At 72.1% G+C, this 53,968-nt stretch carries 57 protein-coding genes (1 of these 57 only partly in view); 37 read left to right on the top strand and 20 right to left on the bottom strand.

The window, feature by feature from the left end; all coding sequences use genetic code 11:
* The 8 genes from NMK44_RS16905 to NMK44_RS16870 form a co-directional block, all read left to right on the top strand.
* On the top strand, positions 1-414 hold a 414-nt coding region (locus NMK44_RS16905; RefSeq protein ID WP_302888290.1), incomplete at its 5' end, for a DNA-directed RNA polymerase subunit alpha C-terminal domain-containing protein.
* Positions 415-492: 78 nt separating this feature from the next.
* Complete coding sequence (gene rplQ, locus NMK44_RS16900; protein ID WP_254743846.1) at positions 493-990, top strand: 50S ribosomal protein L17; 498 nt, start codon at positions 493-495, stop codon at positions 988-990.
* 124 nt (positions 991-1,114) lie between these two features.
* The gene (gene truA, locus NMK44_RS16895) at positions 1,115-1,987 is read left to right on the top strand and encodes a tRNA pseudouridine(38-40) synthase TruA (protein ID WP_254743844.1); all 873 of its coding nucleotides are present in this window, start codon (positions 1,115-1,117) and stop codon (positions 1,985-1,987) included.
* Between the two features lie 203 nt (positions 1,988-2,190).
* Positions 2,191-3,069, top strand: coding sequence for an STAS domain-containing protein (locus NMK44_RS16890; protein ID WP_254743842.1), 879 nt, complete (start codon positions 2,191-2,193; stop codon positions 3,067-3,069).
* Positions 3,066-3,476 carry an STAS domain-containing protein gene (locus NMK44_RS16885; protein WP_254743840.1) on the top strand — a complete coding sequence of 137 codons (411 nt, stop codon included), beginning with the start codon at positions 3,066-3,068 and terminating at the stop codon, positions 3,474-3,476. The genes NMK44_RS16890 and NMK44_RS16885 overlap by 4 nt, the downstream gene beginning before the upstream one ends.
* Before the next feature lie 19 nt (positions 3,477-3,495).
* Positions 3,496-3,933, top strand: a complete 438-nt coding sequence (locus NMK44_RS16880) for an ATP-binding protein (RefSeq protein WP_254743880.1) — start codon at positions 3,496-3,498, stop codon at positions 3,931-3,933.
* Positions 3,930-4,955, top strand: a complete 1,026-nt coding sequence (locus tag NMK44_RS16875; RefSeq protein ID WP_254743838.1) for a SpoIIE family protein phosphatase — start codon at positions 3,930-3,932, stop codon at positions 4,953-4,955. The genes NMK44_RS16880 and NMK44_RS16875 overlap by 4 nt, the downstream gene beginning before the upstream one ends.
* A complete protein-coding gene (locus NMK44_RS16870) occupies positions 4,952-6,220 on the top strand; it encodes a PP2C family protein-serine/threonine phosphatase (protein WP_254743836.1) in 1,269 nt (422 codons plus the stop codon). Before NMK44_RS16875 ends, NMK44_RS16870 begins: the two co-directional genes overlap by 4 nt.
* 30 nt (positions 6,221-6,250) lie before the next feature.
* Here NMK44_RS16870 and NMK44_RS16865 read toward each other — a convergent pair whose 3' ends face one another.
* Both NMK44_RS16865 and NMK44_RS16860 read right to left on the bottom strand, forming a co-directional pair.
* A complete protein-coding gene (locus NMK44_RS16865) occupies positions 6,251-6,898 on the bottom strand; it encodes a hypothetical protein (RefSeq protein WP_254743834.1) in 648 nt (215 codons plus the stop codon).
* A gap of 106 nt (positions 6,899-7,004) precedes the next feature.
* Positions 7,005-9,107: a glycosyltransferase gene (locus tag NMK44_RS16860; RefSeq protein WP_254743832.1), complete on the bottom strand. Its 2,103-nt coding sequence runs from the start codon at positions 9,105-9,107 to the stop codon at positions 7,005-7,007.
* A 292-nt stretch (positions 9,108-9,399) separates the two neighbouring features.
* On the opposite strand from NMK44_RS16860, the gene NMK44_RS16855 reads away from it, so the two are divergent.
* The gene (locus tag NMK44_RS16855) at positions 9,400-10,131 is read left to right on the top strand and encodes a hypothetical protein (RefSeq protein ID WP_254743830.1); all 732 of its coding nucleotides are present in this window, start codon (positions 9,400-9,402) and stop codon (positions 10,129-10,131) included.
* 60 nt (positions 10,132-10,191) lie between these two features.
* On the opposite strand, the gene NMK44_RS16850 is transcribed toward NMK44_RS16855, so the two are convergent.
* On the bottom strand, positions 10,192-11,043 hold the full coding sequence (locus NMK44_RS16850; protein WP_254743828.1) for a hypothetical protein: 852 nt from the start codon (positions 11,041-11,043) through the stop codon (positions 10,192-10,194).
* A gap of 71 nt (positions 11,044-11,114) precedes the next feature.
* Between NMK44_RS16850 and NMK44_RS16845 the strand changes: the two genes are divergently transcribed.
* From NMK44_RS16845 to glmM, 4 genes are all read left to right on the top strand, one after another.
* Positions 11,115-12,734 carry an ABC-F family ATP-binding cassette domain-containing protein gene (locus NMK44_RS16845; RefSeq protein WP_254743826.1) on the top strand — a complete coding sequence of 540 codons (1,620 nt, stop codon included), beginning with the start codon at positions 11,115-11,117 and terminating at the stop codon, positions 12,732-12,734.
* Between the two features lie 275 nt (positions 12,735-13,009).
* The gene (gene rplM / locus NMK44_RS16840; protein WP_254743825.1) at positions 13,010-13,453 is read left to right on the top strand and encodes a 50S ribosomal protein L13; all 444 of its coding nucleotides are present in this window, start codon (positions 13,010-13,012) and stop codon (positions 13,451-13,453) included.
* A gap of 41 nt (positions 13,454-13,494) precedes the next feature.
* Entirely contained in the window at positions 13,495-13,998 is a 504-nt protein-coding gene (gene rpsI / locus NMK44_RS16835) for a 30S ribosomal protein S9 (protein ID WP_254743824.1), read from the top strand.
* A gap of 152 nt (positions 13,999-14,150) precedes the next feature.
* Positions 14,151-15,509 (top strand): phosphoglucosamine mutase, encoded by a 1,359-nt coding sequence (gene glmM / locus NMK44_RS16830; protein ID WP_254743823.1) that lies wholly within the window; start codon positions 14,151-14,153, stop codon positions 15,507-15,509.
* Between the two features lie 76 nt (positions 15,510-15,585).
* On the opposite strand, the gene NMK44_RS16825 is transcribed toward glmM, so the two are convergent.
* Genes NMK44_RS16825 through NMK44_RS16815 form a run of 3 tightly spaced genes read right to left on the bottom strand, consistent with a single transcriptional unit; the run spans position 15,586 to position 18,380 of the window.
* A complete protein-coding gene (locus NMK44_RS16825) occupies positions 15,586-16,527 on the bottom strand; it encodes a DUF389 domain-containing protein (protein ID WP_254743821.1) in 942 nt (313 codons plus the stop codon).
* An 11-nt stretch (positions 16,528-16,538) separates the two neighbouring features.
* Positions 16,539-17,546, bottom strand: a complete 1,008-nt coding sequence (coaA, locus tag NMK44_RS16820) for a type I pantothenate kinase (protein ID WP_254743819.1) — start codon at positions 17,544-17,546, stop codon at positions 16,539-16,541.
* Between the two features lie 57 nt (positions 17,547-17,603).
* Positions 17,604-18,380 (bottom strand): hypothetical protein, encoded by a 777-nt coding sequence (locus tag NMK44_RS16815; protein ID WP_254743818.1) that lies wholly within the window; start codon positions 18,378-18,380, stop codon positions 17,604-17,606.
* A gap of 116 nt (positions 18,381-18,496) precedes the next feature.
* On the opposite strand from NMK44_RS16815, the gene glmS reads away from it, so the two are divergent.
* On the top strand, positions 18,497-20,344 hold the full coding sequence (glmS, locus tag NMK44_RS16810) for a glutamine--fructose-6-phosphate transaminase (isomerizing) (RefSeq protein ID WP_254743816.1): 1,848 nt from the start codon (positions 18,497-18,499) through the stop codon (positions 20,342-20,344).
* A 10-nt stretch (positions 20,345-20,354) separates the two neighbouring features.
* Positions 20,355-20,723, top strand: a complete 369-nt coding sequence (locus NMK44_RS16805; RefSeq protein ID WP_254743814.1) for a holo-ACP synthase — start codon at positions 20,355-20,357, stop codon at positions 20,721-20,723.
* A gap of 30 nt (positions 20,724-20,753) precedes the next feature.
* Here the strand turns inward: NMK44_RS16805 and bla are convergent, their stop codons facing one another.
* On the bottom strand, positions 20,754-21,686 hold the full coding sequence (gene bla, locus NMK44_RS16800) for a class A beta-lactamase (RefSeq protein WP_254743812.1): 933 nt from the start codon (positions 21,684-21,686) through the stop codon (positions 20,754-20,756).
* Between the two features lie 162 nt (positions 21,687-21,848).
* Here bla and NMK44_RS16795 point away from each other — a divergent pair, with 162 nt between their 5' ends.
* Together NMK44_RS16795 and NMK44_RS16790 are read left to right on the top strand one after the other, a co-directional pair.
* Positions 21,849-22,742: a LysR family transcriptional regulator gene (locus NMK44_RS16795; RefSeq protein WP_254743810.1), complete on the top strand. Its 894-nt coding sequence runs from the start codon at positions 21,849-21,851 to the stop codon at positions 22,740-22,742.
* The gene (locus NMK44_RS16790) at positions 22,739-23,638 is read left to right on the top strand and encodes a serine hydrolase (RefSeq protein ID WP_254743808.1); all 900 of its coding nucleotides are present in this window, start codon (positions 22,739-22,741) and stop codon (positions 23,636-23,638) included. Before NMK44_RS16795 ends, NMK44_RS16790 begins: the two co-directional genes overlap by 4 nt.
* 7 nt (positions 23,639-23,645) lie before the next feature.
* On the opposite strand, the gene NMK44_RS16785 is transcribed toward NMK44_RS16790, so the two are convergent.
* Both NMK44_RS16785 and NMK44_RS16780 read right to left on the bottom strand, forming a co-directional pair.
* Entirely contained in the window at positions 23,646-24,422 is a 777-nt protein-coding gene (locus NMK44_RS16785) for a maleylpyruvate isomerase family mycothiol-dependent enzyme (RefSeq protein WP_254743806.1), read from the bottom strand.
* Positions 24,423-24,591: 169 nt separating this feature from the next.
* Positions 24,592-26,037 (bottom strand): NAD(P)H-hydrate dehydratase, encoded by a 1,446-nt coding sequence (locus NMK44_RS16780; protein ID WP_254743804.1) that lies wholly within the window; start codon positions 26,035-26,037, stop codon positions 24,592-24,594.
* A gap of 158 nt (positions 26,038-26,195) precedes the next feature.
* Between NMK44_RS16780 and NMK44_RS16775 the strand changes: the two genes are divergently transcribed.
* The 5 genes from NMK44_RS16775 (at position 26,196) to NMK44_RS16755 (ending at position 30,829) form a co-directional block, all read left to right on the top strand.
* The gene (locus NMK44_RS16775; RefSeq protein WP_254743802.1) at positions 26,196-27,404 is read left to right on the top strand and encodes an RNA-guided endonuclease InsQ/TnpB family protein; all 1,209 of its coding nucleotides are present in this window, start codon (positions 26,196-26,198) and stop codon (positions 27,402-27,404) included.
* A 93-nt stretch (positions 27,405-27,497) separates the two neighbouring features.
* Positions 27,498-28,652 carry an alanine racemase gene (gene alr, locus NMK44_RS16770; RefSeq protein WP_254743800.1) on the top strand — a complete coding sequence of 385 codons (1,155 nt, stop codon included), beginning with the start codon at positions 27,498-27,500 and terminating at the stop codon, positions 28,650-28,652.
* 2 nt (positions 28,653-28,654) lie between these two features.
* Positions 28,655-29,869: an alpha/beta fold hydrolase gene (locus tag NMK44_RS16765; RefSeq protein ID WP_254743798.1), complete on the top strand. Its 1,215-nt coding sequence runs from the start codon at positions 28,655-28,657 to the stop codon at positions 29,867-29,869.
* 15 nt (positions 29,870-29,884) lie between these two features.
* On the top strand, positions 29,885-30,385 hold the full coding sequence (tsaE, locus tag NMK44_RS16760; RefSeq protein WP_254743796.1) for a tRNA (adenosine(37)-N6)-threonylcarbamoyltransferase complex ATPase subunit type 1 TsaE: 501 nt from the start codon (positions 29,885-29,887) through the stop codon (positions 30,383-30,385).
* 249 nt (positions 30,386-30,634) lie between these two features.
* A complete protein-coding gene (locus tag NMK44_RS16755; RefSeq protein WP_254743794.1) occupies positions 30,635-30,829 on the top strand; it encodes a hypothetical protein in 195 nt (64 codons plus the stop codon).
* A gap of 219 nt (positions 30,830-31,048) precedes the next feature.
* Here NMK44_RS16755 and NMK44_RS16750 read toward each other — a convergent pair whose 3' ends face one another.
* Positions 31,049-31,606, bottom strand: a complete 558-nt coding sequence (locus tag NMK44_RS16750) for a hypothetical protein (protein ID WP_254743792.1) — start codon at positions 31,604-31,606, stop codon at positions 31,049-31,051.
* Between the two features lie 221 nt (positions 31,607-31,827).
* On the opposite strand from NMK44_RS16750, the gene tsaB reads away from it, so the two are divergent.
* From tsaB to NMK44_RS16730, 4 genes are read left to right on the top strand one after another with little or no spacing between them, the layout of a single operon-like run.
* Positions 31,828-32,502 (top strand): tRNA (adenosine(37)-N6)-threonylcarbamoyltransferase complex dimerization subunit type 1 TsaB, encoded by a 675-nt coding sequence (tsaB, locus tag NMK44_RS16745; protein ID WP_254743790.1) that lies wholly within the window; start codon positions 31,828-31,830, stop codon positions 32,500-32,502.
* Positions 32,499-33,065 carry a ribosomal protein S18-alanine N-acetyltransferase gene (gene rimI / locus NMK44_RS16740; RefSeq protein WP_374215282.1) on the top strand — a complete coding sequence of 189 codons (567 nt, stop codon included), beginning with the start codon at positions 32,499-32,501 and terminating at the stop codon, positions 33,063-33,065. The genes tsaB and rimI overlap by 4 nt, the downstream gene beginning before the upstream one ends.
* Positions 33,058-34,188 (top strand): tRNA (adenosine(37)-N6)-threonylcarbamoyltransferase complex transferase subunit TsaD, encoded by a 1,131-nt coding sequence (tsaD, locus tag NMK44_RS16735; RefSeq protein ID WP_254743788.1) that lies wholly within the window; start codon positions 33,058-33,060, stop codon positions 34,186-34,188. Before rimI ends, tsaD begins: the two co-directional genes overlap by 8 nt.
* Positions 34,185-34,448, top strand: a complete 264-nt coding sequence (locus tag NMK44_RS16730) for a hypothetical protein (RefSeq protein WP_254743786.1) — start codon at positions 34,185-34,187, stop codon at positions 34,446-34,448. Before tsaD ends, NMK44_RS16730 begins: the two co-directional genes overlap by 4 nt.
* 47 nt (positions 34,449-34,495) lie before the next feature.
* Here NMK44_RS16730 and NMK44_RS16725 read toward each other — a convergent pair whose 3' ends face one another.
* Positions 34,496-35,107: a DUF6879 family protein gene (locus tag NMK44_RS16725; RefSeq protein ID WP_254743784.1), complete on the bottom strand. Its 612-nt coding sequence runs from the start codon at positions 35,105-35,107 to the stop codon at positions 34,496-34,498.
* Positions 35,100-35,369: a hypothetical protein gene (locus tag NMK44_RS16720; protein ID WP_254743876.1), complete on the bottom strand. Its 270-nt coding sequence runs from the start codon at positions 35,367-35,369 to the stop codon at positions 35,100-35,102. Before NMK44_RS16720 ends, NMK44_RS16725 begins: the two co-directional genes overlap by 8 nt.
* A 365-nt stretch (positions 35,370-35,734) precedes the next feature.
* On the opposite strand from NMK44_RS16720, the gene NMK44_RS16715 reads away from it, so the two are divergent.
* Together NMK44_RS16715 and NMK44_RS16710 are read left to right on the top strand one after the other, a co-directional pair.
* Positions 35,735-37,885, top strand: coding sequence for a tetratricopeptide repeat protein (locus tag NMK44_RS16715; protein ID WP_254743874.1), 2,151 nt, complete (start codon positions 35,735-35,737; stop codon positions 37,883-37,885).
* Between the two features lie 116 nt (positions 37,886-38,001).
* On the top strand, positions 38,002-38,664 hold the full coding sequence (locus tag NMK44_RS16710) for a hypothetical protein (protein ID WP_254743782.1): 663 nt from the start codon (positions 38,002-38,004) through the stop codon (positions 38,662-38,664).
* A 1-nt stretch (position 38,665) separates the two neighbouring features.
* Here the strand turns inward: NMK44_RS16710 and NMK44_RS16705 are convergent, their stop codons facing one another.
* From NMK44_RS16705 to NMK44_RS16695, 3 genes are all read right to left on the bottom strand, one after another.
* Positions 38,666-39,016, bottom strand: coding sequence for a WXG100 family type VII secretion target (locus NMK44_RS16705; RefSeq protein ID WP_254743780.1), 351 nt, complete (start codon positions 39,014-39,016; stop codon positions 38,666-38,668).
* 142 nt (positions 39,017-39,158) lie between these two features.
* Entirely contained in the window at positions 39,159-40,007 is an 849-nt protein-coding gene (locus NMK44_RS16700; protein WP_254743778.1) for an arylamine N-acetyltransferase family protein, read from the bottom strand.
* Positions 40,008-40,127: 120 nt separating this feature from the next.
* Positions 40,128-40,820 carry a TetR/AcrR family transcriptional regulator gene (locus tag NMK44_RS16695; protein WP_254743776.1) on the bottom strand — a complete coding sequence of 231 codons (693 nt, stop codon included), beginning with the start codon at positions 40,818-40,820 and terminating at the stop codon, positions 40,128-40,130.
* Positions 40,821-40,912: 92 nt separating this feature from the next.
* On the opposite strand from NMK44_RS16695, the gene NMK44_RS16690 reads away from it, so the two are divergent.
* Entirely contained in the window at positions 40,913-42,403 is a 1,491-nt protein-coding gene (locus NMK44_RS16690; RefSeq protein WP_254743774.1) for an MFS transporter, read from the top strand.
* Here NMK44_RS16690 and NMK44_RS16685 read toward each other — a convergent pair.
* Both NMK44_RS16685 and NMK44_RS16680 read right to left on the bottom strand, forming a co-directional pair.
* Positions 42,366-42,572, bottom strand: a complete 207-nt coding sequence (locus NMK44_RS16685; protein ID WP_254743772.1) for a DUF397 domain-containing protein — start codon at positions 42,570-42,572, stop codon at positions 42,366-42,368. The genes NMK44_RS16690 and NMK44_RS16685 overlap by 38 nt on opposite strands.
* A 46-nt stretch (positions 42,573-42,618) precedes the next feature.
* Entirely contained in the window at positions 42,619-43,470 is an 852-nt protein-coding gene (locus NMK44_RS16680; protein WP_254743770.1) for a Scr1 family TA system antitoxin-like transcriptional regulator, read from the bottom strand.
* 177 nt (positions 43,471-43,647) lie between these two features.
* Here NMK44_RS16680 and NMK44_RS16675 point away from each other — a divergent pair, with 177 nt between their 5' ends.
* On the top strand, positions 43,648-44,127 hold the full coding sequence (locus tag NMK44_RS16675) for an ATP-binding protein (protein WP_254743768.1): 480 nt from the start codon (positions 43,648-43,650) through the stop codon (positions 44,125-44,127).
* Here NMK44_RS16675 and NMK44_RS16670 read toward each other — a convergent pair.
* Positions 44,117-45,319 (bottom strand): class I SAM-dependent methyltransferase, encoded by a 1,203-nt coding sequence (locus tag NMK44_RS16670; RefSeq protein ID WP_254743766.1) that lies wholly within the window; start codon positions 45,317-45,319, stop codon positions 44,117-44,119. The two genes, NMK44_RS16675 and NMK44_RS16670, sit on opposite strands and share 11 nt — an antisense overlap.
* A 74-nt stretch (positions 45,320-45,393) precedes the next feature.
* On the opposite strand from NMK44_RS16670, the gene NMK44_RS16665 reads away from it, so the two are divergent.
* From NMK44_RS16665 to groL, 3 genes are all read left to right on the top strand, one after another.
* Positions 45,394-46,452, top strand: coding sequence for a polysaccharide deacetylase family protein (locus tag NMK44_RS16665; RefSeq protein WP_254743764.1), 1,059 nt, complete (start codon positions 45,394-45,396; stop codon positions 46,450-46,452).
* 241 nt (positions 46,453-46,693) lie between these two features.
* On the top strand, positions 46,694-47,002 hold the full coding sequence (gene groES / locus NMK44_RS16660) for a co-chaperone GroES (RefSeq protein ID WP_254743762.1): 309 nt from the start codon (positions 46,694-46,696) through the stop codon (positions 47,000-47,002).
* Between the two features lie 94 nt (positions 47,003-47,096).
* Positions 47,097-48,719, top strand: coding sequence for a chaperonin GroEL (gene groL / locus NMK44_RS16655; RefSeq protein ID WP_254743760.1), 1,623 nt, complete (start codon positions 47,097-47,099; stop codon positions 48,717-48,719).
* Positions 48,720-48,831: 112 nt separating this feature from the next.
* On the opposite strand, the gene NMK44_RS16650 is transcribed toward groL, so the two are convergent.
* The gene (locus NMK44_RS16650; RefSeq protein WP_254743758.1) at positions 48,832-49,605 is read right to left on the bottom strand and encodes an SDR family NAD(P)-dependent oxidoreductase; all 774 of its coding nucleotides are present in this window, start codon (positions 49,603-49,605) and stop codon (positions 48,832-48,834) included.
* A gap of 67 nt (positions 49,606-49,672) precedes the next feature.
* Between NMK44_RS16650 and NMK44_RS16645 the strand changes: the two genes are divergently transcribed.
* Positions 49,673-50,581: a LysR family transcriptional regulator gene (locus NMK44_RS16645; protein WP_254743756.1), complete on the top strand. Its 909-nt coding sequence runs from the start codon at positions 49,673-49,675 to the stop codon at positions 50,579-50,581.
* 52 nt (positions 50,582-50,633) lie between these two features.
* Here the strand turns inward: NMK44_RS16645 and NMK44_RS16640 are convergent, their stop codons facing one another.
* Entirely contained in the window at positions 50,634-50,951 is a 318-nt protein-coding gene (locus NMK44_RS16640; RefSeq protein ID WP_254743754.1) for a WhiB family transcriptional regulator, read from the bottom strand.
* A gap of 408 nt (positions 50,952-51,359) precedes the next feature.
* Here NMK44_RS16640 and NMK44_RS16635 point away from each other — a divergent pair, with 408 nt between their 5' ends.
* From NMK44_RS16635 to guaB, 3 genes are all read left to right on the top strand, one after another.
* Positions 51,360-51,971: a response regulator transcription factor gene (locus NMK44_RS16635; protein WP_003948568.1), complete on the top strand. Its 612-nt coding sequence runs from the start codon at positions 51,360-51,362 to the stop codon at positions 51,969-51,971.
* A 288-nt stretch (positions 51,972-52,259) separates the two neighbouring features.
* A complete protein-coding gene (locus tag NMK44_RS16630; protein ID WP_254743752.1) occupies positions 52,260-52,871 on the top strand; it encodes a sigma-70 family RNA polymerase sigma factor in 612 nt (203 codons plus the stop codon).
* Between the two features lie 126 nt (positions 52,872-52,997).
* Positions 52,998-53,968: the 5' portion of an IMP dehydrogenase gene (gene guaB / locus NMK44_RS16625; RefSeq protein WP_254743750.1), read on the top strand. 532 nt of this gene lie beyond the right edge of the window; 971 of the gene's 1,503 nt are visible here — the first part of the coding sequence; its start codon is at positions 52,998-53,000; its stop codon lies beyond the right edge, outside the window.

Raw genomic sequence — 53,968 nt, 5'->3', positions numbered from 1 at the left:
CCGCGCGATGCCATGGCGTCGGCCGGTAAGACCCTGGTCGAGCTGTTCGGCCTGGCCCGCGAGCTGAACGTGGACGCCGAGGGCATCGACATGGGTCCGTCCCCGACGGACGCCGCCCTGGCCGCCGATCTGGCGCTGCCGATCGAGGAGCTCGAGCTCACGGTCCGCTCGTACAACTGCCTCAAGCGTGAGGGCATCCACTCGGTGGGCGAGCTGGTGGCCCGTTCCGAGGCGGACCTGCTGGACATCCGCAACTTCGGTGCCAAGTCGATCGACGAGGTCAAGGCGAAGCTGGCCGGTATGGGCCTGGCGCTCAAGGACAGCCCGCCCGGATTCGACCCGACCGCCGCCGCGGACGCCTTCGGCGCGGACGACGACGCGGACGCCGGTTTCGTGGAGACCGAGCAGTACTGAGACCTCCGGCGGGCGCACGCTCGTCGGTAACTGACACCGGTACCTGATACGGCCGGTGCAGACACCTAGGAGAAACACATGCCGAAGCCCACCAAGGGCGCCCGTCTGGGCGGCAGCGCTGCGCACGAGCGGCTCATGCTGGCGAACCTCGCCACCGCGCTGTTCGAGCACGGCCGGATCACCACCACCGAGGCGAAGGCCCGCCGCCTGCGCCCGGTCGCGGAGAAGCTGGTCACCAAGGCGAAGAAGGGCGACCTTCACAACCGCCGTCTGGTGCTCGCGACCATCCGTGACAAGAGCGTTGTGCACACTCTCTTCACCGAGATCGGGCCGCGCTACGAGAACCGGCCGGGTGGCTACACCCGTATCACCAAGATCGGCAACCGTCGTGGCGACAACGCCCCGATGGCGGTCATCGAGCTGGTCGAGGCGCTGACCGTGCAGCAGGAGGCGGTCGGCGAGGCCGAGGCCGCCACCAAGCGCACCGCCAAGGACGCCGCCGGTGACCAGGCTGTCGCGGACCTGAAGAAGGACGAGGCTCCGGCCGAGGCCGCCGAGGAGTCCAAGGACGCCTGAGCCCACTCCCCGCGCGAGCGGGGGTGAGCCGGACGCCCGAGCCGTCTGACGGCCGCACGGACGGGCCCGCCCCACCACAGGGGCGGGCCCTTCCGCATGTCCCGCGTGATCGAGAGGAACTGTGGTGAGTGACGAGGCGGCTCCCGGCTTCGTACGGGTCCGGCTGGACCTGAGCTACGACGGCGCGGACTTCTCGGGCTGGGCGAAGCAGCGCGAGCGGCGCACCGTGCAGGGCGAACTGGAGACCGCGCTGCGCACGGTGACCCGTTCGTCCGAGACCTATGAGCTGACCGTCGCGGGCCGTACCGACGCGGGGGTGCACGCCCGCGGCCAGGTCGCCCACGTCGATCTGCCGGAGCCGCTGTGGGCCGAGCACCGGGACAAGCTGCTGCGCCGGCTGGCCGGACGGCTGCCGCACGATGTGCGGGTGTGGCGCGTCGCCGAGGCGCCCGCCGGTTTCAACGCCCGCTTCTCCGCGGTCTGGCGCCGCTACGCCTACCGCGTCAGCGATCACCCCGGTGGTGTCGATCCGCTGCTGCGCGGCCATGTGCTCTGGCACGACTGGCCGCTGGACGTGGACGCGATGAACGCCGCCTCGACACGGCTGGTGGGCGAACACGACTTCGCCGCCTACTGCAAGCGCCGCGACGGCGCGACCACCATCCGCACCCTCCAGCGGCTGAGCTGGGAGCGCGGTCCGGACGGTGTGATCACCGCCACGGTGCGAGCCGACGCCTTCTGCCACAACATGGTCCGTTCCCTGGTCGGTGCCCTGCTCTTCGTGGGCGACGGCCACCGTCCCGCGGACTGGCCCGGCCGGGTGCTGGCCGCGGGTGTGCGTGACTCCGCCGTCCATGTCGTCCGCCCGCACGGTCTGACGCTGGAAGAGGTCGGATACCCTGCCGACGACCAACTCGCCGCCCGCAACCGGGCGTCCCGCAACAAGCGCACCCTCCCGGGCGCCACCGCGGTGGACCTGGCCGCGGGGTGCTGCTGATTCCCGTTCCGCCCCGGCAGGTGTGAGGTGCGCGCCCGGGGGTACTCGGCGCCGCGCATGGTGTCAGAAGTTGACTGGAACGCAGCGGAAGGCGGCGGTATGGGGACGGCGGGAGGGACGGGCATCGTCTTCCGGGGTATCTGGAAGATCGATAACATTTGCCGTCCGACAACAGAGCGCAGGCTGGCGCGAAAGGGATGCGCGTGACTACCAGTGAGGCCGCCGTACGGGAACGCCTGACCAGGGCGCTGCGTGAGCGGGACGCGGAAATCGCCGACCGCTGGGTGGAGCTGCAGCTGGAGCAGGCGCTGCTGGGGACGGACATCAGCGAGGCCGAACTCCGCGAGGAGGCCGACGCGTTGATCGACGCGCTGGTCTCGGGTCTGGAGAGCGGTGTGCCGGTGGACCGGGTGGTCACCTCCCACACCGGGCTGCACGAAGCGGTGGTGCGGCTGTCGATGCGCCGCGCGCGCGGCGGGGCCACTCCGACGGTGACCTCGCTCGCGGTGCTCGCGCTCAAGGAGGCGCTGCTCAAGGCGGTGCAGCGGGAGACCCGGGACGCGGAGGAGCTGTTCGCGTCGGCGGTGTTCATCAACCGGCTGATGGACGCGGCCGGAGCGCTGTCGTTCGAGACCTATGTCGAGGGCCGCGAGGACATCATCCGGCGGCAGAGCCAGCAGTTGATGGAGCTGTCCACCCCGGTGGTCCGGCTGTGGCGGCAGGTGCTGGCGGTTCCGCTGATCGGCACCCTGGACACCGCCCGCACCCAGGTGGTGATGGAGAACCTGCTCCAGGCCATACAGGACCATGAGGCACTGGTCGCGATCGTGGACATCACGGGTGTGCCCACGGTGGACACCGCGGTCGCGCAGCATCTGATGCAGACGGTCAACGCGGTGCGGCTGATGGGCGCCGACTGTGTGATCAGCGGCGTCCGTCCGTCGATCGCGCAGACCATCGCCCAGCTCGGGATCGATCTGTCCGCCATCCTGACCCGCGCGACGCTGGCCGACGCGCTGGCGGCCGCCATCAAGCTGATCGACGGTCCGGGCCCCGACGGGGACGACGGAGAGAGCCGGTGACCGCGCCACGCCTCGCGGGCGTGCCGATCCTGCGGCTGGGTGACGTCCTGGTCACCGGGTTGCTCAACGAGCTGGACGACGGCGCCGCCGTCGCCTTCACCGAGGAGCTGACCGAGCGGATCTCGGGCTCGAGCGCCCGCGGGGTGCTCATCGACATCTCACGGCTGGAGATCATCGACTCCTTCGTGGCGCGCACCCTGATGGAACTGACCACCGTGGCGCGGCTGCTGGGCGCCCGGGTGATCGTGGCGGGGATGCGGCCGCCGGTGGCCATCACACTGGTCGAGCTGGGTATCGAACTGGTCGGCGTGGAGACCGCCCTCAACGCCGAGCAGGGGCTGGCCGCGCTGGGGTGGCGGCAGGCGCCCGATCCCGTGGAAGGATCCCGACGTGGCGCCGGCCGGTGAGTCCGCCCTGGCGTCGTGGGTGACCACGGTCCCCACGTCCGCGGAGGAGCGCGCGAGTGCACCGGCCGCCCATGTGGTGCGTACCGAGGAGGACCTGCTGACGGTCCGGCACGCGGTGCGCGCGGCCACGGTGGAGGTCGGCTTCGGTCTGGTGGACCAGACCCGGGTGGTCACCGCCGCCAGTGAGCTCGCCCGCAACGCGTATGTCCACGGCGGCGGTGGCACCGTCACCATCGAGTATCCGCGGCGGCCCGGTGGCCGTGGGCTGCGGCTGGTGGTCAAGGACGACGGACCGGGGATCGCGGACCTGGACGCGGCGCTCACCGACGGCTTCACCACCGGTTCCGGTCTGGGCCACGGCCTGGGCGGGGCCCGGCGGCTGATGGACGAGTTCACGGTGCAGACCACGCCCGGCGGGGGCACCGTGGTGACCGTCACCCGCTGGACGGCCCGTTGAGCCGCAGCGGCCCACCGCATACCGCCACCGTGCGGGTCGACCACCACAGCGCGGTGCACCTGGCCGCGGCGACCGCGCGGGAGGTGGCGCGGGAGCGGGGGCTGCCGGGTGCGCTGCCCGACCAGGCGGCCGTGATCGCGTCGGAGCTGGCGAGCAATCTGGACAAGCACGCCAGCGACGGCACGCTCTACATACAGCCGACCCCGCTGGGCACGGGGGTGGAGATCCTGGCCGCCGACCGCGGCCCGGGGATGGCGGAGCTGGAGCGCTGTCTGGCCGACGGCTACACCACCGCCGGGACGCTGGGCGTGGGGCTGGGCGCGGTGAGCCGGCTGGCCACCCACTTCACCATCCGCACCGGGACCGGCAGCGGCGGCGGGACCTGGGCATGCGCCCGGCTGACCCCGCCGGGCGAACGCGAGGCCGGGCTCCAGGACGTGGGTTCGGTGTGCCTGGCGGTGGAGGGCGAGGAGGAGTGCGGTGACGCACGGGCCGTCGTCCAGGCCGGTGAGATCCGCACCGCCGCCGTGGTGGACGGACTGGGGCACGGTCCGCAGGCGGCCGAGGCGGCCCGGGTGGCGCTGCGGTCCTTCCTCGGCGACCCCGGGCTCCCGCTGCCCGAGGTGCTCACCGCCATGAACCGGGTACTGCGGCGCACCCGCGGGGCGGCCGTCGGGCTGCTGCGGCTGGGCCCGGAGGGCGCGGAGTACTGCGGTATCGGCAACGTCCGCGCGCTGACCCTGACCCATGAGGGCGTGCACCACCGGCTGACCGGGCAGCCCGGGGTGGTCGGCTGGAGCATGCCGCCGCCGCGCGCCCACGGCTTCCCGGTGCCGCCGGGCGCCACCGTGGTGCTGTACAGCGACGGTATCGACTGCCGGTGGGCGCGGGACCCGTCGCCGTCCCTGCTGCGCCTCCCGCCGTCGCTGCTGTCCGCGGCCCTCGCCCACGGCCACCGGCGGCTGCGGGACGACGCGACCGTCCTGGCGACCAGATCCCCCCACACACCGAGGCTTCCATGACCACCCGGACCGCTGGATGCGCCACCAAGGCGGAGCTGAGCCGGGCCATCCGACGGCTGGCCCGTGACCACGGCCTGGACCCCGTGCTGCGGGGGCGGCTGGTGCTGTCCGCGTCCGAGATCGCGGCGGAGGCCGTACGGACGGCCGAGGGCACCAGCGTGACCTGGTCCTTCGAACCGGACCGGAACGCGCGGGGCAGCGGGCTCGGCCTGCTCACCGTGACCCTGCGCACGGCCCGGCCCCCGGCCCCGCGGTCGGTGACCGAGCTGCCGCTGCCCGCCGACGCGGTGCACGGCCTGGACGTGGTGTGGCGGCTGCCCGCCCGCGCGGCGGGGTCCGCGTCCCAGGGCAACGGCTCCACCGGCGGCTCCGTCAACGGCAGTGGTCCGGCCGACGACGCGGCGCTGGCCGATGAGGAGCTGCGGGCGGTGATGGCCCGCGCCGACGCGCTCACCGCCGAGCACCGCAGGCTGAAGGACGAACTGGAGGAGACCAACAGCGGGGTTCTCGCGCTCTACGTCCAGCTCGACGAGCGCGATGAGCAGTTGCGCACCGCCCACGGCCAGACCCTGCGCGAACTCGAGGACGCGTTGCGCCCGGCCCCGCTGGCGGTCGAGGGGCTCGAACTGGCCGTGCACTACGCGCCCGCGGGGACCGACGCCCCCACCGGCGGGGACCTTTACGACTGGTTCGTGCTGCCCGACGGCACGGTCCACATCACCGTCGTGGACGCCCTGGGACACGGGGTGACCAGTACGCGCAGCGCGCTCAATGTCACCCACGCGGTGCGCACCCTGGCGCTGGAGGGCCATCACCTCCAGTCGATCGTGGCGCGCACGGACGAGATCCTGCTGCCCTTCGACCGCAATGTGATGGCCACCGTGCTGCTGGTGCGGGTGAATCCGGCGACCGGGGAGCTACGGGTGGCCAACGGCAGCCATCCTCCCGCGCTGATGCTGCGGGAGGACGGAACGGCCGAATATCTGGAGGCCCGTGGCCGCGGTATCGGCTTTCCGCTGCCCGGGAGCGACCGGCTGGTCAGTGACCGGCTGGCGGCGGGGGATCTGCTGCTGCTCTACACCGATGGGCTGACCGAGAGCCGCCGTGACCCGATCGAGGGTGAGAAGCGGCTGGTCGAAGCGGCGCGGAGCCATCGGGGCCGTCCGACGGAGGAGATCCCCGGCGCGGTCGCCGGGGATATGCACACCGTGATCCTCCATCCGGACGACACCCTCGCGCTGGCCGTCCGGCTCACCGGCGGCTGATCACCCGATCAGCCGCCGACGGCCGGGTGATCACCGGGCCGGGCCCAGCCGCTGCCCCGGGATCCGGCCGGAGCGGTGACCGCCCCGGTTCTGCTGCGGCAGCACCGGCCGCAGCGAGGGGTGACGGCGGCGCGGACCCTTGTCATGGGGCTGGGCGCGGACCAGCTCCTCGAACAGGACACGGGCGGAGACCAGGACCTCACGCATCCGCTCCGTATCGACCTGTCCGTCGCCGCGCGTCCGCGCGGCCATCAGATGGAGCTGTCGGTAGGCGTCGACAACATAGGCGTGACGGACGGAGATCGCGTCCATCTGCTCCTCGTGGGACTCGGAGCCGTAACCGCGCTCGACGGCCAATTCACCCAGCAGCCGGTCGGCTTCCCGCACCGCGTGGGCGGGGGCGTCGACGAAGTGCTCCTGAAGGCCCGCCCACCGGGCCGCGTACTGCTCGCGGGCCTCGGGTGACAGACGCTGTATCGGCAGATCGCCGTAGTGCCGTACCCGCTCGCTCAGCTCCCACTGTGCGGCTTTCTCATCGCCGTTGTGCCGGGAGACGGCCCGGTCGTACTCGGGGCCGAACCGGTTCATGAGTCCGCCGCGGCCGCTCTGGCGGACCGCCGGGGCGAACACCAGCGCAGCCATGGCCCCCAGGGCCGCCACCAGGATGACGAGCGTCATTGTTGACATCGTTATGCCTTTCGCAGAGGTCTCCTCGCTCGAGGCTGATATCACCGAGTGTTACCGGCGCCGTCCGCGCCAAACACACTCCGTTCGGTTCGGGTGCTCAATTCACCGTTGTGGGGCATGCGATGGCCAGGTCCCCGGTCCGGGTGAGGTACGGGCGTACCCCGTGGGTGACCGGGTAGAGGTCGGTCCGGTCGCGATCGAGGATGTCGCCGATGACCCGGCCGAGGGGGATCGGGACGGTGGAGTCCGGGGACTTACGCAGCGTCAGCTCCCATGTCGCCGATCCGTCGCGGCCGTCGCGGGCGGCGTGCACGCCTGCGTACGGCAGGGTGAAGCGGAACCGTCCGCGGTCCAGGACGGTGACGTCGGCGGACAGGGCGCGGCAGCGGCCGCGGGGGGCGGCGACGGCCCGTGGGGCGGAACCGGGACCGAAGAGCACTCCGTGCAGGGTGCCTTCGACGGTGAGTGCGTCGTCCCCGGCGTGGATCTCCCGGGCTTCGGCGTGCGCGGGGCGGTGCCAGGCGCGCAGCGAGAGATGGCCGTCGACGGTCCGGTAGGGGATCCACCAGCTGAACGGCGAACCGGGCAGCGGGTCCAGGCCGAGCAGTCCGCGCCCTTCGGCGTACCGGCTGAGGACGCGTCGGCGGACGCCGTCGGAGGGGCGTACGACGTGCAGGTCCCAGCGGCCCTCGGGGAGATCGAGGGCGGCGCGGTCGAGGGTGGCCGTCCATGGGTCGGCGGGCGCGGCCGGGGGATGGAGCGGCACCCGGACCGGTTCCGCGCCGTCGCCGGCGCCGCGGCGGGTGAGGGTCAGGACGAGTCCGGCGCCGTGGACGCCGTCGGGTCCGATCCGTAACAGGAACCGTCCGCCGGGGGTGACCCGGCAGTCCGCGACGGGGCGCAGGGGTCTGCGGATCAGTGCCTTGACCGCGCCCTTGAGGGAGGCCAGCGGGGTGCCCGCCGCACGTCCGGGGTCGGTGGCACCGGGCAGGAAGGCGCCGGTGACATGCCGGGTGGGGGCGACGGCGGGGGCGGGGGCGCCGCGGGCGGACCGGAGTTCGGCGAACAGCTCCTCGTACGCGGCCGCCACCCGCTCCGGTGCGTAAGCCCGCGCGGACTCACGGGCCGCCGCGGCCATGGTGCGGCGCAGCGCACCGTCCTCGATCAGGGTGAGCAGTCCCCGGGCGATACCGCCGGCATCCCCGGGCGGGACCAGCAGACCGTCCCGGCCGTCGGTGATGATCTCGCCCGGTCCATGCGGGCAGTCGGTGGCGACGACGGGCACTCCGCAGTGCATGGCCTCCACGATCGTCATCCCGAAGGACTCTTCGCGCGAGGTGACGGCGGCGATCGAGCCCTTGGCCCATTCGGTCTCGATGGGGGAGTGGGCGCCCATGAGGGTGATCCGCCCGGCCAGCCCGAGGGCGTCGATCCGGCGGCGCAGCGCGGGCTGTTGCGGGCCCCGGCCGTAGATCCGCAGGCGCCAGTCGGGGTGTTCGGCCGCGACCGTGGCCCAGGCGTCGACCAGCAGGTCATAGCGTTTGACGGGGATCAGCCGGCCGGCGGCCACGACCAGTCGGGCCCGGCCGTCGGAGGGTTCGACCCCGGTCGCGGGCACCGCGTTGGGCAGCGCGGTCAGCCGGGTGGGGATCCCGGGCAGCCGGGCGCGGTGGGTGGCGGCGTCGGCCTCGGAGACGGCGGTGTGCGCGTCGAGCCGGGCGATGGCGGTGTCGCAGGCGGCGCGGATCTCGGCCCGGTGGGTGCCGTAGAGCCGGTGCTCCTGGCCGATCCGCAGATAGCGGCCCTCCCGCCCGAGTTCGGCGAGGCAGATGACGAGGCCGGGGCGGGTGGCGATGACCACGTCGGCGTCGGTGTCGCGGAGATGGGCGGCGATGCGCTCGTCGGTGAGGGCGTTGAAGTTGGCCGTGCCCCTCGCCTCGGCCTCGGGCACATGGGCGCTGGGCCGCTCCAGCAGCGGGTGTCCCAGATCGGTGGACCGGCCCTCGGCGGCGGGGCGTTGGTCGGTCAGGGGTCTGAGCAGGACGGCCGGGTGGAGGGGGAGGCTCGGGGTGTCGACGGTGCGGATCACGGAGACGATCTCCACGTGGTGCCGGGCGGCGAGCGCCCCGGCCACGTTGAAGGTCGACCGGATGGTGCCGCCGATCCCGTAGGCGTTGTGCAGCAGAAAAGAAATCCTCATGGTGCCGGCCGCGCGGCGGTCCCACCGCCGCGACGGCGCCCCCCTTTCCGGATGGACCCGGTAGTCGGTCGGTAAGACCGTTGCGGGCCGGAAAAGTTGCTTTTGCCTGGGGTGAAGGGGCGTCCGCCACACCGCGGGCGCGGCGTACAACCGTCGGGCCGTCCGGGGGGTCCGCGCAGGAGGGGGCGATACCGGATCGTGAGCGAAATCCCTTGGTGTGCCGTGCCCGTCCGTTGTTGGATGACCTCTGAAACACAGGGTGGGGCGTCAATCAAGAATGGACAAAATCGTGATGAAGTCTGGTACGCGCGTTGCTGTCGCGACGGCGGCGATGGTCGCTGCCCTCGGTCTGGTGACCGGGTGCGGTGGCAGCGACAGCGGCGATGACAAGGCCAAGGGGGGCGGCGCCAAGGACGATGCGTCCACGGCGGGCAAGCAGCTCTCCGTGGCCGAACTGGACAAGGCCGCCGTGACCAAGGCCGACCTCAAGGGCTTCGAGTTCCAGAAGATGTCGGAGAAGGAGATCTCCGACGGTGGCGCGGCCAAGGCCGCGCAGTCCGAGTGCCAGCCGATCGCCGCGCTGATGGGGGCCTCCTTCGACCCCGCGCCCAAGGAGTCGGTCTTCCGCACCTACGCCCAGTCCAAGGGCGGGAAGCTGGGCGGCTCCGGCATGATCCGGCTCTCCTCCTACGCGGACGGCGACGCCGAGCGCACCATCAAGGACCTGCGCGCCGCGGTGTCGGCCTGCCAGGACGGGTTCGGGGCCAAGGACGGCGCCGGGAAGAAGTCCGACGTCGCCAAGGTGACGCCGCTGGACGACCCCGGGCAGGGCGATGAGTCGCTCGCCTTCAACCTGGTCGACGCGAGCAAGGAGAAGGCCGTGGTGAAGTTCAACGTGGCGCGCACCGGTCCCCAGCTCAGCGTGTTCTTCGGGGTGAACCTGATGTCCCCGGCCAAGTCCGATGTCCCTGCCGACCTGGTGAAGGCACAGGTCGCCAAGATCGCGAAGGCGAGCGCCTCCTGACCCGCGCCCGCTTGAGCCCCACCCGCTGACCCGCGCCCCCCGCCCGGGGCGGCGCGGGCGTCAGCCGGTGGTGGCCGAGGCCTCCGCCGACGCCTGGGCGTTGCCCCGGGCCAGGATGCGGCGGAACGCGTGGTCGGCGAGATCCCGGCCGGCCCGCAGCGCCTTGGTGTCCGACGCGGTCACGGACTTGCCCGAGGTGTAGCCGGAGATCGTGAAGTAGGCGTACCGGCCGATGGCGTTGGTGGACCTGCGGCACACCGGGCCGTGACAGAAGTTCACCCCGCCCCCGTTCAGGGCCGCGACCCCGCCCTCGGCCTGCTTCTTGGCCTTCTCCGCCGCGCCCTTGGTGTCGAAGACGGCGATGCCGACGGTGACCGCGACCCCGTCCCGGGTGTAGGTCGCGCGGAAGACCTTGCGGCAGCCGTTGCCGTTCAGCGCGGTGGCCAGCCCGGCCTGGGCCACCGAGGAGCAATTGGAGGTGGCGGAGGTCGCCGCCCTCGGATAGCTCCGCCCCTGGACGACGGCCTTCTTGTCCGGGAAGAGGGTCCCCGCACTGAGCGGTGCCTTGTCCCGCTTGGCGCTGGAGATGATGTCCAGCGGCTTCGGCGGCGCCGGCGGGGCCACATCGGAGAAGGTGGGCTCCGGGGTCGGCGTACCGCTCGGCAGATCCTGTGGGGTGGGCAGGTGGCTCGCCGATCCGTCGGACCGTGAACCCTTGTCGTCGCCGCTGGTCACCGCGATGGCCACGATCGCCGCCACGGCACCGGTCGCGAGCAGTCCGCCACCGGCCAGCAGCCATTTGCGGCGCCTGCCGCGTGCGGCGGTGTCATCCGCCATCGCGTTCCAGTCCGGTGTCGGCGGCTGAGGCGCCCCACCCCCGGGCCCGTACGGTCCCCCATGCCCAAAGCTCATGGCGCGCATCTTAATCCGCCCAGTTCATAAACCGGTTGGCCCGCCGAGGGGGGTGGGGTCACAATCCGGGCATGGGACATCTGGAAGCGGCACACCTGGAGTACTACCTGCCCGATGGCCGGGTGCTGCTGGGGGATGTGTCCTTCCGGGTCGGGGAGGGCGCCGCGGTGGCGCTCGTCGGCGCCAACGGCGCGGGCAAGACCACCCTGCTCCGGCTGATCGCCGGAGAGCTCCAGCCGCACGGCGGCTCCGTGACGGCCAGCGGCGGCCTCGGGGTGATGCCCCAGTTCGTGGGATCGGTCCGGGATGAGCGCACCGTGCGCGACCTGCTGGTCTCCGTCGCCCGCCCCCGTGTCCGGCAGGCGGCGAAGGCCGTGGACGACGCCGAGTACGCGATCATGACGCGGGACGACGAGCCCGCCCAGATGGCATACGCCCAGGCGCTCAGCGACTGGGCCGAGGCCGGTGGCTACGAGACCGAGACGGTGTGGGGCATGTGCACCGCCGCCGCGCTCGGCGTCCCCTACGAACGCGCCCAGTGGCGCGAGGTGCGCACCCTCTCCGGCGGTGAGCAGAAACGCCTGGTCCTGGAGTCGCTGCTGCGCGGAAACGACGAGGTGCTGCTGCTGGACGAGCCGGACAACTACCTGGACGTCCCCGGTAAGCGCTGGCTGGAGGAGCGGCTGCGGGAGACCAAGAAGACCGTGCTGTTCGTCTCCCACGACCGGGAGCTGCTGGCCCGCGCCGCCGAGAAGATCATCAGCGTGGAGCCGGGCCCGGCGGGCAGTGACGTCTGGGTGCACGGCGGCGGCTTCGGCACCTACCACGCGGCGCGCAAGGAGCGGTTCGCCCGATTCGAGGAGCTGCGCCGCCGCTGGGACGATGAGCACGCCAAGCTGCGCCGGCTGATGCTCACCTTCAAGCAGAAGGCGGCGTACAACTCGGACATGGCCAGCCGCTACCAGGCGGCCAGGACCCGGCTGCGGAAGTTCGAGGAGGCGGGCCCGCCGCAGGAGCCGCCGCGCGAGCAGGACATCCGGATGCGGCTGAAGGGCGGCCGCACCGGGGTGCGCGCCGTCACCTGCCGGGGGCTGGAGCTCACCCGGCTGATGCACCCCTTCGACCTGGAGGTCTTCTACGGCGAGCGGGTCGCGGTGCTCGGCAGCAACGGCTCCGGGAAGTCCCACTTCCTGCGGCTGCTGGCGGGGGAGGACGTGGCGCACACCGGGGAGTGGAAGCTCGGCGCACGGGTCGTCCCCGGCCACTTCGCCCAGACCCACGCCCACCCCGAGCTGGCCGGGCGCACCCTGGTGGACTTCCTGTGGACCGAGCACGCCCGGGACCGGGGCGCCGCGATGAGCGCGCTGCGCCGCTATGAGCTGGAGCGCCAGGGCGACCAGCCCTTCGACAAGCTCTCCGGCGGCCAGCAGGCGCGGTTCCAGATCCTGCTGCTGGAGCTGGCCGGGACCACCGCGCTGCTGCTGGACGAGCCGACGGACAATCTGGACCTGGAGAGCGCGGAGGCGCTCCAGGAGGGCCTGGAGCGGTATGACGGCACCGTGCTGTCCGTCACACACGACCGCTGGTTCGCCCGCTCCTTCGACCGCTTCCTGGTCTTCGGCGCGGACGGACGGGTCCGCGAGGTGTCGGAGCCGGTCTGGGACGAGGCCCGGGTGGCGCGTAAGCGCTGAGTGGCCCAGATGTGCCCGAGTGGTACCGGGTTGTTTTGACCCGTCCGGGGGCGGGCCGGTATTCTGCCTGTTCGTTATGCGTATTGGCTTGCTCGTTCTCACGTGAGAGGCCGTTACGCCGGTTCATCGGGCCGATGACCAGCGGCAAGCACCCGGATGCGTCACCGAGGTGTGGCCATGGCTGTCGTGATCGTCCGGGTGGCCTTGTAAGGACCCGTCCCCTCAGTCCTAGCGGACCTGGGGAGACCCCACACTGAGAAGCGAAGGCTACGACCGTGCGTACGTACAGCCCCAAGCCCGGCGACGTCCAGCGTCAGTGGCACGTCATCGACGCCGCCGACGTCGTTCTGGGCCGCCTGGCCACCCAGGCTGCCACCCTCCTGCGAGGCAAGCACAAGCCCGTGTATGCACCGCATGTCGACACTGGTGACTTCGTCATCATCATCAACGCCGACAAGGTGCACCTCTCCGGCAACAAGCGGACCCAGAAGATGGCGTACCGCCACTCGGGCTACCCCGGTGGTCTGCGCTCCGTCCGTTACGACGAGCTGCTGGAGAAGAACCCGGAGAAGGCCGTCGAGAAGGCCATCAAGGGCATGCTCCCCAAGAACACCCTGGGCCGTCAGATGCTCTCGAAGCTGAAGGTGTACTCGGGTGACCAGCACCCGCACGCCGCTCAGCAGCCGGTCCCGTTCGAGATCACCCAGGTCGCGCAGTAGTCCCGGCCATCCCCTAAGACGAAAAGAATCTGAGGAGCATCGTGGCCGAGACCACCGCCGAGACCCCCGTCGAGGTCGAGGAGTACACCACCGAGAGCGTCGAGACGGTCGAGTCGGAGTACACCTCCGAGTCGCTCGCCTCCCGCTTCGGTGACCCGCAGCCGGCCGCCGGTACCGGGCGCCGCAAGAACGCCGTGGCGCGCGTCCGCATCGTGCCGGGCAGCGGGAAGTGGAAGATCAACGGTCGTACTCTTGAGGAGTACTTCCCGAACAAGGTGCACCAGCAGGAAGTCAACGAGCCCTTCAAGGTGCTCGAGCTGGACGACCGCTACGACGTCATCGCCCGTATCTCGGGTGGCGGCGTCTCCGGTCAGGCCGGTGCGCTGCGCCTGGGCATCGCCCGCGCGCTGAACGAGGCGGACGTGGACAACAACCGCGGCCCGCTGAAGAAGGCCGGCTTCCTGACCCGTGACGACCGCGCCACCGAGCGTAAGAAGGCCGGTCTGAAGAAGGCCCGCAAGGCGCCGCAGTACAGCAAGCGCTAATCCGCCCGAGCCCATCGGCCCAGCGGATTCGCTGTTCATTCGAACGCCCCGGCGGCACCACCCGTGCCCCGGGGCGTTCGGCTATCGCCACCAGGGGGCGTATACCTACAGGCAAGCTCCTGCCCCCCAGCTCGTAATCTCGGAGGACACCAGTGGGACGACTCTTCGGTACGGATGGTGTACGCGGTGTCGCGAACGCCGACCTGACGGCTGAGATGGCACTCGGTATGTCGGTCGCGGCGGCGCATGTGCTCGCCGAAGCGGGAACCTTCGAGGGACACCGGCCGGTGGCCGTGGTCGGGCGGGATCCGCGCGCGTCCGGGGAGTTCCTGGAGGCCGCCGTGGTGGCGGGGCTGGCCAGCGCGGGTGTGGACGTCCTGCGGGTGGGCGTGCTGCCGACGCCCGCGGTCGCCCATCTCACCGGTGCGCTCGACGCCGACCTCGGTGTGATGCTCTCCGCCAGCCACAACCCGATGCCCGACAACGGCATCAAGTTCTTCGCCCGCGGCGGCCACAAACTGGCCGATGAGCTGGAGGACCGGATCGAGACCACCTACCGGTCCCACGCCTCCGGCGAGCCGTGGGACCGGCCGACCGGCGCCGGGGTGGGCCGGGTCCGCGACTACGAGGAGGGCTTCGACAACTACGTGGCCCACCTGGTCGGGGTCCTGCCCAACCGGCTCGACGGGGTCAAGGTCGTCATCGACGCTGCCCACGGCGCCGCCTCCCGGGTCTCACCGGAGGCGTTCGCCCAGGCAGGGGCCGAGGTCGTCACCATCGGCGCCGAACCGGACGGCCTCAACATCAACGACGGTCATGGCTCCACCCACCTGGCGAAACTCCAGGCCGCCGTGGCCGAGCACCGCGCCGACCTCGGGGTCGCCCACGACGGTGACGCCGACCGCTGCCTCGCCGTGGACGCCACCGGCCGCGAGGTCGACGGCGACCAGATCCTCGCCGTCCTCGCCCTCGCCATGCGCGAGGCGGGCACCCTGCGCCACGACACGGTGGTCGGCACCGTGATGTCCAACCTCGGCTTCAAGCTGGCCATGGGGCGGGAGGGGCTCCAGCTCGTCCAGACGGCGGTCGGCGACCGCTATGTGCTGGAGGAGATGAAGCGCCATGACTACGCGCTCGGCGGTGAGCAGTCCGGACATGTGATCGTCCTGGACCACGCCACGACCGGCGACGGCACCCTGACCGGTCTGCTGCTGGCCGCCCGGGTCGCCGCCACCGGCCGCACCCTGGCCGACCTGGCGGGCGTCATGGAGCGGCTGCCGCAGGTGCTGATCAACGTCCCGGACGTGGACAGGTCCCGCGTCGCCTCCAGCGGCGACCTCGCCGCCGCGGTCGCCGAGGCCGAGCGCGAGCTCGGCGAGACCGGCCGGGTGCTGCTGCGTCCCTCCGGCACCGAGCCGCTGGTCCGCGTGATGGTCGAGGCCGCCGACATCGACCAGGCCCGCTCGGTGGCGGGCCGGCTGGCCGACGCCGTGAAGTCGGCCCTCGGCTAGTCCCACCGCCGCAGAACGCGGAGGGGCCGTCCCTACGGACGGCCCCTCCGCGCGTTCCGCTCCCGGCGCCTTCCGGCTACGCCCGGCGCGGGGTCCGCCGGTGCTGTCTGCCCCACAGCGCCTTCTGCGCCAGCAGCGTCAGCGTGCCCGCCACGATGATCCCCGCCAGGTTCAGCAGCAACTGCTCACTGGACCCCACCATCTGGTCGATCTCGCCGTACCCCAGCGCCACCGCCGCGTTGGCCGCCGCCGGGACCGTGGTCACCGAGATCGCCACCCCCACCAGCGCCCCCGACTTCGCCGAGGTCAGCGAGAGCGTTCCGGCGATGCCCGCGAGCACGGCCACCACGAGCGAGAACAGATCCGGGTTCCAGATGAAGTCGGTGTTCGGGCGTTCCCCCTCCAGCATCTCCCGGCCGAACAGCCCGACCGCGTCCATCGCCATGCTGAACGCCGTGGTCAGCGCCATCGCCGCCGCGAACCCCACCAGCAGCGCGACCGCCGAACGGACGGCCAGCCGCGGGGCGCGCCGGACCAGCGCGGTGCACAGCCCGGCCAGCGGGCCGAACTCCGGACCGACCGCCATGGCGCCCACGATCAGGATCGCGTTGTCCAGCACCACACCGCAGGCCGCGATCATCGTCGCCAGGACGAGGAAGGCGAGATACGTCACGGAGAGCGTGGACTCCTCGTGGGTGGCCTCCGCGAGCTGTTCCCACACCACCGCATCCGCGCCCTCGCCCGGCGCCTCCTCCTCGGCGGCGTCGGCGCGCTTCGACAGCGACAGGTCGATGTTCTCGGCGGTGATCGCCCCGTCCTCGTCGAGCCCCAGCCCGCGCAGCTCGTCGATCAGCGGATCGGCCGCCTCCCGTGCCACGTCGCACATCACGAGGTCCCCCGCGGGGTCGCGCGCGGCGCCGGGCAGAACCACCAGATGGGTGGTGCCGACGGTGTCCGCCACGGTGCGCACCACCGTGTCGGTGCGGTCGGCCGGGACGATCAGCCGCAGATGCAGCACGGGCGGTCTCCTCAGAGTTTGCGCAGGGACAGCCGCTGCACTTTGTGGTCCGGCCCCTTGCGGAGCACGAGCGTGGCACGCCCCCGGGTGGGCTGCACGTTCTGCTGGAGGTTGGGCTTGTTGATGGTGCGCCAGATCATCCGGCCGTAGTCCAGCGCCTCCTCCTCGGAGACCTGGGTGTACTTGCGGAAGTACGAGGACGGATCCTGGAACGCGGTTTCGCGCAGCTTCCGGAAGCGGCCGAGATACCACTTCTCGATGTCATCGGTGCGGGCGTCCACGTACACGCTGAAGTCGAAGAAGTCGGCGAGCCCGACCCGGGTCCGCCCGTCCGTCCCCGGCAGCGCCGGCTGCAGCACATTGAGCCCCTCGACGATCAGGATGTCGGGGCGGTGCACGGTCAGCCGCTCGTCCGGGACGATGTCGTAGATCAGGTGCGAGTAGACCGGCGCCGTGACCTCCGCCTTGCCCGCCTTCACATCGGCGACGAAGCGGGTCAGCGCCCGGCGGTCGTACGACTCGGGGAACCCCTTGCGGGACATCAGCCCGCGCCGGTGCAGCTCGTCGTTGGGGTAGAGGAAGCCGTCGGTGGTGATCAGCTCCACCCGCGGATGCTCCGGCCAGCGGGCCAGCAGCGCCTGGAGCAGCCGCGCGGTGGTGGACTTGCCGACCGCGACACTGCCCGCCACCCCGATGACGAACGGGGTGCCGGGCTGGGTGCCGCTGCCCTTCTTGGTGTCGCCGAGGAAGGTGTTGAGCGCGCCGCGCAGCCGTCCGGTGGCCGCGACGTAGAGGTTGAGCAGCCGGGAGAGCGGCAGGTAGACGTCCCGCACCTCGTCGAGGTCGATGACGTCGCCCAGCCCCCGCAGCCGTTCGACCTCCGCGGCGGTCAGCGGCAGCGGTGTCTTGTCCCGCAGTGCGCTCCACTCCGAGCGCGAGAGATCCACGTACGGGCTGGCCTCGCTCCGCCGCTGCGGTGCGCGCACGGTGCGCGCTTCGCGCGCGGTTGACGTGATCACACCTTCATTGTCGGGGCTCGGCCCGGAAGTGTGGGGCGGGCGGAGGCGTGGGGTCGGTCACCCCGGCTGGGCGCCGATGGTCTTCGGCGGTGTGACGGTCACGGGGGTGCCGTGGTCGGTGAAGTCGATGGCGACGTCGGTGCTCGTACCGTCCAGTATCGACGTCAGTTCGATCCGTTCGACGCACCCGTCCTCGGTCACGTTGGCATGTGCCCATACCGGGTAGTCCCCGATGGCCGGGCGGGCCCGTTCGAGCACCGCGCGACTCCTCCGGTCGAGACGGTGTGTCGCGGTGTCGAAGTCGAGCCAGCCCGCGTAGCGGTAGGCGCGGTGCGGGGGGTACCCGGTCGCGCCCTCATAGGAGACCTTGCGGAGCTGGGAGATCTGCTCCAGCACGTACTCGGGGTCGTTCAGCGGGGCCGTCAGCGGGGCGTGTGCCTTGGCTTCGGCACGGTCGGTGACACTCCGGGTGCCCCGGGGGCGCCCCGGTACGGGCGACATGAAGACCTTTCCCTCGCTGAAAGTCTCTTTCCGGCGGCCGGTGCCCGGCAGGGCGACCGACAGTTCGCCCCGGTCGCGGGCGAAGTCGAATGAGCCCTTGATGGTGGCGATGCCCTCCTCGGTGCCGTGGCGGACCGTGATGGTCTCCTCGACGCGGACACTGGTCCGCCGGGTCCTGGCAACGGCCTCGCGGAGGCGCTCACCAGGTCTCTTCTTGGCGGCCTTCGCCTTCCCGGTGGCTCTGCCACCCTTGGCCGTCTCCTTCTCGGACGTATCGCACCCGGTGCCTAACGCGAGCAGCGCGACAAGCGTGAATAGGGTGATTCGCCTCACTATTCCCCCCAGGAAGATGAGATGACGGCCTCCGGCCGTATCCGCGCATTATGCACGGCGCCCATGATGCGCGGGCCGTCGTCCGTCCCCGTGGGGGCGGGCCGTACGCTGCCTCCATGTGCGGAATCGTTGGTTATGTGGGAGGGCAGTCCGCCCTCGATGTCGTCCTGGCCGGTCTCAAGCGGCTGGAGTACCGCGGCTATGACTCGGCCGGGGTGGCCGTGCTCGCCGACGGCGGGCTGGCCTCCGCCAAGAAGGCGGGCAAGCTCGCCAACCTGGAGAAGGAGCTCGCCGACCGCCCGCTGCCCAGTGGCGGCACCGGTATCGGCCATACGCGGTGGGCGACCCACGGCGGTCCGACCGACGTCAACGCCCATCCGCACCTGGACAACGCCGGCCGGGTCTCCGTCGTCCACAACGGCATCATCGAGAACTTCGCGGTGCTGCGCGCCGAGTTGGCCGAGCGCGGCCATGAGCTCACCTCGGAGACCGACACCGAGGTCGTGGCGCATTTGCTCGCCGAGGCCTTCTCCTCCTGCAATGACCTGGCCGAGTCGATGCGCCAGGTGTGCCGTCGGCTGGAGGGCGCCTTCACCCTGGTCGCGGTGCACGCGGACGCGCCCGACGTGGTGGTCGGGGCGCGCCGGAACTCGCCGCTGGTGGTCGGGGTCGGCGAGGACGAGGCGTTCCTCGCCTCCGATGTGGCCGCGTTCATCGCGCACACCCGCGAGGCCATCGAGCTGGGCCAGGACCAGGTGGTCGAGGCCCGCCGGGAGGGCGTGACGGTCACCGACTTCGACGGCGCGCCCGCCGAGGTCCGTCCGTTCCACGTGGACTGGGACGCCTCCGCCGCCGAGAAGGGCGGCTACGACTACTTCATGCTCAAGGAGATCGCCGAGCAGCCGAAGGCGGTCGCGGACACCCTGCTCGGCCGGATCGACCTCTCCGGCAGCCTCTGCCTGGACGAGGTGCGGATCCCCGCGTCCGTGCTGCGCGAGGTCAGCAAGGTCGTGATCGTCGCGTGCGGCACCGCCTACCACGCCGGCATGATCGCGAAGTACGCCATCGAGCACTGGACGCGGATCCCCTGCGAGACGGAGCTGGCGAGCGAGTTCCGCTACCGGGACCCGATCCTGGACCAGCGCACCCTGGTGATCGCCATCTCGCAGTCCGGCGAGACCATGGACACCCTGATGGCGCTGCGGCACGCCCGTGAGCAGGGCGCCAAGGTGCTGGCGATCTGCAACACCAACGGGTCGACGATTCCGCGCGAGTCCGACGCGGTGCTCTACACCCACGCCGGGCCCGAGGTCGCGGTCGCCTCGACCAAGGCGTTCCTCACCCAGCTGGTGGCCTGCTACCTGGTGGCGCTGTACCTGGGACAGGTGCGCGGCACCAAGTGGGGCGACGAGATCCTCTCGGTGATCCGCGAGCTGTCGGAGATCGCCACCCAGGTGGAAGAGGTCCTGGAGACGATGGAGCCGGTCCGTGAGCTGGCCCGGACCCTCGCCGACAAGAACACGGTGCTCTTCCTCGGGCGCCATGTGGGCTTCCCGGTGGCGCTGGAGGGCGCGCTCAAGCTCAAGGAACTGGCGTATATGCACGCCGAGGGCTTCGCGGCCGGTGAGCTGAAGCACGGTCCGATCGCGCTGATCGAGCAGGATGTGCCGGTGGTCGTCGTGGTGCCGTCGCCGCGCGGGCGCTCGGTGCTGCACGACAAGATCGTCTCCAATATCCAGGAGATCCGGGCGCGCGGTGCCCGCACGATCGTGATCGCCGAGCGCGGGGACGAGGCGGTGGCGCCCTACGCCGACCACCTGATCGAGATCCCGCAGACCCCGACCCTGCTCCAGCCGCTGGTGGCCACCGTGCCGCTCCAGGTCTTCGCCTGTGAGCTGGCGACCGCGCGCGGCAACGAGGTCGACCAGCCGCGCAACCTGGCCAAGTCGGTGACCGTCGAGTGATCGTGATCCCGTGATCATCGGTGTCGGTATCGACGTGGCCGAGATCGACCGTTTCGCCGATGCCCTGCGGCGTACCCCGGGGCTGGCGGAACGGCTGTTCGTGGCGGACGAGCTGACGCTGCCGAGCGGCGAGCGGCGCGGGATCGCGTCGCTCGCCGCCCGGTTCGCGGCCAAGGAGGCGCTGGCCAAGGCGCTGGGCGCGCCGGGCGGGCTGCGCTGGACGGACGCCGAGGTGGTGACCGAGGAGTCCGGCCGTCCGCGGCTGACCGTCCGCGGTACGGTCGCGGCGCGCGCGGCGGAGCTGGGCGTCCGCGGCTGGCACGTCTCGCTGAGCCATGACGCGGGGGTCGCCTCCGCGGTGGTGATCGCCGAGGGGTGACCGGGGCCTCCCGGACGGGGCCGGGGGCCGCTACCCCAGGGTGTCGGCCACCACCCCGGCCGCCCGGGCCAGCAGCTTGTCGTCGGGCTCGGCGTCCTTCGCGGTGCGGTTCGTCATGATCGCCACGACGATGGGGGCCGCGTCCGGCCGCCACACCACCGCGATGTCGTTGCGGGAGCCGTAGGTGCTGCCGGTGCCGGTCTTGTCGCCGACCGTCCATGTCTTCGGCACACCCGCCCGGATGGTCGTGGCGCCCGTGGTGTTCTTCCGCAGCCAGGTGGTGAGCTGCGCGCGCTCGGGCTTGCCGAGCGTGTCACCGAGGACGAAGGCGCGCAGGTCCTTGGCGAACGCCCGGGGGGTGGTGGTGTCCCGGGTGTCCTTCGGGTCCCAGTCGTTGAGCTCCGGTTCGCGCCGCACCATCCGGGTGGTGTGATCGCCCATCTTCTCCAGCGCGGCGTCGAGGGCCTTGGGGCCGCCGAGTTCGGCGAGGATCAGATTGGCCGCGGTGTTGTCGCTGTAGCGGACGGCGGCGTCGCACAGCTCGCCCAGGGTCATCCCGGTGCCGGTGTGCTTCTCGGTGATCGGGGAGTAGGCGGCCAGATCGTCCTTGGTGTACCTGATCTTCTTGTCCATGCCCTTGAGCGAACGCTCGCGCAGGACGGTACCGGCGGCCATGGCCTTGAAGGTGGAGGCGAAGGGGAAGCGCGAACCGTCGTGGTACGCCACCTCGCGTCCGGTCCCGGTGTCGATGGCGTAGACGCCCAGCCGCGCGTCGAACGCCTTCTCCAGCTTCTTGAACTCATCGCCGGCCGCGCGGTCGGCGGCGGGCGCGGCCGCCGTGGTGGATGCGCTCCCCTTGGCGGAGGACTCCGGGGAGTCGTCCTGGCCGCAGGCGGCGAGCGGAACGAGCACGAGGGTGGCGAGCGCACCGCGCAGGGCGCGTCGGGAGCGGGTCTGGCGCATGGTCCGGGACCTCCTGACCGGCCCCGTCGGACGGGGCACACGGGGGGTGGAACGACGGGTATGGCGTCCTGACCACCCTCGTCGCCTGCGGCTATGCGGTCCAATACGCTTCTGGGCGGTTCCATGAGGAAAGGGCATGACAGCCCCTCTAGAGTGAGAGCCGTGGATCTGGTGGGAGCGTGCCGTGCCTTCGTGAGCGTGAGCGAACGCGGGAGTTTCACCGTCGGGGCCGCGGCCGCCCGGATGTCCCAGCCGGTGGCCAGCCGTCGTATCGCCGCGCTGGAGGCGCACCTCGGCGAGCCGCTGTTCGAGCGCACCTCACGGCGGGCCGTCCTCACCCCGTTCGGCCGGGAGCTGCTTCCGGCGGCCCGGCAGCTCGTGCAGGCCGCCGATGTACTGCGGCACGAGGCGGAGGCCGCCAAGCGCAAACCGTGGCGGCTGGCGATGCCCGGTATCTGCTCCACCGTCGACCTCGCCCGGCTGGTGGCCGACGCGCGCGGCCACGGGATCACCCTCGACCTCCGCGTCGCGCCGCCGGACCTGCGGGCGGAGCTGGTCCGCTCCCAGCAGGTGCGGGCCGCCCTGCTGCCGGTGCCGCCGGACGAGGCGCTGTGGTCGGTACCGCTCGGGCTGGCCGGATCGGGGGATCCCGGGGTCAGACGCGTCTATCTGGAGACCCTGCGGATGGGCCGGGGCGCGCCCGAACCGCCCCGCCGGATCCGGATCCAGCCGGAGGACGACGTTCCGCACATCCGCGATCCGCTGACCCGGCTGCGGGACGCGGTCGGGCTGCGCCCCGCCCAGTTGGTGGTCGCCGCCGACCTCACCTCGGCCGCGGCGGACGTGCTGTGCTCCGACGACCTGCTGCTGTGCTCACCCGCCCAGGCCCGGGAACTCGCCCTGCACTGGCGGCCGATCGGCGAGCTCGCGCTCACCCGGGGCTACGCGGTCACCGCCGCCGCGGCCGGTAACCCCCGGCACGTCCAGGACCGTCTGGGCGACGCGCTGGCGCGTTGTCTGGGCGCCGCACCGTCCACCGAGGGAGCCGTGGCATGACCGAGGCGCTGCTGCGCGAGATGCGCGGACAGTTGCGCGACGGCGGTCTGCGCGGCTATCTGCTGGTGCGGGACCTGGGCACCGGTGAGGAACTGGGCATCGAACCGGACGCCCAACTGCCGTCCGCCTCCCTGGTGAAGGTCCCGCTCGCGCTGGCCACGGCCGAGCGCGTCCGGCGCGGTGAGCTCGACGGGGCGGCCCCGGTGGAGGTTCGGCCCGGCCGGATCACCACCCCCGGCCCCACCGGGCTGAGCCGGTTCCGCCACCCCGCCCGGATCGCCGTCGACGACCTGGTCTATCTGAGCACCTGCGTCAGCGACGGAACCGCCGCCGACGCCCTGTTCGAACTCACCCCGCCCGAGCATGTCGCCCGGATCCTCCAGGAGCTCGGACTGCACGGAATCACCGTCCGGCACACCATGCGGGAGCTGTCCGACACCCCCGAGGAGCGGTTCGGCGGCGCGCAGGCCCACCTCGCCCACGCCCTCGCCATCGACGCGGGGACCTCCGGCCGCGGCCACCGGGTGCCGCAGCTCGACACCACCCGCGCCAACACCGGCAGCGCCCGCGCCTGGGCCGATCTGCTCCAGGCGCTGTGGACGCCGTCCGCGGTCCACCCGGAGGTGGCCGCGCGGGTGCGCGGTCTGATGGCCCACAACCTGATGCGGCACCGCCTCGCGCCGGACTTCGGCTCGGACGCCACCACCTGGTCCTCCAAGACCGGCACCCTGCTCAACCTCCGCCATGAGATCGGCGTGGTCGAGCACGCCGACGGCCAGAGCTTCGCCGTCGCCGTACTGACCGAATCCGTGGTGCCCGCCAGCCGCCAGCCCGGTGCCGAGGCCCTGATGTCCCACGTCGCCCGGACTCTGCGGGACCACCTCCGACAGCTCTGACCGCCGTTCACTCCAGCCAGAAACCGGTCCGCGTCAGCCACAGTTCCAGCAGGGCGCCGTCCCCGAGGACATCGACGCCGGGCGCGGGCCGCCGGTAGAGCAGCAACAGCAGCTCGGTCAGCGGCCCGCGCACCGTCACGGCCGCCCCCTCGTCCGCACGGCGCCAGACCGGTGCGGGGCCGGTGAGGTCGACCAGCCACCGCGCCCCGGTGTCCACGGCGTGGAACCGGAGGGTCCGGGCGGGTCCGAGCAGCGGGGGCCCGGACTGCTCGGACGCGTAGGCCTCCGGCACGGTGCCGAAGTCCATCCACTCGTCGAGCGCGTCGGCCGCCAACTCCTCGTCGAGGGTGTACTCCGCGCCGACCGTCAGGGCCGCGTCCGCCCGGTGCACGGCTGTCTCATGCGCCATCCGACGGGCCCAGAACATCGGGGTGCCGCCCGGTCCCGGCGTCCACACCGGGACGTCGGGCCCGGCCGCGCGCAGGGTCTCCGCCAGCCGCGCCGCGCCCTCGCCGAGGCGGACGCCGAGCGCCTCCGCGTCCTCGCCGGCGATCCGCGGGACGTCGTTGACCAGCTCGTCGGAGACCGGTTCCGTCGCCCGGGAGCCGACGGCCCCCTGGGCCCAGCGGTGCGTACCGTTCACATGGCGCAACAGCTGCCCGAGGTTCCACCCGGGGCAGCCGGGCACCGGAACATCGAGGTCGGCATGTCTGACGAGGTCCCTCAAGCGCTCGGTCTGCGCGACGATTTCGACGGCGTAGCGGTCCAGGCTCAGGGCGGTCATACGAGTCAGGCTACGGACCGCCCGGAGCCCCGCCACCGGTTTTCCCCACCCGGTCGCCCGTCGGCGGTCCCGTTCGGCCGTCAGTCGTGGCCTTCCGGTGCCGTGTTCGGGCGGACGTCGGTCGTGCGCCGGTCGCTCGGCTGTCCGGCGTTCGTCGGCCGGGGCCGTGTCAGGCGAGGACGTCGCGCCAGGCTTCGGTCAGGGCCGTCGCCACATCGTCGGCCGCGATCGGGGCGCCGTGGGGGCCTGCCGCGCGGCGGGCGGCGAGGCCGTGGAGGTAGGCGCCGACCGAGGCCGCGTCGGCGGCGGCGAGGCCCGATGCGAGGAGTGAGCCGGTCAGTCCGGACAGCACGTCACCACTGCCCGCCGTGGCCAGCCAGCCGGTGCCGGTGGGGTTGATCCGCACCGGGCCCGCACTGTCCGTGACCAGCGTGGTGGACCCCTTCAGGAGCACCGTGGCGCCGTAGCGCCCGGCCAGCTCCCGCACCGCCGTCAGCCGCCCCGACTCCACCTCCTCGCGGGAGACGCCGAGCAGGGCCGCGGCCTCGCCCGCGTGCGGGGTCAGCACCGTGGGCGCCGCACGTCCGCGGAGATCGCCGGAGGGCAGGAGGCGCAGCCCGTCGGCGTCGACCAGGACCGGGACGTCGGAGGCGAGCACGTCCTCCAGCGAGTGGCGGGCGGCCGCGCCGTCGCCGAGACCGGGGCCGACCACCCATGCCTGTACGCGGCCCGCCTTGGCCGGGGGACCGGCGTGCACCAGCGTCTCGGGGAAGCGTGCGATGACCGCGTCGGCCGCCGGGCCCACGTAGCGCACGGCCCCCGCGCCGCCGCGCAGCGCGCCCGCGACGGCCAGCACCGCGGCGCCCGGGTAGCGGGCGGAGCCCGCGACCACGCCGACCACCCCGCGCCGGTACTTGTCGCTCTCCGCCGACGGCCGCGGCAACAGCGCCGCCACGTCCCCGTGCTGGAGCGCCTCCGCGTCCGGTACGGACGGCAGGTACGGCTCCAGGCCGATGCCGATCAGTCGCAGCGCCCCCGCGTGGCCACGGGCGGGATCGATCAGCAGCCCCGGTTTGTACGCACCGAAGGTGACCGTGGCGTCGGCGCGTACCGCGGCGCCCCTCACCTCACCGGTGTCGGCGTCCACCCCGCTCGGCAGGTCCACCGCGACGACCGTGCCGCGCACCGCCCGCGTCAGCCGCTCCGCGGCCTCCCGCAGCCCGCCCTTGCCGCCGATGCCCACGATCCCGTCCAGCACCAGTGCGGCGCGGGCCAGGGTCGGTTCGGCGCGGTCGTCATCGGCCGGTACGGCACGTCCGCCCGCCGCCAGCAGCGCGCGCAGACCCCCCGGATGGGCCCGGTCCGGGGCCAGCAGGACCGCGGTGACCCCGGCGCCGCGCCGGGCCAGCCGGGCGCCCGCGTAGAGCGCGTCGCCCCCGTTGTCCCCGCTTCCGGTCAGTACCGCCACCCGGGCCCCGGACACCCGGGGCAGCAGATCTGCGCAGGCCGCGGCCAGTCCGGCCGCCGCGCGCTGCATGAGCGCTCCGTCCGGCAGCCGCGCCATCAGCTCCCGCTCCGCGGCCCGTACGGTCTCGACGCTGTAGGCAGTCCTCATCGGGATTCCTCCGTGGATGCCCCGGCCTTCAGGCCGGGGAGGGAACGGACTCCTGCGGAGCAGGGCCGGGAGAGCCGAGTCGCTGTCAGGGCGATTCGGCTTTTGCCGGCCACCGGCCGACACTTCATGCTTACAAAGGAATTGATAGGATGTGAGGCATGACGCAGCAGGTGAAGCGGGCGTTCAGGTACCGCTTCTATCCGACGGACGAGCAGGCGGCGGAATTGTCGCGTACGTTCGGCTGTGTCCGTGTCGTCTACAACCGGGCGCTGGAGGAGCGCACCCGTGCCTGGTACGGCGAGCAGCGCCGGGTGTCCTACGTCCAGTCCTCCGCCGCACTGACGGAGTGGAAGAAGACCGAGGAACTGGCGTTCCTTGCCGAGGTGTCCTCCGTTCCGCTCCAGCAGGCGTTGCGCCACCTTCAGACGGCGTTCGGGAACTTCTTCGCCAAGCGGGCGGAGTATCCCCGGTACAAGAGCCGGAAGAAGTCCCGCGCGAGCGCGGAGTACACCCGCTCCGCCTTCACCTGGTGTGACGGGCGCCTGACGTTGGCGAAGATGACCGCGCCACTGGACATTCGCTGGTCGCGCCCGCTCCCGGTGGGGGTGGAGCCGACCACGGTGACCGTCTCCCGTGACGCGGCGGGGCGCTGGTTCGTGTCCCTGTTGTGCGAGGACACCATCGCCCCTGCCCCGGGCACGGACGCGGCGGTCGGTATCGACGCCGGGATCACGTCGCTGGTGACGCTGTCCACCGGGGAGAAGATCGCCAATCCCGGGCACGAGCGCCGTGACCGGACCCGGCTCGCGAAGGCTCAGCGGGAGCTGTCCCGCAAGGCCAAGGGCTCGAACAACCGGGAGAAGGCCTGCCGGAAGGTCGCCAGGGTCCATACCCGGATCGCCGACCGCCGCCGGGACTTTCTGCACAAGCTCACCACTCGGCTCGTCCGTGAGAACCAAACGGTCGTGATCGAGGACCTCACCGTCCGCAACCTGCTGAAGAACGGCAAGCTCGCGCGCGCCATCTCGGACGCGTCGTGGACGGAGCTGCGCTCGATGCTGGAGTACAAGTGTGCCTGGTACGGGCGTGAACTCGTGGTGATCGACCGCTGGTTCCCCAGCTCGAAGCTGTGCGGGGCCTGCGGCACGGTCCGCGGGAAGCTGCCGCTGAACGTCCGTGTGTGGACGTGCGACTGCGGTGCCGTGCATGACCGTGACGTGAACGCGGCATGCAACATCCTGGCCGCCGGGCTGGCGGTGTCTGCCTGTGGAGACGGTGTAAGACCTCAACGGGAGTCCTCCCGGGCGGGGCGGTCGTCGGTGAAGCAGGAACCCCAGCGGGCGACCGCTGGAATCCCCCGCTGTTAGGCGGGGGAGGAAGTCAAGGTCACAGTCTCCCGAACTCTCCGTGCGTGGAAGCACACACTCCGATCGGCGGACGGGCCTGAGAGACTGACGGGGATGGACGAGACACCGATGCGTGCCCGAGCCGTGGTCGATCTGGCCGCCCTGCGGGACAACGTTCGGGCGCTGCGTGCCGCGGCGCCCACCGCCGAGCTGATGGCCGTGGTCAAGTCGGACGGCTACGGTCACGGCGCGCTGCCCTGCGCCCGCGCCGCCCGCGAGGCCGGTGCGAGCTGGCTGGGGACGGCCACGCCGGAAGAGGCGCTCGCGCTGCGCGCGGCCGGGGACACCGGCCGGCTGATGTGCTGGCTGTGGACGCCGGGCGGCCCCTGGCGGGAGGCGATCGAGGCGGACATCGACGTCTCGGCCAGCGGCGTGTGGGCCCTGCGGGAGGCCGCCGCCGCGGCCCGCGCGAGCGGCCGGACCGCCCGGGTCCAGCTCAAGGCCGACACCGGCCTCGGCCGCAGCGGCTGCCAGCCCGCCGACTGGCCCGCGCTGGTCGCCGAGGCGCGCGCCGCCGAGGCGGAGGGCAGTGTGCGGGTGACCGGACTCTGGTCCCACTTCGCCTGCGCCGACGAGCCGGGCCACCCCTCCATCGAGGCCCAGCTCACCGTCTTCCGCGAGATGCTCGCCCAGGCCGAACGGGCCGGGCTGCGGCCGGAGGTGCGCCATCTGGCCAACTCCCCGGCCACGCTCACCCTGCCCGCCTCCCACTTCGACCTCGTCCGCACCGGTATCGCCACCTACGGCATCTCGCCGAGCCCCGAGATCGGCGTGCCCGCCGACTTCGGGCTGCGGCCGGTGATGACGCTGTCCGCCTCGCTCGCCTCGGTGAAGCGGGTGCCGGGCGGCCACGGGGTCTCCTACGGGCACCGCTATGTCACCCCGGGCGACACCACCCTCGCCCTGGTGCCGGTCGGCTACGCAGACGGCATCCCGCGCCATGCCTCGGGCACCGGTCCGGTGCTGGTCGCCGGGAAGTGGCGGACGGTCGCGGGCACGGTGGCCATGGACCAGTTCGTGGTGGACCTCGGCGGCGACAGCGCGGTCGAGGGCGAGGAGGCGGTGCTCTTCGGGCCAGGGGACCGGGGGGAGCCGACCGCCGAGGACTGGGCACGTGCCGCGGGCACGATCGCCTACGAGATCGTCACCCGTGTGGGTTCCCGGGTGCCACGCGTTTATGTAGGTCATTCGGGGGGCACAGGGATCTGACCATGGGCGACGACAGCACGGCAGAGATGGCGACACGGGTCGCGGCGGGGGCCACAGCCGTGGGCTGGAGGCGCGGAGCCGGGTTCGCGGGCGCCGCGATCGGCGTCCTCGCGGCGGGAGCCGCGGCGGGCGTCGCCCTGGAGCGCCTCACGGTCGGCCGCGGCGTACGGCGCAAGGCGCGCCTCGCGCTGGACGCCGAGGGCCCGTACGGCACGCTGCGCGGCACCCCCGGCAGGGCGGTGGCCGACGACGGCACCGAGCTGTACTACGAGGTGGAGGAGGTCCGGGAGAGCCCGGCACCCCCGTCCTCCCGGCGCAAGCGGCGGTTCGGCCGCAAGGCCCCGACCACCCCGGTCACCATGATCTTCAGCCATGGCTACTGCCTGGCCCAGGACTCCTGGCACTTCCAGCGCTCCGCGCTGCGCGAAGTGGTCCGCACCGTCTACTGGGACCAGCGCTGTCACGGCCGCTCGGCCCGCGGCTGCGCCCAGGCCGACGGTGACGCCCTCACCATCGACCAGCTCGGCCGCGATCTGAAGGCGGTCATCGACGCCGCGGCGCCCGAGGGCCCGCTGGTGCTGGTCGGCCACTCCATGGGGGGCATGACGATGATGGCGCTGGCCGCGCAGTACCCGGAGCTGGTCCGGGACCGGGTGGTCGGCGTGGCGTTCCTCGGCACCTCGGCGGGCCGTCTCGGCGAGGTCAGCTTCGGCCTCCCGGTCGTCGGGGTCAACGCGGTGCGCAGGGTGCTCCCGGGGCTGCTGAAGGCGCTGGGCTGGCAGGTCGAACTGGTCGAGCGGGGCCGCCGGGCCACCGCCGATCTCTTCGCCGGGCTGATCAAGCGCTATTCGTTCGGCTCCAAGGACGTGGACCCCGGGGTCGCGCGGTTCGCCGAGCGGCTGATCGAGGCCACCCCGATCGATGTGGTCGCGGAGTTCTACCCGGCGTTCCTCGCCCATGACAAGGCCGGGGCGCTGCCGCATTTCGACGGGCTGCCGGTGCTGGTGCTGGCGGGCGACAAGGACCTGATCACGCCCATGGAGCACAGCGAGGCCATCGCGGAGCTGCTGCCCGGTGCCGAACTGGTGATCGTCGAGGAGGCCGGCCACCTGGTGATCCTCGAGCACCCCGAAGTGGTCAACGGACATCTGACCGAACTGCTGGCCAGAGTGGTGGACGGCGTCGAGGGACGGGCCCGGCGAGGGGTCTCCGGCTGAGTACCATCGGCCGGTATGGACGTAGCGACACGCATCACCGTCACCTCCCCCGAGCAGATGAAGGACCTGGGCCGCAGACTCGCCGAGCTGCTGCGCCCCGGCGACCTGGTGCTGCTCACCGGTGAGCTGGGCGCGGGCAAGACCACGCTGACCCGGGGCCTGGGGGAGGGCCTGGGCGTGCGCGGCGCGGTCACCTCGCCGACGTTCGTGATCGCCCGGGTGCACCCGTCGCTGGGCTCCGGTCCGCCGCTGGTCCACGTGGACGCCTACCGGCTGGGCGGCGGTCTGGACGAGATGGAGGACCTCGACCTCGATGTGTCGCTGCCGGAGTCGGTGATCGCGGTCGAATGGGGCGAGGGCAAGGTCGAGGGGCTGTCCGAGGACCGGCTGCACGTGGTGATCGAGCGGGCGGTGGGCGACGGCGCGGCCGGTGACCCGGACGACGCCCGCGGTGTGGTGGTCACCGGGGTGGGGCCGCGGTGGGCCGGTGCGGATCTGGCGTCGCTGACCGGATGACCCGTCCGCGGTCGTCCCTGTCCGCGCGCATCACCGCTGTCCTCCCCGCGCTCACCCCTGTGCTCGTCCCCGTCCGCGTACGGGATGACGGACGGCTGACGGGGTACATTCCGACAAGCCGTCGGCATGATGTTGCGCTGTGGGCATCGGCCGTGGTCACATGGGAGGGGGAGCGTGGTTAGGCGTGCCTAACCACCTTCGGATTTTTCCCTGTTCGTCCGAGTGCCCCAGGACCCTCAGGAGGCATCCATGTCGGCCCAGGAACCCGTCGTCGGGACAGACCGGCGCGACGACGGCCGCCCGCCGTCGATGAGGGATCTGCTGGCGGCCTGTGCGGCGGCCAGCGCGGTGTCCACGCCCCCGGCCGAGGAAGCGGGCTCCGCCGCCGAGCGGTCGGCATCCGAGCCCGACGAGGCCACGCGCGAGCGCCGCGACGCCGCGTAGCGGACCCCCGGCAGGCAGTCGGACCGCCCAGGCCCTTTCCTGCCGGTCATCGCGGGCCCGCGATGCCGGCACCGCGCCTCGCCGCATTGTCGGGATCATCCGAGTGCGCCCGGTACGAGGACGACCCTCCGCCCTGCGATCCGCCCCCGGCCAACGCCGGGAGGTGCCCACCTGCGCCGGACACCGCGGCCTGATCCACGAAGACCGGCAGGGCAGGACCTAGGCGATCACCACGACCGCGGTGCCGGCCTGCGCGAACTCCCACATCGCCGAGCCGTCCGCCCGTGCCTCCCGCACCGCGCCCGTCCGCTTCCGCGCGTCCGGGTCCGGCATCGTGCCGTCCATGGCCGCGCTGAAACCGAACACCACGCCCCCTTCCGAGTGGAAGACGACGACGTGCTCGACCTGCACCCCGTCCGACCCCACACCGCCCGGGTCCCGCGAGGTGACCTTGTACGTCCCCGGGTCCGGGCTGGCCGAGCTGGGGCCGACCGCGAAGGTGCGGGTGGCCCGGCCGTCCGCCCCGACCAGCCACACCCGGCGGTCCCCGAGCGCGTAGACGACCCGGGTGCCGGTCCCCGAATTCCTGGGCAGGACCGTGGACTTCTTCTTGGTCTTCTTCGCCCGGTCCTCCGACCCGTCGGAGTGCGAACCGGGCCGGGCCTGCGTGGGATGGTCGGGCGCGGTCGCCGCGGCCTGGTAGCCGAGGAAGGCGACGGCGCCGAGTGCGGCGGCGGTGAGAACGGCGACGGCGGGCCCGGTGCTGCTCCTCGGCACGGCGGACATCCTCTCCTGCGGTCAGTACGCGCTCACGGCCCGTACGCACTTATGGCGACGGTAGCACCGGCGCGTGGCACGGGTGTGCGCTCACCGCGCCCCACCACCGGCCTGTTGCCCCCTTGGTACGAAGGACGCAGCCCCGGGGTCGGGGGTTCACGGCGGACGAACGCCGCCGCAGACCGAAGAACGATCTTCCAGGGGCGCCGTAGGCTGTCCTCGTGCTGTTGCTCGCTCTTGATACCGCCACCCCCGCCGTCACGGTCGCTCTGCACGACGGCTCCGAAGTTCTCGCCGAGTCCGCCGACATCGATGCCCGGCGCCACGGTGAGCTGCTGCTCCCCGCCGTCCACCGGACCCTGCGGGCCGCGGGCACCGAGCTGGCCGAGGTGACGGACATCGTCGTCGGGGTCGGCCCCGGCCCCTACACCGGGCTGCGGGTCGGGCTGGTGACGGCCGCGACCTTCGGCGCCGCCCTCGGCATCCCCGTCCACGGGCTGTGCACGCTGGACGGGATCGCGTACGCCGCCGGGCGGGCCGGGCTGACCGGCCCCTTCGTCGTGGCCACCGACGCGCGCCGCAAGGAGGTCTACTGGGCCCGCTACGACGATCCGCTGACCCGGGTGACCGAGCCCGCCGTGGACCACCCCGCCGATCTCACCGAGGCCGGGCCCGTCGCCGGGCTGCCCGCCATCGGCGCGGGCGCCCTCCTCTACCCGGCCGCCTTCGCCGAGGTGCCGTCCGGGATGCCCGAGCACCAGTCGGCCGGGGCGCTGGCCTCGCTGGCCGCGGCGAAGCTGGCGCGCGGTGAGGAACTGCTGCCGCCCCGGCCGCTGTACCTGCGCCGCCCCGACGCCAAGGTGCCCGCGAACTACAAGGTGGTCACCCCCAAGTGACCGGCCCGACCGTGACGTTGCGCGAGATGCGCTGGTGGGACATCGAACCCGTGCTGGCGCTCGAGGAGGAGCTGTTCCCCGACGACGCCTGGTCGCGCGGGATGTTCTGGTCCGAGCTCGCCCACGCCCGGGGCCGGGACGTCACCCGTCACTACGTGGTCGCGGAAGCGGGCGGCGCCGGGACGGACCAGGATCCGGAGCCGGGCGCGATAGTCGGCTACGCCGGGCTCGCGGTCTTCGACCACACCGGCGACGTCCAGACCATCGCCACCGCCCGCGACCACTGGGGCACCGGGCTCGGCGCCCGGCTCCTCACCGATCTCCTCGGCGCCGCCACCGCCTTCGAGTGCCGGGAGGTGCTCCTTGAGGTGCGCGTCGACAACACCCGCGCACAGCGCCTGTACGAGCGCTTCGGCTTCGAGCCCATCGGTTTCCGCAAGGGCTACTACCAGCCGGGCAACGTGGACGCCCTCGTCATGCGGCTGACCGATCCGGCCGCGCCCACGACCCCTTCCGCGGCCGTGCCGCCCCCCTCAGTACAAGGAACGAAGACCCATGGCTGACGAACCGCTCGTCCTCGGCATCGAGACCTCCTGCGACGAGACCGGCGTCGGGATCGTCCGCGGCCACACCCTGCTCGCCGACGCGGTCGCCTCCAGCGTGGACGAGCACGCCCGCTTCGGCGGGGTGGTCCCCGAGGTCGCCAGCCGCGCCCATCTGGAGGCGATGGTCCCCACCATCCAGCGGGCCCTGAAGGAGGCCGGGGTCGCCGCCTCCGACCTCGACGGCATCGCCGTCACCGCCGGTCCCGGACTCGCGGGCGCCCTGCTCGTGGGCGTCTCCGCGGCCAAGGCGTACGCCTACGCCCTCGGCAAGCCGCTCTACGGCGTCAATCACCTCGCCTCGCACATCTGCGTCGACCAGCTCGAACACGGCCCGCTGCCCGAGCCGACCATGGCGCTGCTGGTCAGCGGCGGCCACTCCTCGCTGCTCCTCGCCCCCGACATCACCTCCGACGTCCGCCCGCTGGGTTCGACCATCGACGACGCGGCGGGCGAGGCGTTCGACAAGATCGCCCGGGTGCTGCACCTCGGCTTCCCCGGCGGCCCGGTCATCGACCGCATCGCCCGTGACGGGGACCCCGACGCCATCGCCTTCCCCCGCGGTCTCACCGGTCCGCGGGACGCCGCCTACGACTTCTCCTTCTCCGGCCTGAAGACCGCCGTGGCCCGCTGGATCGAGGCCAAGCGCGCGGCGGGCGAGGAGGTGCCGGTCGCCGATGTCTCCGCCTCCTTCCAGGAGGCCGTCGCCGATGTGCTGACCCGCAAGGCCGTCCGCGCCTGCAAGGACGAGGGCGTCGACCACCTGATGATCGGCGGCGGCGTCGCCGCCAACTCCCGGCTGCGCGCCCTGGCCGAGCGCCGCTGCGAGGACGCGGGCATCACCCTGCGCGTCCCGCGCCCCAAGCTGTGCACGGACAACGGCGCGATGGTCGCGGCCCTCGGCGCGGAGATGGTCGCCCGCGGCCGCTCGGCCTCCGCCTGGGACCTGTCCGCCGACTCCTCGCTCCCGGTGACCGATCCCCATGTCCCCGACCCCGAGGCGCATACGCACTCCCACGCCCACTCCCACACGCATGACCACGACCATGTGCACGAGCTGAGCCGGAAGAACCTCTACGCATGACCGTCGCCCTGATGTGGGAGGCCCGTGCGGTCGAGGGCGCCGGAGCCGATCTGCTCACCTGGGCCGCCCGACAGCCCCTGGACCCGCCCCCGCTGCGCCGTGAGACCTTCCGCGCCCCCGGGGACCGGGTCCTGGTCATCACCTGGTGGAACGCCGCCTACGACACCCCGGGCCTGCCCGAACTCCCCGATCCCCCCGAGCACCTGACCCGCCGCACGGTCCACCGCTGGCGCTTCGAATCGGTCGCGGACGGGAGCTGAACGCCCCGGCTGCGCGGGCTGTCCGGGGAACTCCCGTCCACGGGCGCTCACCCGCCGGGCGGGGGCGGGGGAAGCGGAGCGATCTCCCGCTCGAAGAACGGGAAGAAGTCCTCCGCGCGGTCGTAGAGCGTGTCGAACCCGGCCGAGGTCTCGCGGATCAGCGCCCGGTCGGTGAACTTGTTGGCCCCCGCGGCGTTTCCGTCGCCGTCGTAGACCACCTCGAACATCACCTCTTCCCCGAGGATGACCACCTCGGGTACGGGATGGTCCTGTTCGAGGTCCGAGATCTTCCGGGCGTCCATGACCTTGATGTGGTAACCGAGCTCCACGCGCAGCTTGAGCACGAAGAGCTCCCACTGCACATAGGGCGTCACCGGAAACTCCACCACGCGCAGCCGACGCGTCAGCACACCGAGTTCAGCCGCCTCCTCGAACTGCTGGGTGTAGACATCGCGTTTCTCCTCCACCAGGGAGAGTGCCTTTTCCCATTCACCGGCCGCGAACGCTTCCCAGCTCGCGAATCCGCGTTCCTTGAAGTGCTGTCCGCGTTCCAGTTTGTTGAGGAAACGGATTCCGCTTCCGTGGACGCGGTAGAATTCCGCATGATAGTCGGGTCGATTCAGGGGTTCTGAAGTGCCGTGGCGGAAGGATTCAAACACTGGGGATATCCGGCTTCGCCGCGACCATCATGCTCCGCGGAATCACCACGAGGCGTTCGTCCGCTCCGATGGAGACACCGGCCGGCAGCGACGTCCCGAGCGAGTCGGTGAGATCCCTGCCGATGACGGCCACATCCCCGTTGCCGAGCTCCCAGATATCAGGGCAGTCGGGACTGTCGGTCGTGTGTCCTAATTCCTGGGGTGACTTCCCCCAGCGCTTCTTGAACCCCGTGGTGGGGTCGGCTTCCCATGGCCTGGCCACAGTTGTCGCTCCCTTCGCTTGATCCATGACCGGAAAACTATAGTGGCCGGACTCTCGGAGCTGCCAGGCTGTCCGCATCGATTCGCGCCTGATGGGCGGTGACCCGGGCATATGCCAAAGTGGAAGCGGGAAGGGCCGGATCGGCCTTGCCCCATCCGGCTCAATAGTTATGCTTGCCTGCAAAATCACATCAGGCCAGGGGGAGCCGTGGGTCCGCAGCTTGCTTCAGCCGCACAGATCGCTGGAGCCACAATTGTCACATCGATGGCCGGCGATGCCCGGGAGCGCACACGCGGGGGAATGCCCCGGCCGTGGCGGAGAACGAGGCTCCAGCGGCCCGGACGAGACCAGCACAGCACCGGGCGATGACCGGCGGGATGGACGGCCGTGCCGAGGACGGCGGCCGCGTCTACCAGTCGTCGGGGGACCAGCACATCAGCGAACACCACCACTACGGCGGTGACTCCGGCCCGGCCGGTCCGGACTCGGTCCGCCGTCCGGCCGTCGGCCGTGCTCCCGTGGTGCTGCGCGACCGCGCCGAGGTGCTGGAGCGGCTGCGCGCGGGCGTCGCGCCGGGGCGCTGCGGCGAGGTCTTCGTCCTGCACGGTATGGGCGGCTGCGGCAAGACAGCCGTCGCCTACGCGCTCTTCCACCACGCCACGGAGACCCTCGGCCGGGCCGGGCTGTGGGTCAATGCCGCGGACCGCGCCTCCCTGCGGTCCGGCATGCTCGCCGTCGCGGCCGACCGCGGGGCCGGTGACGGAGAACTGCTGGCCGCCCGGAACGGATTGCGCCCCGCCGCGGATCTGGTCTGGGAGCGGCTGGACCGCTCCGCCGAACCCTGGCTGCTGGTGCTCGACAACGCCGACGACCCCGAAATCCTGCGCGACGGAAGCTGGCTGCGCACCAGTCCGCGCGGCACGGTCGTCATCACCACCCGGCGGGCCGCCGCGCGCTGGTGGCCCGGGGCGGAGTTGCAGCACATCGGGGTGCTGCCGCGCGAGGACGCCGCCCGGATCCTCCATGACCTCGCCCCCTCCAGTGGCACGATGGAGCAGGCCGCCGAGGTCGCGGACCGGCTCGGCCGGCTGCCGCTCGCGCTGACCCTCGCGGGGGGCTTCCTCTCCCACCAAGTGCTCGACCCCTGGACGATGGACGCCTACGGGCGCCAGCTCGACGAGGGGGAGCCCATCGAACTCATCGACCAAGGAGCTGACGCCATGTCCGGCGAGGACCCACGCCACCTGGTCGGGCGGACCTGGCAGCTCACCCTCGACGCGTTCGGGGCGCGCGGTCTGCCCGAGGCGGCCACCTTGCTGAGGCTGCTGGCCCGGTTCGCCCCGGAGCCACTGCCGCTGTCCCTGCTGAATTGTCCGGAAATCGGCGCGGCCGTTCCCCGTGCGCGGACGGAGACGGCCCTGCGGGCCCTGCTCGACCAGTCGCTCACCGAACTGGTGGAGGTCGGTGTGCGCTGTCTCCAGACCCACGGGGTGCTGCTCGACAGCGTCGCCGCCGCCACCCCGCCCGCCGACCGCACCGCCCTCGATACGACGGCGGCCGGGATGCTCGGCGCCGCGCTTCCCGGCGTGCCCGACGCCGGACCGCATGATCCGAGGCTGCGGCTGTTCGTCCCGCACGCACTGGCCCTGCTGCGCCATGTCACCGATTCGGCGACCATGGGCGAGGCACTGACCGTGGCCACCCGGCTGTCCACCGCGCTGCACCGCACCGGGGACTATCTGTCCGCCTGGGAGACCGCCCGCGCGGCGGCCGACACCGCCGGGCCCGCGCTCGGCACGGAGCACCGGCTGGTGCTGGCGGCCCGCTCCCGGGCGGGGCGCTCACTGTTCCGGCTGGGCCGGTACGAGGAGGCCGAGCGGCTGCTCCGCGGCGTACGCACCGCGCAGGAGCGGCTGTTCGGGGCGGCGGACCCCGACACCCTGGACACTTCCCACGGCCTGCAACTGGTCCTCGGGAACCTCGGCCGCCGTGATGAGGCGCTCGCCCTCCTCCGCTCCGTGGTCGCGGGCCGGCGGTCCGCGCTGGGCCCCGACCACCCGCTGACCCTGCGCTCCCGCGCCAGTCTGCTGGCGACGCTGTCCGCGGAGGAACTGGCCGCCGAGCAGCCCGCCGCCGGGGAAGGCGCCGTCGAGGAAGGCGACGTCCTGCTCTCCCTCCCCGAGCAGTGCGTGACCCGTCTCGGCCCCGACCACACCGTCACCCTCGGCGCCCGGCACAACCATGCCCGTGCGCTCTTCGTCCTCGGCCGGTTCACGGAGGCGGAGGAGGAGATCGGACAGGTCGCCGAGGGGTATCGGCGCCGCTTCGGTCCCGAGTACCCGATCGCCCTCGCGGCGCGGCAGCTCCTCGCCCGGATCAGGGCCGCGCTGGGGGACCGGGACTCGGCCGTCGAGCTGATGACGGACGTGGTGACGCGGCGTGAACGCGATCTGGGCCGCGACCATCCGTTCACCATGGCGAGCGCGGAGCTGCTGGGCGCGCTGCGGACCGGCTGAGGAACGGGTGACGGGCGGGGGCCCGGGCACCGCTCGTGGGAGCTGCCAGACTTGGATGCCCATGACGCTTGTGCCATGTGCCCCCGGGCCGTGTGCCGGACCGGCGAAAGGACGCCATGCTCCCCTCCACCACCCTTCCACCGCCGCCCCCGCCCGTGCCGGAGCAGGGGGCGTGGGGCGACCGGGCGGGGTTGCTCGAGGAACGGGCGCGGGCGTTGGGGACGTTGGCGCGCTGGTACATGGCGCCGCACCGGGCGCTGCTGCTCTGGCTGTCGGCGATGGTCTTCGCGCTGGGGTGGGTGCTGGCCGTCTCCGGGTTCCAGTTCCTGGTGACGGGAGAGCTCGTCGAACACATCCTGGGCGTGATGTTCCTGGGCCTGTCGCTCGGCGCCACGATTCCGTCGAGCCTGGGCGTGGCCACCGGTATCCGGCGTGACGTCGTCGTGGGCGGGCGGCTCCGCGACTGGGCCCGGCTGGAGCGCGACCCCCGGACCCTGCCGCTCTGGCGCGTCCGGGGCGGCGGCCTGCTGTGGCTGCTGCCGTCGGTCCTGCTGTCCAGCCTCGGGCTGGCGCTGGGGGCGTCCACGGTGTCGGCCGAGCTGAGTCCGGAGGGGTTCGGGTCGCTGATCGGTATCGCCGTGGTCTTCGCGGCGGCCGGGGGGCTGGGGCTGGCCAAGGCGATCGACTACTACCGCCTCGTCAGCCGCGAACTCACTCCGGAACCCGCCCCGGAACCCGGCCCCGGACCGGGGCCCGACGTCCGGCGGGACAGGGCCTAGGTCAGACGTCCTCCCGGTCCGGCCCGTCCTCCCCGTCGTTCGCCGAGGACCGCTGGAGGGACAGGAAGCGGTGGCGCAGGTCCAGGAAGTCCTGGCTCAGGGTGCCGCCGTGGCGCTTGGTCGTCTCCTCGATGCGGGTCATCAGCTGTCTGATGCGCGCGGCGTCCATATAGGCGTCGCGCTGGAGCTTCTTGTAGGCCGCGGCGGCGGGGCCCTTCCAGTCGGCGTCGAGCGACCGGACCAGGTGATCGAGACGCTCGATCTTCCGCTCGAGGTAACTGATCATCTCCTCGAGGTCCTTGGTCAGATCGGACAGTTCCCGCTCCGACACGGACAGCTTGTCTTGGCTCATGTCCCCGTCCCTGCCACCCTCCGATCGGCCCATTAGGGGGATGATCGTGCCATGCGGCCCGGCGGCGTGGTGCGGCACCCGCGTATTCGGCGGAATCCGCAGTTCGGGGCAACCGGTCGAGGGGTGGCTCGGGCAGGGTGGCTCAGTTGGGCAGGACCGTGTCCGAGGGCAGGTCGATGTCGAAGTCGGCGGCGAGGACGCGCAGGACCTCGTCGTCATCGGCCAGTTCGCGCTGCTTGCGGGTGCCGTCGGGGTGCGTCTCGGACAGCGTCCGGGCGATGAGTTCGAGGTGCAGGTCGACGCCGTTGCGCTGGGCGCGGAGGGTGTGCTGGAAGGGCGAGCGCGGGTTGGTGGCCGTGTTCCAGTTGAGGACCGCGTAGTCCGCCGCGTCGAAGGGTTCGCGGCTGAACGCGTACTGGTCCTCCCAGACCCCGTTGTGGAGCGCCTGGAAGACGAACAGGTCCTCAAGACCGCCCGGATGGGGCTCCCGGAGGTAGCGGTGGCGGCGGGTGGCGTCGTGCAGCTCGGTGTCGGTGACGAGCGGTACGGCCTCCAGCAGACCGCCGATGGCGCCGAAGCCCACGTCGGCGATCCAGCGCTGCGGTTCGCCCGGGATCTCGACCAGCAGGATCATATGGCTGCGCGGGCGGACCGCGCCGGGGGTGGCGCCCGCGCGGACGCGGGCGGCGAGGCCGGTGATGCCGAAGCCGATCGCGGTGAGGGCCGCGGAGAGCAGCGAGTTCTGTTCGTAGCAGTAGCCGCCGCGCCGGCTGCGGACCAGCTTGGCCTCCAGGTCGGGCAGGGCCAGGGAGGGCGCCGAACCGAGCAGCGGCTGGAGGTTCTCGAACGGGATGGAGGTCACATGCGCCAGGTGCACCGCACGCAGGGTCTCCGCGGTCGGGGCCGGAGGACGGGCGCCGGTCCAGCCGATCCGGGTCAGATAGGCGTCGAGGTCCAGCCGGGGTGCGGCAGGGGACGGAGCATCGGTCATGAGCCGACGGTAACGCCGCGGGCGGCCCCGTACCTCCTGCCTGGGGGCTGACCTCAACTCGTCCGCAGGACCGAGGACTTCGGTCCGATCACCTGCTCCTCGCCGGAGGCGTCGCGGTGATCACGCACCGTCCCCGGTCCGGTCGAGCAGGCCGTTCACGACCGCCCGCAGCTCCTCCGCCGGGTCGTAGGTGTCCGTGATCCCGTCCCAGCGGTCCGCCAGCGCGGACAGCCGCGGCAGTTCGGCGGGGTCCGTACCGGTGAGCAGGGAAGGGAACGCCGCGTGGCGGTCCGGGGCCTCCGCGCGGCGGGCGAGGGCCGTGCGGAAGACGAGCGTGCCGAGCACGTGGTGCCAGATCGAGCGGTACGTGTGCACCGCCCGGCGCTCGCTCTGCCCGCAGGCCATGGCCGAGTCGATGATCTCCTCGACCATCCACAGGGCGTCCTTGTCGGTGAGTTCGCCGAGGCTCAGCACCTCGACCACCCACGGCAGCTCCTGGAGCGTGCGCAGCATGTGCAGGGCCGTCGTGTGCACCCGTTCGCGCGGGTCCTCGGGCAGGTCGGGGCGGGGGCGGGTACGCGCCGTCCCGGCCAGGACGAGCTGGAGCAGCTCGTCCTTGTCGCGGACGTGGCGGTAGAGGGCCATCGGTGTGGCGCCGACCTCCTTGGCCAGCCGCCGCATGCTCAGACCGCCCGTCCCCTCCTCCTCGAGGATGCGGCGCGCGGTGGCGACGATCGTCTCCAGCTCCAGGCGGCGGGGGCGTCCGCCGGTCCGCCGGGCCTTCGCGGTCTCTGTCTCCGTCTCCTTCGTCACCGGCCCATTGTCCATGCACGGGGTTGGTGTACGCGTTAAGTATACGCGTACACTAACTGGGCTGGCCCCGGGGGATCAGATGGAGGAGGACCATGAACGACCAACGGGAGAGAACGGGTTGGCTGCTGGCCGTCGCGCTCACCGTGCAGTTCGTCGTCGCGCTCGACATGTCCGTGGTGAACGTCGCACTGCCCGACATCCGTGACGACCTCGGCTTCGACCCGGGCGGGCTGCTCTGGGTCGTCAACGCCTATGCGCTCGCCTTCGGCGGGCTGCTGATGCTCGGTGGGCGGCTCGCGGACATCGTGGGCCGGCGGACGACGCTGATGGCCGGGCTCGCGGTGTTCGGGCTGGCCAGCCTCGGCGGCGGGCTGGTGGGCTCGCCCGGCTGGCTGATCGCCGCGCGCGCCGTACAGGGGGTGGGTGCGGCGGCGCTCGCGCCGGTGGCGTTCACGCTGATCGCCGTCACCTTCCCGGCCGGGCCCGCGCGGGCCCGGGCACTGGGGCTGTGGGGGATGGCCGCGGCGGCGGGCGGCGCGGTCGGGGTGCTGGCCGGAGGGCTGCTCACCGCATGGGCGGGCTGGCGCTCGGTGCTGCTGATCAATGTGCCGATCGTGCTCGCCGCGCTGGCCGCGGCCCGCTTCTCGGTGGCGCCCGACCGGCGCGAGGGCCCGCCCGCCCGGCTGGACGCGGCCGGGGCGCTGCTGGTCACCGGCGGGATGACGGCTCTGGTGCTGGCGCTGGTGCGGACCGGGACCCATCCCTGGGGATCGCCGGCCACCCTGACCACCCTCGCCGTCGCGGCCGTGGCGCTGCTCGCGTTCGTCGTCGTGGAACGGCGGGTGGCACAGCCGCTGTTGCGGATCGGACTGCTGCGGCAGCGTTCGGTGCTGGTCGCGAACCTCTTCGTGCTGCTGCTGTTCTCCGGCCAGTTCGCGGCCTTCTACTTCACCTCGCTCTATATGCAGCAGATCCTGGAGTACGGGCCGGTCAGGGCCGGGACCGCGTTTCTGCCCTTCTGTGCGGGCATCGTGATCGGCTCGCTCACCGCGACCCGTACGGTGGCCCGGTTCGGGGTGCGGAACCTGCTGGTCGTGGGCGGGCTGCTGGGCGCCGCCGGATTCGCTTGGTTCCGGCTGACGGTCGGGGTGGACGGCGGGTTCGCGGACTCGGTCCTCGGCCCCTCCCTCGTGGCGAGCGTCGGCATCGGACTCTGTGTCGTCCCGATGGGCACGGCCGCGACGACGGGTGTGGCGGCGCATGAGGCCGGTATGGCGTCCGGTCTGGTCAACAGCTCACGGCAGATCGGGGGTTCGCTGGGGCTCGCGGTCCTTGCGACGGTGGCCTCGCAGACGACGGACGCCGACGGCGGCGGTGGTCCGGCCGCCCTCGTCTCCGGCTACGCCACGGCCTTCGGGGTGGCGGGCGCGCTGCTGGCGGTGGCGGCCCTGAGCGCGGCGCTGCTGCTGCCGGGGCGATCGCCCGCCGAACCGCCCGCCGAACCCTCCGTCGGGCCGCCTGTCGGGCCGCCCGTCGAACCGCCCGTCACGGCGCCGCGAGGTGATCGAACGCGCCTGCCTTGACGGCGTCGAGCAGGGCCCGCAGCCGCGCGGGGGTGGTGGTCAGGACGGTGTCGGGGTCGTCGCTCTCGCGCAGCGCGACCCCGCCGCCGGGTATGGAGGCGAGCTCCACACAGGAACTGCCGTCCCCTTGGGTGGAGTAGGAGGACTTCCGCCAGGTCATCTCGGGCATGTGCGTGCTTTCGGCCGATGGGTACGGGGATGTGCGGGGCGGGGGTTCAGAGCTGCCGGGTGATCCCGTGGATCAGGTCCCGTGACGCGTCGGCGGCCAGACTCACCTTCGTCGTCCGCTCCAGCACCGCCCGGTGGATGGTCAGCTGGGTCTCGGCGTGCAGGAACATGGGCCCGTGCGCCGAGTCCAGCTGCACGGTGTCAAGCTGCGGCACACTGCCCGAGGCGTAGGTGACCGAGACCCCCGAGACGGGGAAGCCGCCCGCCTCGAAGGGGATGACCCGCACGGTGACGTTCTTCCGGGTGGACGCCTCCAGCAGGCTCTCCAGCTGGGCGCGCATCAGCTGCGGCCCGCCGAACCGCATCCGCAGGGACGCCTCGTGGACGATGAACGTGCACGGCGGTGGATCGTCCCGGTCGAGGATGTCCCGGCGCTTCATCCGGTGGGAGAGCCTGCGCCGCAGCTCCGTCGGGGACCACGGGGGCACCGTCTCGTTGAGCACGGCGGTGGCGTACGCCTCCGTCTGCAGCAGACCGGGCAGGAACATCAGCTCGACCACACGCAGGCTCTCCGCGTAGTACTCCAGCTCGGCGAGGTCGAGTCCGCCGGTCGCGATATGGCCGCGGTACTCCTCCCACCAACCGCCCTTGCGCTCCCGGGCCATGGCGACGAGCGCGTCGACGTAGGCGCGGTCCGGGCAGGCGTAGATCGAGGCGAGCGCGCGGACCCGCTCCTCGCTCACTCCGAAGCGCGCCAGCTCCAGGTTGGTGATGTGGGTGCGGTTGATGCCCAGCCGGTCGGCGGCGTCCTGGATGCCGAGTCCGGCCTTCTCGCGCATCCTCCGCAGCTCGGTACCCAGCCGGAGTTGACGGGCGGTGGGGGCGCTTCTGGGCGGCATGCTCCTCCGTTGCTCGTTCAACCTGAGGGCACCCTCAGGGGCCGGACGTCGGGGAAATTAACCGGTGCCGTAGCAGATGTTTCCATATCTGCCCTACCGTGGGTGGCGGAACCGCTACCACGCGTTGATCGCCGCAACGGTACGCGCACCATCGGCCCCCTCGCAGGGAGTTGACCCATGGGTACCGACCACGAGCCCGAGGACGTCCCGCCGCCCGCGCCCACCGCCTCCGGTGACCGTTGCGTCTACACCCTGCGCGGCAGCCGTGGCCCCGCGTCGCCCAAGATCCTGCGGGACTTCGTCGCCTGCGTCCTGAACTGCACCGATCAGCAGGGCCTGGTGGACGCCGCGACCCTGTGCACCTCGGAACTGGTCACCAACGCCTATCTGCACGGCGAGGGCGACGCGCTGCTGCTGCGCGTGGTGATCGAGCCCCCGCGGCTGCGCGTACTGCTCTACGACGGCTGCGCCGCGCTCCCGGTGCCTTCCCGCCTCCCGGACGGCGACCAGCCGCGCGGCCGCGGGCTGCGCGTGGTCGGCGCGCTCGCCGAGGCGTGGGGGACGGCGGAGGGTGATCCGACGGGCGGCTACGCCAAGGGCGTCTGGTTCGAACTGCGGAACGCCGGACCGGCCGGACCGGAGGTGCTCACGGACTAGCCGGAGCGGGTACCTCGGCCGGATGCCCCAGCAGCATCGTCGGGGCGCCGTCGACACGCGTGAGCAGGATGGTGCAGGCATTGCGCCCCGCCAGGCGCAGCTTCTTGCGCAGCGTCTCCGGTTCCACCGCCGAACCCCGCTTCTTGATCGTGACGATCCCGATCTCCCGCTCCCGCAGCAGCGCCTTGAGCTTCTTCAGGTTGAACGGCAGGACATCGGTGATCTCGTACGGCGTGGCGTACGGCGTCGGGCGCAGCTCGTCCGCCGTGATGTAGGCGATCGTCGGATCGATCAGCCGCCCGCCGATCCGGGCCGCGACATCGGCCACCAGATGGGCGCGGATGACGGCGCCGTCCGGTTCGTACAGCCAGCGCCCCACCGGGCCGGTCGGCGGATCGGGCAGCAGCCGGGTGCCCAGCAGCGAGTGGGCGGCCGGGAGCAGGGTGGCGCGGCGCATCCCGGGGCGGGCCGTGCCGAACCACAGGACGGCCTCCTTCACGTGCCCGTGGTCCGAGATCCACTCGGCCTCCGCGTCCTCCGGGACCGCCTCGTGGGGGATCCCCGGGGCGATCTTGAGCGCGGCGCGCGGAGTGGTGCGGGCGGCCCCGACGGCCCAGGACAACGGTGGGGAGTACGCCTCGGGGTCGAAGACCCGGCCCCGGCCGCCGCGCCGGGCGGGGTCGACGAAGACCGCATCGAAGGGGGTGGTGTCGATCTCGGCGACATCCGCGCAGCGGACCTCGATGAGCTCGGACAGCCCCAGGGAAGCGGCGTTGGCGCGGGCCACCGCGCAGGTCAGCGGGTCCCGGTCGACGGCCAGTACGGAGATGCCCGCCCGGGCCAGCGCGATCGCGTCGCCACCGATGCCGCAGCACAGATCGGCCACGCCGCGCACCCCGAACCCGGCGAACCGCTCGGCGCGGTAGGCGGCCACGGAGGTGCGCGTGGACTGTTCGACACCGTGCGGGGTGAAGTACATCCGGTGGGCGTCCTCGCCGAACTTGGCGACCGCCCGCTGGCGCAACTGGGCCTGTGTCAGGGCCGCCGAGACCAGCTCCGCCGGATGGTCACGGCGCAGCCGGGTCGCGGTGGTGAGCTCGTCCGCCGGGTCGTGGTCCCGGAGCGCGATGAGCAGCTCCTGACCCTCGTCGCCGAGCAGTGAGTCGAAGGCGTCAACGTCCACATGGCCCATTCTCCCCGCTCCCGCGGGCGTATTCGCACCTGCGCGGCGCGCGCTTCCCCCCATTCCGGCTGAAGATCACATATATGCCGATGATCAAGAATGGGTTCTCGCGGTGTCTGGTCCTCACCACCGCGGCGGTCGTGCTCACGGGCTGCGGAAGCCTTGAGGGCCCCGGTCCGCTCGCCCGGACCACCGTGGACACCGCGACATCCGCGGAGTCCTCGGCCCCGCAGACCGCGGGGCGTTCACCCACCGCACCGCCGCCACCGGCGGCGCGTCCCCCAAAGAACCCAGCGCCCCCGGACCACTCCCCGCCGCCGGTCTCCCCGGGTGCGGAAGGGGCGTCCGGCCCGGCCGCCGCACCGTCCCAGGCCCCCGGCGGGTCCGGCGCGCCCGGCGGGTCCGGCGCGCCCGGCCCCTCGCGGGCCGGCTCCGCGCCGGCGGGCGACCCCGAGGCGTACCGCAGATGGGGTCTGGACCGGCCGCTGGACCGGCCGCCGCCCCCGCCCGCTGCCAAACCGCCGCTCGTCCTGGAGGAGCCGTCCGAGGAGGGTCTGCCGCCGGTGATCCGCCGGGTGCGGACGACCGATCGGGTGGTCTTCCTGACGGTCGACGACGGCATCGAGAAGGATCCGGGCTTCGTGGAGCAGGCCCGCGATCTCGGACTCCCCTTCACCGGCTTCCTCACCGACAACGTGATCGGCGACCGGTACGACTACTTCGACGAGCTCCAGCGGCTCGGCAACCCGATGGAGAACCACACCCTCAACCATCCCAGCCTGGCCGGGCTCGACTACGACACCCAGCGGCAGGAGATCTGCGGCCAGCGGGACAACCTCCGCGACCGCCTCGGCCGCGAGCCGCGGCTGTTCCGTCCGCCCTACGGCGCGTACGACGGGACGACGCTGCGCGCGGCGGCGGACTGCGGGGCGCGGACGGTGGTGCTGTGGCGCGCCGAGATGGAGCCGGGCGGGATGGCCTACCGGTCCGGCGGCGCGCTCCAGCCGGGGGACATCGTGCTCGCGCACTTCCGCGGACCGGAGCAGCTCGAGGGCGCGTCCATGACCGACATGATCACGTCGATGGTCCGGGCGATCCAGGAGCAGGGCTTCACGGTGGCGCGGCTGGAGGACTACGTCTGAGCGGGCCGCGGAGGGGCCGGGCGGGTCCGGCGGCGGGGTGGCGATCGGTGCCCGCCCCCGCATCGCCTGGCACTCTAGTTGACTGAGTGCTAACCGCGTCATAATGTCGAGGCTGGCACTCGGCAGTGTGGAGTGCCAGCCACACAGCGACGGGCAGGTCCGGCACCCGCGACGACGGATCCACCTGGTCGCCACCTCAGACAGTTAACCCCGTGAGATCTCCGAAGGGGGAGGTCGGATCGTGACGACCACCAGCTCCAAGGTTGCCATCAAGCCGCTCGAGGACCGCATCGTGGTGCAGCCGCTCGACGCCGAGCAGACCACGGCTTCCGGTCTGGTCATCCCGGACACCGCCAAGGAGAAGCCCCAGGAGGGCGTCGTCCTGGCCGTGGGCCCGGGCCGCTTCGAGGAAGGCAACCGTCTTCCGCTCGACGTCGCCGTCGGTGACGTCGTGCTCTACAGCAAGTACGGCGGCACCGAGGTGAAGTACAACGGCGAGGAGTACCTCGTCCTCTCGGCTCGCGACGTCCTCGCGATCGTCGAGAAGTAATCACCGAAGATTTGCCTATGAGCCGCGTCCCGGTGCCCGTGTCACAGATACCCGGGGTCGGGACGCGGTTCGTTTGAGAGGACATACGCAACTCATGGCGAAGATCCTGAAGTTCGACGAGGACGCCCGTCGCGCCCTCGAGCGCGGCGTCAACAAGCTGGCGGACACGGTCAAGGTCACCATCGGCCCCCGCGGCCGCAACGTGGTCATCGACAAGAAGTTCGGTGCCCCGACCATCACCAACGACGGTGTCACCATCGCCCGTGAGGTCGAGGTCGAGGACCCGTACGAGAACCTGGGCGCCCAGCTCGTCAAGGAGGTGGCGACCAAGACCAACGACATCGCGGGTGACGGCACCACCACCGCCACCGTGCTGGCCCAGGCGCTGGTCCGCGAGGGCCTGCGCAACGTGGCCGCCGGTGCCTCCCCGGCCGCCCTGAAGAAGGGCATCGACGCCGCGGTCAAGGCCGTCTCCGACGACCTCCTGGCCACCGCCCGCCCGATCGACTCCAAGTCCGACATCGCCGCCGTGGCCGCGCTGTCCGCCCAGGACAAGCAGGTCGGCGAGCTGATCGCCGAGGCGATGGACAAGGTCGGCAAGGACGGTGTCATCACCGTCGAGGAGTCCAACACCTTCGGCCTGGAGCTCGACTTCACCGAGGGCATGGCCTTCGACAAGGGCTACCTCTCGCCCTACATGGTGACCGACCAGGAGCGTATGGAGGCCGTCCTCGACGACCCGTACATCCTGATCCACCAGGGCAAGATCGGCTCGATCCAGGACCTGCTGCCGCTGCTGGAGAAGGTCATCCAGGCCGGCGCCAGCAAGCCGCTGCTGATCATCGCCGAGGACGTGGAGGGCGAGGCCCTGTCCACCCTCGTCGTCAACAAGATCCGTGGCACCTTCAACGCCGTCGCGGTGAAGGCCCCGGGCTTCGGCGACCGCCGCAAGGCGATGCTCGGTGACATGGCGACCCTCACCGGCGCCACCGTCATCGCCGAAGAGGTCGGCCTCAAGCTGGACCAGGCCGGTCTGGACGTGCTGGGCACCGCCCGCCGCGTGACCGTCACCAAGGACGACACCACCATCGTCGACGGTGGCGGCAAGGCCGAGGACGTCTCCGGCCGGATCGCCCAGATCAAGGCCGAGATCGAGACCACGGACTCCGACTGGGACCGCGAGAAGCTCCAGGAGCGTCTGGCGAAGCTGGCCGGCGGTGTCTGCGTGATCCGCGTGGGCGCGGCCACCGAGGTCGAGCTCAAGGAGAAGAAGCACCGTCTGGAGGACGCCATCTCCGCGACCCGCGCCGCGGTCGAGGAAGGCATCGTCTCCGGTGGTGGCTCCGCCCTGGTGCACGCCGCCAAGGTGCTCGAGGGCAACCTCGGCCTGGACGGCGACGAGGCCACCGGTGTCGCCGTGGTCCGCCGCGCCTCGGTCGAGCCGCTGCGCTGGATCGCCGAGAACGCCGGTCTCGAGGGCTACGTCATCACCTCGAAGGTCGCCGAGCTCGAGAAGGGCCACGGCTACAACGCCGCCACCGAGGAGTACGGCGACCTGGTGAAGGCCGGCGTCATCGACCCGGTCAAGGTCACCCGCTCCGCGCTGGAGAACGCGGCCTCGATCGCCTCGCTGCTGCTCACCACCGAGACCCTGGTGGTCGAGAAGCCGGCCGAGGAAGAGGCCGAGGCCGGCCACGGCCACGGTCACGCGCACTGACGCGAGCCCGACGCCACGAAGGCGCGGCCATCCCGGGAGGGGTGGCCGCGCCTTCGCGCTGTGCGGTGACCGCTGAGGCGACTGCCGGCCGGTGGACCACCGGCCCGGTGGACTACCGGCGCGCGTAGTTGCGGCCGACCCGGGAGGAGACCGCCGACACCGCCGCCCTCGGGACCAGCTTCGCCAGCCCCGTCATCGTCTTGTAGCGCGGGTCCGGGATGGACAGCGACTTCCCGCGCGAGAGGTCCTTCAGCGCCGACGCGACCAGCTTGTCCGCGTCCAGCCACATCCAGCTCGGCACGCTGTCCGGCTTGATCCCCGCCCGCGCGTGGAACTCCGTGCGTACGAAGCCGGGGCACAGCGCCATCAGCCGGACGCCCGAACTCGCCAGGTCCTTCGCCGCGCCCTGGGTGAACTGCACCACCCACGCCTTGCTCGCGCCGTAGGTCCCGCGCGGGAAGAACGCCGCGATCGACGCCACGTTGATCACCCCGCCGCGACCCCGGTCGCGCATCGTCCCGCAGGCCGCACTGGTGAGCCGGAGCACCGCCTCGCAGTGGAGCCTCAGCATCCGCAGCTCGTCGGTGAGCGGCACCTCCAGATAACGGCCGCGGTGTCCGAACCCGGCGTTGTTGACGAGCAGATCGACCGGGTGGGTGCGGTCCTCCAGCCGGGCCTCGACCGCCGCGATACCCGCCTCCTCGGACAGGTCGGCCCGCAGCACCTCGACCTCCACCCCGTGCCGGTCGTGCAGGTCCGCCGCCTGGTCGCGCAGCCGCTTCTCGTCACGGGCGACGAGCACGAGGCTGTGCCCGTCGGCGGCGAGCCGGCTCGCGAAGGCGGCGCCGATGCCCGCGGTGGTTCCGGTGATCAGTGCAGTCGTCATAGCCGCACGTTATCGGCCGCGGCGGGAGATCCCGGTCCGGGTCCAAGGGACGCTTATGCTCAAAGACATGATCGAGGCCCGTCACCTCCGAGTGCTGCGCGCGGTGGCCGCCACCGGTTCCTTCTCCGCGGCGGCGCGTGAGCTGGGCTGCACCCAGCCCGCGGTCAGCCAGCAGATGAAGGCCCTGGAGGGCGCCGCGGGCACCCCGTTGCTGATCCGCACCGGCCGGGAGATGCGGCTGACCGAGGCGGGTGAGGCCCTGGTGCGGCACGCCGCGGGGATCCTGGCCGGGCTGACCGCCGCCGAGGAGGAGGTCGCGGCGATCGCCGGGCTGCGGGCGGGCCGGGTGCGGCTGGTGTCGTTCCCCAGCGGCAGTTCCACGCTGGTGCCGACGGCGCTCGCCGGGATGCGCGCCGCCCACCCCGGGACCCGGGTCTCGCTGGTGGAGGCCGAACCGCCGCGCTCGGTGGAGATGCTCCGGGCCGGTGACTGCGAGATCGCCGTGGCCTTCCGCTATCCGCAGGCCGATGACGCGGCGGAGGCGGGTGGCGGCTGGGAGGACCTGGTGGCCCGGCCGCTGCTGAGCGACCGGCTGGTGGTCGTGGTCCCGCGGGAGCACCGGCTGGCAGGGGCCGGGACGGTGGGGATGGCGGAGCTGGCGGAGGAGCCGTGGATCGCGGGCTGTCCGCGCTGCCGCCGTCATCTGGTGGAGGTCTGCGAGTCCGAGGGCTTCACACCGCGGATCGACTTCGCGACGGACGACTATCCGGCGGTGATCGGGTTGGTGGCGGCCGGGCTCGGGGTCGCGGTGCTGCCGGAGCTGGCGCTGGAGTCGGTGCGCGCCAAGGGCGCGGTGACGCTGGAGGTCAAGCCCGCGGTGCGGCGCGAGGTGGTGGCGCTGACACTGCCGGACCTGGCGCGGGTGCCCGCGGTGGCGGCCACGCTGGACCGGCTGGAGTCCGCGGCGCGCCGCTGAGGTCCGCTGCGCGGATGGAACGTTTCTTCTGTCAATCGGCCCCGGAATCCGGTCAGGATCCGGGGGGCCCTGACGAGGCGGCCACCGCGCGGTGCCGCGCCCGCCCCATGAGCTCCTCGCGCTCGTCCTCGGTCAGTCCGCCCCACACGCCGTACGGCTCGCGTACGGCGAGTGCGTGAGCCGCGCACTGCGCCCGTACCGGGCAGCGCATGCACACCTCTTTCGCCGACATCTCCCGCGCGCTGCGGGCAGCGCCGCGCTCTCCCTCCGGGTGGAAGAACAGCGAGCTGTCGACCCCGCGACACGCGGCCAGGAGCTGCCAGTCCCACAGGTCGGCGTTCGGACCGGGAAGACGGGAGAAATCTGCCATTGCCTTATCTCCTCGAAGCGATCGACTGCGGACGCTGTGTCCTGGGTTGTGCACCTACGGTGTAAGTAGATGTAAATATGACTCATTGCGAATCTAGCCACACAGGTCGGCAAATTGGAAGCAAGGTCGCCAAATGCCACCGAAGGGGATGACCTGGGGGAGACCGATGGGGGAGAGGCGCTGGCGCGCGACAGGCGCGATGAAGCAGCTCTGTATCCGAGCCCTCACGTAGAGTGTCGAAGGTGGCCGCCGAACCCCGTAACTCTTTCGGGTGACCGTCGTTGAGAGTGCGGAGGCGGTTGATGGGTAAAGCTCTCGGACAGATATCCGGGGCTGTCAATCGCTCAGGTGACGATATGTACCAGCCTGGAGGCTCAAGGTGACGCGCATCAGCTGCGGAGGACGGCCATGACATCCGTCCTCGTCTGCGACGACTCCCCGCTTGCCCGAGAGGCGCTGCGCCGCGCGGTGGCGACCGTGCCCGGTGTCGAGCGTGTGACGACAGCGGCCAACGGCGAGGAAGTCCTCCGCCGCTGGGGTGCCGACCGCTCGGACCTGATCCTGATGGACGTACGGATGCCCGGTCTCGGCGGAGTCGAGACCGTGCGGCGGCTGCTGTCCGCCGACCCCGGCGCCCGGATCATCATGCTCACGGTGGCCGAGGATCTCGATGGAGTGGCGCTGGCGGTGGCCGCCGGTGCCCGTGGCTATCTGCACAAGGACGCCTCGCGCGCCGAGCTGCGGGCCACCGTGACCCAGGCGCTGGCCGACCCCACGTGGCGGCTGGCGCCGAGGCGGCTGCGGTCCGCCGAGATGGGCGCGGCCCCGACCCTCACCGCCCGGGAGATCCAGGTGCTGGAGGGCATGAGCCACGGCCGCTCCAACGCGGAGATCGGCCGTGAGCTGTTCCTCTCCGAGGACACGGTCAAGACGCACGCGCGGCGGCTCTTCAAGAAGCTCGGCGCTTCGGACCGGGCCCATGCCGTGGCCCTCGGATTCCGCTGGGGGCTGGTCCGCTAGCGGACCAGCCCGTATCGACGTGCAGCGCAGCGGGGGCGCGACGGTCCCCGCCCGCCTGGTGGCGGGCGGGGCGAGAGCGTGTGCGGCGGCCGCTGTGGCGGCGGCTTGTATCAGTTCCCCGCGCGATGCCGCATCCTTGGTGGTGTGGAGTTCCTCGGGGACGAGTCGGTCGGGCGTGAGGGGAGAGCGCAGGACGTGACGACAGCCGGCGCACCTGCTCATAACGCTTCAGCGCACAACCAAGGACGCGGTGCCACGGAGCCTCCGGGCCCAAGGCACCATGGACGGATGCGCGACGACGAGAGGCCAGGGGCCCCCACGGGCGGTGCCCCGGCGGCCACGGGGCCGATCGGCGCCCTGGTCGGGCGCGCCGTCGAAGGGGATGAGCAGGCCACCCATGACCTGCTCGCCCATGTGCACCCGCTGGCCTTGCGCTACTGCCGTACGCGGCTGTCCAGGCTGCCCGGGGACGCCCGGCATTTCGTGGACGACCTCGCGCAGGAGGTCTGTCTCGCGGTGCTCTGCGCGCTGCCGCGCTACCGCGACACCGGCAAGCCCTTCGAGGCGTTCGTCGTGGCCATCGCCGCGCACAAGGTCGCCGATCTCCAGCGCGCCGCCATGCGGCACCCGGGGAGCACCGCCGTGCCCTCGGACGAGATGCCGGAGCAGCCGGACGACTCCCTGGGGCCCGAGGAGCGGGCGCTGCTCAGCAGTGACGCGGAGTGGGCCAAGAAGCTGCTCGCCAATCTCCCGGAGAACCAGCGCGAGCTGGTGCTGCTCCGGGTCGCGGTCGGGCTGACCGCCGAGGAGACCGGACAGATGCTCGGGATGTCGCCCGGAGCGGTACGGGTCGCACAGCACCGGGCCCTCAGCAGGCTGCGCGCGCTCGCCGAGCAGTGACCGCGCGCCCGCTCTGATCAGCGGCATTGTGCGGGTGCGCACACTTGTCCACAGGGCGGGATGGGGCACCCGGGATGGCCGTTAGCATGGGAGTCCGCGCTGGGGCAAGACCATTGGAAGGGTGTCATGACTGACAACGTCGACGGAGTGCCTGAGAAGTTCGCGATGCTCGGGCTGACGTACGACGACGTGCTGCTGCTGCCGGGCGCCTCCGAGGTGCTGCCGAACGCGGTCGACACCTCGTCCAGGGTCTCGCGGAACGTCCGGGTGAACATCCCGCTGCTGTCCGCCGCCATGGACAAGGTGACCGAGTCCCGGATGGCCATCGCCATGGCCCGGCAGGGCGGCGCGGGCGTGCTGCACCGCAATTTGTCCATCGAGGACCAGGCGAACCAGGTGGACCTGGTCAAGCGCTCCGAGTCCGGCATGGTGACCGACCCGATCACCGTCCGCCCGGACGCCACCCTCCATGAGGCGGACGCGCTGTGCGCGAAGTTCCGCATCAGCGGTGTCCCGGTGACCGATGCGGCGGGCAAGCTGCTCGGCATCGTCACCAACCGGGACATGGCCTTCGAGGTGGACCGCGGCCGTCAGGTCCGCGAGGTGATGACCCCGATGCCGCTGGTCACCGGCAAGGTGGGGATCTCCGGCGAGGACGCGATGCAGCTCCTGCGCCGCCACAAGATCGAGAAGCTGCCGCTGGTGGACGACGCCGGGGTGCTCAAGGGTCTGATCACGGTCAAGGACTTCGTCAAGGCCGAGCAGTACCCGAACGCCGCCAAGGACGCCGAGGGCCGGCTGGTCGTGGGCGCGGCCGTGGGCGTCGGCGACGAGGCGTACGACCGGGCCCAGGCGCTGGTCGAGGCCGGGGCCGACTTCCTGGTGGTGGACAGTGCCCATGGGCACAGCCGGGGCATCCTCGACATGATCGCCAAGGTGAAGTCCAATGTCTCCGTCGATGTGGTGGGCGGAAATGTCGCCACCCGGGACGGCGCCCAGGCGCTGATCGACGCCGGGGTGGACGGGGTGAAGGTCGGCGTCGGTCCGGGCTCCATCTGCACCACCCGCGTGGTCGCGGGTATCGGTGTGCCCCAGGT

The organism is Streptomyces cucumeris (genome assembly GCF_024295805.1).
In the GTDB taxonomy this organism is placed as follows: Bacteria; Actinomycetota; Actinomycetes; order Streptomycetales; family Streptomycetaceae; genus Streptomyces; species Streptomyces cucumeris.
The sequence above is the reverse complement of the archived record's forward strand: the minus strand, read 5'-3'. Positions and strand labels throughout refer to the sequence as shown.

Excerpts from the sequence above, each read along its gene's own strand:
- NMK44_RS16755 (WP_254743794.1), top strand. The coding sequence starts at position 30,635 with ATGTCGGCCCAGGAACCCGTCGTCGGGACAGACCGGCGCGACGACGGC.
- NMK44_RS16855 (WP_254743830.1), top strand. The coding sequence starts at position 9,400 with ATGAAGTCTGGTACGCGCGTTGCTGTCGCGACGGCGGCGATGGTCGCT.
- NMK44_RS16670 (WP_254743766.1), bottom strand. The coding sequence starts at position 45,319 with ATGGGCCATGTGGACGTTGACGCCTTCGACTCACTGCTCGGCGACGAG.
- NMK44_RS16775 (WP_254743802.1), top strand. The coding sequence starts at position 26,196 with ATGACGCAGCAGGTGAAGCGGGCGTTCAGGTACCGCTTCTATCCGACG.
- NMK44_RS16650 (WP_254743758.1), bottom strand. The coding sequence starts at position 49,605 with ATGACGACTGCACTGATCACCGGAACCACCGCGGGCATCGGCGCCGCC.
- tsaD (WP_254743788.1), top strand. The coding sequence starts at position 33,058 with ATGGCTGACGAACCGCTCGTCCTCGGCATCGAGACCTCCTGCGACGAG.
- NMK44_RS16680 (WP_254743770.1), bottom strand. The coding sequence starts at position 43,470 with ATGCCGCCCAGAAGCGCCCCCACCGCCCGTCAACTCCGGCTGGGTACC.
- NMK44_RS16700 (WP_254743778.1), bottom strand. The coding sequence starts at position 40,007 with ATGACCGATGCTCCGTCCCCTGCCGCACCCCGGCTGGACCTCGACGCC.
- NMK44_RS16705 (WP_254743780.1), bottom strand. The coding sequence starts at position 39,016 with ATGAGCCAAGACAAGCTGTCCGTGTCGGAGCGGGAACTGTCCGATCTG.
- NMK44_RS16640 (WP_254743754.1), bottom strand. The coding sequence starts at position 50,951 with ATGGCAGATTTCTCCCGTCTTCCCGGTCCGAACGCCGACCTGTGGGAC.
- NMK44_RS16870 (WP_254743836.1), top strand. The coding sequence starts at position 4,952 with ATGACCACCCGGACCGCTGGATGCGCCACCAAGGCGGAGCTGAGCCGG.
- NMK44_RS16865 (WP_254743834.1), bottom strand. The coding sequence starts at position 6,898 with ATGACGCTCGTCATCCTGGTGGCGGCCCTGGGGGCCATGGCTGCGCTG.
- tsaE (WP_254743796.1), top strand. The coding sequence starts at position 29,885 with ATGGACGTAGCGACACGCATCACCGTCACCTCCCCCGAGCAGATGAAG.
- bla (WP_254743812.1), bottom strand. The coding sequence starts at position 21,686 with ATGCGCCAGACCCGCTCCCGACGCGCCCTGCGCGGTGCGCTCGCCACC.
- rplQ (WP_254743846.1), top strand. The coding sequence starts at position 493 with ATGCCGAAGCCCACCAAGGGCGCCCGTCTGGGCGGCAGCGCTGCGCAC.
- NMK44_RS16730 (WP_254743786.1), top strand. The coding sequence starts at position 34,185 with ATGACCGTCGCCCTGATGTGGGAGGCCCGTGCGGTCGAGGGCGCCGGA.
- glmS (WP_254743816.1), top strand. The coding sequence starts at position 18,497 with ATGTGCGGAATCGTTGGTTATGTGGGAGGGCAGTCCGCCCTCGATGTC.
- NMK44_RS16785 (WP_254743806.1), bottom strand. The coding sequence starts at position 24,422 with ATGACCGCCCTGAGCCTGGACCGCTACGCCGTCGAAATCGTCGCGCAG.
- alr (WP_254743800.1), top strand. The coding sequence starts at position 27,498 with ATGGACGAGACACCGATGCGTGCCCGAGCCGTGGTCGATCTGGCCGCC.
- NMK44_RS16780 (WP_254743804.1), bottom strand. The coding sequence starts at position 26,037 with ATGAGGACTGCCTACAGCGTCGAGACCGTACGGGCCGCGGAGCGGGAG.
- NMK44_RS16850 (WP_254743828.1), bottom strand. The coding sequence starts at position 11,043 with ATGAGCTTTGGGCATGGGGGACCGTACGGGCCCGGGGGTGGGGCGCCT.
- NMK44_RS16675 (WP_254743768.1), top strand. The coding sequence starts at position 43,648 with ATGGGTACCGACCACGAGCCCGAGGACGTCCCGCCGCCCGCGCCCACC.
- NMK44_RS16685 (WP_254743772.1), bottom strand. The coding sequence starts at position 42,572 with ATGCCCGAGATGACCTGGCGGAAGTCCTCCTACTCCACCCAAGGGGAC.
- NMK44_RS16860 (WP_254743832.1), bottom strand. The coding sequence starts at position 9,107 with ATGAGGATTTCTTTTCTGCTGCACAACGCCTACGGGATCGGCGGCACC.
- NMK44_RS16765 (WP_254743798.1), top strand. The coding sequence starts at position 28,655 with ATGGGCGACGACAGCACGGCAGAGATGGCGACACGGGTCGCGGCGGGG.
- NMK44_RS16665 (WP_254743764.1), top strand. The coding sequence starts at position 45,394 with ATGCCGATGATCAAGAATGGGTTCTCGCGGTGTCTGGTCCTCACCACC.
- NMK44_RS16645 (WP_254743756.1), top strand. The coding sequence starts at position 49,673 with ATGATCGAGGCCCGTCACCTCCGAGTGCTGCGCGCGGTGGCCGCCACC.
- NMK44_RS16635 (WP_003948568.1), top strand. The coding sequence starts at position 51,360 with ATGACATCCGTCCTCGTCTGCGACGACTCCCCGCTTGCCCGAGAGGCG.
- NMK44_RS16710 (WP_254743782.1), top strand. The coding sequence starts at position 38,002 with ATGCTCCCCTCCACCACCCTTCCACCGCCGCCCCCGCCCGTGCCGGAG.
- NMK44_RS16790 (WP_254743808.1), top strand. The coding sequence starts at position 22,739 with ATGACCGAGGCGCTGCTGCGCGAGATGCGCGGACAGTTGCGCGACGGC.
- groL (WP_254743760.1), top strand. The coding sequence starts at position 47,097 with ATGGCGAAGATCCTGAAGTTCGACGAGGACGCCCGTCGCGCCCTCGAG.
- NMK44_RS16690 (WP_254743774.1), top strand. The coding sequence starts at position 40,913 with ATGAACGACCAACGGGAGAGAACGGGTTGGCTGCTGGCCGTCGCGCTC.
- NMK44_RS16845 (WP_254743826.1), top strand. The coding sequence starts at position 11,115 with ATGGGACATCTGGAAGCGGCACACCTGGAGTACTACCTGCCCGATGGC.
- NMK44_RS16715 (WP_254743874.1), top strand. The coding sequence starts at position 35,735 with ATGACCGGCGGGATGGACGGCCGTGCCGAGGACGGCGGCCGCGTCTAC.
- NMK44_RS16630 (WP_254743752.1), top strand. The coding sequence starts at position 52,260 with ATGCGCGACGACGAGAGGCCAGGGGCCCCCACGGGCGGTGCCCCGGCG.